We start from the raw sequence: 57,671 nt of genomic DNA, 5'->3' as shown, positions 1-57,671 counted from the left end.
GTCTGGAATGTAAAGTATTCATGGGCGAAGAAGATATCAAGCGTCAGCAGCTCAATGTATTCCGTATGAATATGCTGGGAGCCGAAGTCATTCCGGTTACGTCTGGCAGTCGGACGCTCAAGGATGCGGGAAATGAAGCGCTCCGCTACTGGGTCAGCAATGTGGATGATACCTTCTACATTCTGGGTTCGGCGGTTGGTCCGCACCCGTATCCAATGATGGTACGTAACTTCCAGCGGGTAATCGGTGATGAGACGCGTCGCCAGATTCTGGAAAAGGAAAATCGTCTGCCTCATACGGTAGTCGCTGCAATCGGTGGCGGAAGTAACGCGATCGGCATGTTCTATCCTTTTGTCGAGGATAAAGAAGTACGACTGATCGGAGTTGAAGCAGCTGGTCGTGGTATTGATACGCCGCTTCACGCGGCAACGATGAGCCTCGGCACCAAAGGAGTATTCCAGGGTTCGATGAGCTATCTGCTGCAGGATCAGCACGGACAGGTACAGGAAGCACATTCGATCTCGGCAGGATTGGATTATCCTGGCGTAGGACCGGAACACTCCTATCTCAAAGATATTGAACGTGCCCAGTACGTACCGATTACCGATCAGGAAGCACTGGATGCACTCAAGCTGCTCTGCCGGACGGAAGGAATTATTCCAGCCCTGGAATCGGCTCATGCGATTGCCCATACCGTCAAGCTGGCCAAGGAAATGACATCCGATCAACTACTGGTCATCTGCTTGTCGGGCCGCGGCGACAAAGATGTAGAATCCATTATGAGATATGAGCGGGAGGGGTCACTATGAGTATCACAGGGCAGAGCCAAAACCGGATGGATGTTACTTTTGCAGAGCTTCGGGAGAAGGGTGAGACTGCATTGATCCCTTTCCTGACAGTGGGTGATCCCGACCCGCAGACTACGGTAGATATTATTGTGGAGCTGCAGGCGGCTGGTGCGCACATTCTGGAACTTGGTGTTCCTTACTCTGATCCTCTGGCCGATGGCCCGGTAATCCAGCGCGCCTCCCAGCGCTCCCTGACGCATCAGGTGACGATTGACACCTGCCTGGAAGTTGCGGAGCAGGCACGCAGCCGTGGAGTAATTATGCCATTTATTCTGTTCACCTATTATAATCCGATTCTGCAATATGGATTGGATCGATTCTTCGAACAGATGCAGCGTTATGATATCAGCGGCATGATTATACCGGACCTGCCGGTCGAAGAATCCGAAGAGATGCGCAGACGCTCCAGAGCAGCGGGTGTCAGCCTGGTGCCGCTGGTAGCACCTACGTCAGAAGAGCGTATTGCTTCTATCCTGGATGGAGCACAGGGATTCGTATATTGTGTGTCTTCTCTGGGAGTCACTGGAGAACGCGCTTCGTTCCATAACAATGTGGAGCAGTTCATCCGTAATGTCAAAGCCAATACGGATCTGCCGGTAGCTGTCGGTTTTGGTATCTCCAGTCATGAACAGGTACGTCAGTTCTCCGAATTCTGTGATGGGGTGGTTGTGGGCAGTGCGATTGTACGTCAGATCGAATCCCAGATTCCGCTGCTGACCGATCCGGAACGCAAAGCGGAAGGACTGCTGCAGATCCGGAATTTCGTATCCGATCTGATCGGTCCCAAGTAAATCAGATGGGCTGCAGCATTTAATAATCCCGATCAATAATCAGGATAAAATGGTAATAGTCCCGATAGGATAACAATCGTATAGAAGCTTACTGTCATGATGAGCACTGCAGCACAGAATATTCTGCGCCGGAGATGCATGTCCTTTGACAGTCATCATGCTGAATCAGCGGATGGAATCAGATCGGATCAGTGGAAAGCAGGTTTTCCGCAGAAACGGTGAATTCCGTCCGCTAATTCTGTATAATGTAATGAATACACAACAGCAAAGAAAATGTAAACAGTCCGAAGGAGTGGTCCCGATGAAACCGAAATCCCGTATTGTAAATATTCCCGTATACCAGCCAGGCAAGCCGATTGAAGAAGTGAAACGCGAGCTGGGTCTGACTGAAGTAACCAAACTGGCTTCTAATGAAAACCCGTATGGATCTGCTCCTTCTGTCCAGCAGGCAATTGCTGCCGAGCTGACCCAACTGCATCTGTATCCGGATGGCGGTGCTGTAGAACTGACAGCCGAGCTGGCTGCTTCTCTGGGCGTAACATCCGAGCAGATTATTTTCGGCTGCGGTTCCGACGAAATTATTGCTTTGATTACACGTGCTTTTCTGGAGCCGAGCGATGAGACGATCATGGCCGATCAGACATTCTCCGTATATAAAAGCAATGCGGATATCGAAGGTGCTGCTGTTCACGAAGTACCGCTCAAAGATGGCGTACATGACCTGCCAGGCATGTTGGCGCAAATCAATGACCGTACCAAAATTGTCTGGGTATGCAATCCGAACAACCCGACAGGTACGATTGTAGACGAAGCGGAATTGGTACAGTTCATGGATCAGGTACCATCCCATGTGCTGGTGGTGTTGGATGAAGCCTACTACGAATACGTAGTGGATGGAGCGTATCCACAAAGTATTCCAATGTTGTCCAAGTATCCTAACCTGGTCATTCTGCGTACATTCTCCAAAATCTATGGACTGGCTGCACTGCGTATCGGTTATGGTGTAGGCGGAGCTGATGTGATCAAGCTGATTAATCAGGTGCGCGAGCCTTTTAACACATCGCGAATCGGTCAGGCAGCTGCTCGTCAGGCATTGCGGGATCAGGATTTTGTCCAAGAATGCCGTACCAAAAACCGTGAAGGCATCGAATATCTGACAGGTCATTTTAAACGTCTGGGACTGTCTTATTTCCCAAGTCAAACCAACTTTATCATGGTCGACACCGGACATCCGGCAATGGAAGTATTCCAGTCCATGCTGAGCCGCGGAGTGATTATCCGTGCAGGCCATCACAAATATCCTACGTATATCCGTGTGACGGTAGGAACAGCACGCGAGAATGAAATTTTCATCCGTGCTCTTGAAGAAACACTGCAGGAACGCACAGCTGCGGTATAATGCTGTAATCTGGGAGACAGGCGGATTTCCTCCGGCAAAGAAGCTGGCGAGGAAATTCGCTGCTCATTTGCGCATATAGGTTATGCTGCTTTAAAGCATCTATGCAGCAGATACCCATAATATGAATGTAATCTAATCAACGAAGAATGAGTGGGATAATCATGACAACGAAAATTGCAATCTTCGGTGTAGGGCTGATTGGCGGCTCACTTGCGCTTTGCTTCAAAGGCAAGCCGGGTCTGCATGTGACTGGCTATACGCACCTGCCGGAATTGATACATACCTATCAGGAGCGGCAGGTGGTTGACCATGCTACACTTTCTGTCGAGGAAGCTGCACAGGATGCGGATTTTATTTTCCTCTGTGTCCCGGTCAGTTTGCTCGGTACTTATCTGAAGCAGTTGAGTCATCTACCGCTGAAGCCGGGCTGTATTATTACTGATGTAGGCAGTACCAAGGCATCCATTGTTGCCTGTGCAGAGCAGCTGCAGCTGCGTGAAGATGTACACTTTATTGGCGGTCATCCAATGGCAGGCTCAGAGCGCTCCGGAGTAGGGGCAGCTTCTTATCTGCTGTTTGAAAATGCCTACTATGTGCTGACTCCACCGGATCATGTACCGCAACCGGCGTATGAGCGTCTGGCTGAGCTGCTAACCCAGCATACCCGTGCACAGATTATCCGGGTAGAGCCGCTGATGCACGATGAGATTGTAGGAGCCATTAGCCATTTACCGCACGTGATTGCTGTCGCTCTGGTCAATCAGATCCGGCAGTATAATGAAGGCAATCCATTATATCGGATGCTGGCAGCTGGAGGATTCCGTGATATTACCCGGATTGCTTCCAGTGATCCGATCGTATGGCGTGATATTCTGCTGAACAACCGTCATATTATACTGCAGCTGCTGGAAGACTGGAATGAAGGCGTAGAACAGTTTATCGAACTGCTGAAGAGTGAAGATGCCCGCGGGATCGAGGAGCAATTTGAAAAAGCCGGTGCTTTCCGCGACGAATTGCCTGAACGCCGCAAAGGTATGATTACGAAGCTCTATGATCTGTATCTGGATGTACCCGATCATCCGGGAATTATCGGCAAAATTACGACCGAAATTGGTAATCGTGGCATCAATATCAGCAATGTGCAGATTATCGAGAGCCGGGAAGATGTGCCGGGTGTGATGCGTTTGTCCTTCCGTAATGAGCAGGATATGGAGCAGGCCAAGATGATGCTGCAACAAAGCGAGTATTCCGTATTTGTCTGACAGAACACGGATATGTTCGTGGGAATTCTATAAGGTAGATGTATAGAAATAAAAAAACAAAAAGAACTCTGTTCAATCCGGCAGAGTTCTTTTTGTTTTTATTAGTCTGGAATGGGTAATAGGCTGTGGAATGTAAAATAATTTCCAGTTTATTATTATAGGTCAGAGGAGGAGAATAAATGACGCCCCGTACAGGATATATGCACATTCAAGATGATCCGGCGCAACCACGTTATATTTACAGCAAGCGTAATCTATGGTCGGGAGTTTTGTTTGGGGTAGGTCTGGCAGCTTTTATCGACGAGACTATATTTCATCAGCTGCTGCATTGGCATCATTTTTATGATCTGTCGACAACTGCTGTTGGGCTTGTGTCAGATGGATTTTTTCATGCTTTCAGCTGGTTTGCTACCATTGCTTCTTTATTTTTATTTGCAGATCTGCGGCGCCGTAAAGGGCTCTGGCTAACACGCTGGTGGGGAGGCGTACTGCTGGGAGCAGGTATATTCCAATTGTATGATGGCTTGGTACAGCATAAGCTGATGGGGATTCACCAGATTCGATATGATGTAGAACTGGCTCCTTATGATTGGACATGGAATATTATTGCTGTGGTTATGATTATAGTTGGCAGCATTTTGCTGTGGCGCACACGTCGGCGAACATAATATCCTGCTACTCATTAATTTCTGGAAACAGACAGAGACACTGCGGAATGAGGTTAGGAACACAGAATGATAGGAAGGGGAGGAAGGTAGTGGAACATGGCTGGGGACATGGAGGTAGTTCGGCATCTACAGCGATCGAATTAATCTGTACTTTGCTGTATGCATCAGTGCTTGTCGGGTATACCCTTATGGGACGGTTGTCCAGCCAGCATTACAAGTCCTGGCCGCTCTATCGTTACATATGCTGGTATGCAGGGTGTACCTGCTCGGTAGTGGTCATTATCGGCCCCTTTGCAGCCGCGGCACATAGTGATTTTCGCATACATATGATCGGTCATCTGCTGCTGGGTATGCTGGGGCCACTGCTGATAGTGTTATCTGCTCCAGCTACCTTGCTGCTGCGCAGTCTGCCGATCAGCCAGGCAAGGCGCCTGAGTCATGTGCTGCGCAGTAGGTATGCGGCACTGATTTGCCATCCAGTTGTTGCGGCTATACTTAATACAGGTGGACTGTGGCTGTTGTATACGACACCGCTCTATACATGGATGCATCAATATACCGCGGTAAATCTGCTGGTGCATTTGCATATCGCTCTGGCAGGTTACGTATTCACTATATCAATGTTATATGTGGACCCGGTGGCCCACCGTTATAGTCATGTGTATCGGGCGATTGTAGCAGTCATTGCAGCTGCTCTGCATGGTATGCTGGCCAAATACCTGTATGTTCATCCACCGACAGGTGTATCTACAGGACAAGCAGAAGCAGGCGCCCAATGGATGTACTATGGCGGTGATCTGGTCCAGCTCATTATTATCGGATTATTTTGCTACGAATGGTACCGTGTCACACGTCCTCGTCAAATCAATGTAAAAACCGCTTTGGATGCTTGAGTCCAAAGCGGTTTTTGTGTGGAAAATAGGTATATCATTTAAGCAGATATCACATTAATTAAAATAAATGTAAAATTATCAAAAAACTTTAGTTAAAAGGGTTGACGGAATGAAAGCGCATACAGTATACTGTAACTACAGTATGGTTTCTCTCCACTCCTATCCAATAACTGGAGTTTCCGAAATATGAAACTCGAACCGCTAACTTATGTTAGCGGTTTCTTTTTTGTCCTGATAGCTTTTGCGCGAACTTTGAATTGCAGTATCATTATATGGTATAACAGATAAGGGAGTTTTCGGCTGCCGGTTTAAAGGCTCAAAGTGTAACGGACTGGAAAGGATATTTTCGTGTTGTACATACATAATTGTTTTTTATATACGCATATAGAGTTCTGAGACATCCATCACGAAGATTTGTTTTTAGTTACTTTGTATTATAGGATTTTTCTAAGTTCATACGTTTCTGCGTTAATGCCTTGAATCATCAGTGATTTGTTCGATTTGTATTATCCCTCTCTGTGTGGTTGATTGCATACATAGAATTCATTTCTGGGCTGAAGCAGCTGATTCAACAGCATATTCGTATTCATAGGATGTATCCAATGTTCCGTAGCAGATGAATTATAAGGTAATGGAGCTCTTTATCCAGCCCAAAGGATTAATTTTACAGATGGATCAGCAACCTTTTAACTTTGCCATCCGTCTAAAAGTCAGGTATGATATAAAGGTTGCTCTATTGTAGTGCAATGAAATGAACAGATTAGTGAACATTCCGTATGCTCATTTTCGCCATATATTCAGTCAGGATATACGAATAAAAGTAAGCCCGATATAACCACCCTAAAGCCATCCATCTGTATGTCAGAAAGCGGCTTGTGGAGTCGCATTTGATAAATAAAAGTACTATTGTCCCTTTCTATCCGATCAGCCCGCTTGAGGCTTGTACCAGTTACTCCAGTTGCTTGCCGGATCAGTAGGCAAGATTATCATTTATATCAAATCAGTGAATTGTTGTCGGCTGCGGAAAATGTTAGAAATACCGCAACTTTTGCCGTCCTATCCGGTATTATCTAATACATAAGGAATAGGAAGATGCGGCGGCAACAATGAGGAGGGTCGCATTTCAATGACAGATTCCCTGTTAATTCAGGAAATTAAAAACGGTGATGTAGAGCTGTATTCTGAGCTAATGCGCCGTTACCAGCGCAAGATTCTGGCGTTCATCTATCATATGCTCAAAAGTTCCAATCTCGAAATAATGGCAGAAGACCTGTGTTCGGAGACGTTCTACAAGGCTTACAAAAGTCTGCATTCTTTCCGGGAAGTGGATGCTTCGTTCTCTACCTGGCTGTATACCATCGCACGTAATACCGTACTGAGCGAGCTGCGCAAGCAAAAAAGCGGCAGTATTCCTCTCGAAGAGAGCGGATATACACCAGTGGCACCGAACAGTATGGTGCCGGAACAGGCGGTATTGCGCGGTGAACGCGTCCAGATGGTACGTGAAGCGATAGACCAGCTGCCAGAAAAACAACGATCTGCTTTGATCCTCCGCGAATACGACCAGTTGGATTATCAGGAAATTGCCGATATCCTCTGTCAAAGTGTAAGCTCCGTCAAATCTCTATTGTTCCGGGCGAGAGCGAGTGTAAAAACACGGCTAGAGCCGTATTATTATGACTCGGTCTACAATCAGCCTAGTGAAGGGATGAAGAGAAAATGAATTGCAGAGAGGCCGAAGAGCTGTTCGGGATCTATTGGGACCTGATGCCGGATGATCCACGCCGGTTGGCACTGGACGAACATGTTCGGGAGTGTCCTGACTGCGCGACAGAATTTGAAGTGTGGAGAGAAAGTCATGAACTGATTCAGGCAGAAGCAGCACAACTGGAAGAGATGCCGACCATGACAATCCGCGCCGAAAATATAAACCGGAATGTAATGGACCGGATTTATGCCGAATCACCGTGGCTGGTACAGACCGATGTTAAGCGTGGACCTATCTCACGCCTGTTCCGCCGCCGGTTATCCGTCTGGATGTCTTCGCTTATTGCGGTCTTTATTTGCAGTTCCATTTACTTGACACTCGATATGACAGGCACGTTCGAGCAGCAGCCACAGCCCGAGAGGGTAAGCGGTATTGTACCGACAGCAGTGGCTACAGGCGATGATAATACGGTCGTCTATTCATCGCTTCATTTTGCCGGATCAGAACGGGGATTAATTGATCCGCTGGTGATTCCGATGAATCCGAGTCATCCGCAGTACTGGATGATTCTATCTCTTGTCGGTATGCTGCTGGCGCTGGTCTCCCTGCGCTGGCTGGCCCGTACCAAACATCAATAATTAAATACAAAGATACAGAGCCTGCAGGCAAATTCCGTAATTGGACCGATGCCTATAGGCTTTTATTTGTGTTAAGCTGTATTTATTCACAGCCAATACATAGCAGCGATCGCAATAGGCGTGAGCAGTTGGAGGAAGGGTGTAACAGGAAGATGCGGATTGGTTTGATCAGACACGGCTTGACCGACTGGAATGCGCTGGGGCGTATTCAGGGTCACAGCGATATCCCACTTAATGAAGAAGGGAGGAGACAGGCAGCCCGGCTGGCCGAACGGTTAGCGGTAGAGCACATTCACTGGGATCATATGATTTCCAGTAGTCTGCAGCGTGCCCATGAAACAGCCCGGATTATTGCGGAGCGGCTTGATATTCCGTTGCTGGAACCAGACGAGAGGCTCAAGGAACGAGGATTCGGACAGGTAGAAGGGCTCACTTGGGCAGAACGTGAAGCCAAATGGGGTACAGACTGGGAGACACTGGAACTGGGTCAAGAAAAAGTAGAGCTGCTGCAGGAACGGGGCATGAACTTTCTTAATTCGACCTGGGAGCAGTTTCCCAACCATAATATTTTGGTCGTCAGTCATGGTGGTTTTCTGTCTCATGTGTTTACTTTACTGCTCAAAGAGCAACATACTGAACGAATCGGTAATTTGTCACTGACTATTCTGGAACGGGAAGCCGAAGAATGGAAAGCACTATTGTATAACAATACAGACCATCTTCAGTCGTAAGATATAACTGGATATATAGGCGTAAATGGAAGCATGAGCGTGATTGAGGCAGATTAAACAACTATCATCCATGCTCTTTCGTCTATATGGAAGCATATCAACAGGAGAATACGGACAGGAAGAAATAGCCGCTTTATGAAGTTTACAGCATTGTCATTATTTTTTCTCTATTTTTTTGTTAAATTACTGATGCGCTTACACGTATTTTGGTTAAAATCCAGATAAGGAGCGGATAACATGTTATTGCCCTACCACAATCAATGGCCGATTGTACCCACAAATACATTCATAGCCGAAGGTGCCAAGCTGATCGGAGATGTAACACTCGGTGAGGACAGCAGCGTATGGTTTAATGCCGTACTACGCGGTGATCTTGCTCCGGTAATTATCGGAGACCGATGTAACATACAGGATCTGGCTGTAGGACATGTACATGAGATTCACCCCTTGATTATCGAAAATGATGTTTCCGTCGGACACTCTGCCATTGTTCACGGCTGCCGGATTGGTCAGGGATCACTGATCGGAATGGGTGCCATTTTGCTGAACGGTGTAGAGATTGGTGAATATTCGTTAATTGGTGCAGGTTCAATTGTCACAGAGAACAACAAAATTCCACCTTATACTCTGGCACTCGGTTCACCGGCACGTGTAATCCGCGAACTGACCGAAGCTGATCTGCAGCGAATGGCCAGGACTACACAGAGCTATGTGGATAAAGGAAAAGAGTTCAGGAATCCATGAATAGCATTATGGAGGTGCGCCCTATGTACAAGATGAAAGTAACCTATGAGGTCATGTTGGGTTTGGCAGCTGAGATGGTATGGGACCAAGTACTTCGCGAACATCGGATTGAGGAACTGAACACACTTATTGATCGGGCGCTTGCCGACAGAGATGAAGAATCTTTTCAAAAGTGGACTAATGAATTGCGTTTATTAGCACCAGCAATTGAAGTCGAACTGCCAGAAGTGGAGCATGATGAACGTAAATCATTATCTCACTAGGATGACACACATACATCACTTGATCCTGTAAAAGTCTGCCGTAATCTACGGTAGACTTTTTTGGTGTATCCAGGTTCCAATATTACTTGCTTGTTCATCTACTTACTTTTAAAATAATAAGGATGATGCATGTTCGGAGCAGAGTGGGGTACGAATTAATTCTGCCGGATGGAGACAAAGGAGAATGGGAATGCCGATTTCTTATTTATGGAGCAAAATGTTTCTGACCGACCGCAGGTTTATGTGGTTATTGCTTATTTGTAATGCACTGGGAACGATTTATGGATACATATGGTACGGATTGCAGATGGAATATACGCTGGAGCACTGGCCGTCCTGGATGGTTATTTTTGTGCCGGATAGTCCAACCGCCAGTCTATTTTTCAGTATTGCCCTGTTATTCTTGATGTTTCCGCCACGCAGTGGATGGCTACAGCTAATACGCAAACTTATGGAAGCACTGGCAGTAGTCACATCCGTCAAATACGGGGTATGGGCAGTGACAATGATCTTTTGGGGGCAAGCACTGGGAGATACCTTGGTATGGGAAGACTGGATGCTGACCGTATCCCATCTGGCCATGGCCGTAGAGTCGCTGCTATTTGTCCGCTTTTTCATATTTGGATGGAAATCATTAATCGTTGCTCTTCTTTGGACGCTGCTAAATGATTATATGGATTACAGTCAGGGTATTTATCCATGGTTGACCGAGCAGCTTGTGAGGCGTCTTGATCAGGTACGTAATTTTACCGTATGTCTGACGATAGCTTCTACATTCGTAGGTGGTCTGGCGCTATGGCAAGCACGATACGCGCGCCGCAGTAGATAATCCAAGTGTCAGATTGCTTTGTTGTAAGCCGGTTCTTTTACTGTCGGCTATTATAACAATGAGGATATGGCAGATCGCAAAGGAGTAAGTTTATGCCCAAAATCTATCGTACCAAGCGTATAGAAGGAACCACTGTTCCTGGTATTATTCATAACGGCAGTTATTTTATGATCAATGTAGATGTGTATGAAGATGGAATGGTCAATTGCTGGGAACTGGTGGATATGCATGGGTTGAAGAACAAGTTGGAGCAGGGTTGGCTCGTTACCCGTATTCCTGACGAAGAGCATCTGTCCATTTTCCAGCTGGGCTATTACAAGGTGGGAAAAGCGGATTGGCTGTACACCCCCGAGACTTATTATGCGCATATTCAGCAGACAATTTATCAACTGAATCCCGATGCGGCGAATATATATACGATCCATGAACGGGAACGGCAGCTTATGCAGCAGCGAAAAATCATCTATGCGCCAAAGGCTGTTCCGTTTTATATAGAAAACGAGTTCGGATATTCTACAGTCGATGGCAGTGGATTTTATATTTTTTACCGTGGATTGGAACAAAATGGCCTTGTATATCTGAATGTCTATCAGGATGGCCGGGTGGATTGGATGCACGATGGACAGGAACATGTCTCGGATATGGATAAAGTGCAGGAGTTGTTCGAAGACGGAACCTTTTTTACCGATTGTAATCAGCCTATCCAAATCCAGATTGATGGTTTGGCGACCCTAACACTATCCGGTAGTGCATCCGCTTCTTCGGCAGATAAATATGCGGAACTACAGGAGATGCATACCCGCCTTCAGGGGGGCAAAACAGCGATGGAGCACTGCAGGGACTGTTATCATGCCTATCTGGAAGAACCATCGGAATATAACCGTGAGCAGCTGCGGGAAGCCTATGAGAAAATACCTGAGCATCAACGCATGTTTCTCGGAGATATGGATAGCAGGGATAGCGACTATGTGCGTATTATTTATGATCCTGAGGATAAGCGGGAAGTATAAAGTATAAAGAGTTAAAAGTAAATTTGTAAGAAAACACTGTAATCATTAATCTGTTTGAAATTATAAAAAGATGATAAACGATTTGAATATATATTTGATTTTTTATCAGTTATGATATCTGGATGAGATTGGCTACAAGAGCCCCAATTTTTTCCTTTGCATTTTGATAGAAATGCAGTATGATAAACTCAATTAAATGAAGTTACGAGGAAGCACCTCGCTTGTAGATACTTTGGTATCTACAGCGGGGTGCTTTTTTTGTTTTCGTGAAGGAGCGTTTATTGTGAAATCTGTTAAGAAAGCTGCTGTTCAAGAATCAAGACCAATTGTATGCCAGGAAATCCAACGTCCGATATTTTATCGTAAATTACTGCAGACCTCCCTGAGTATTTTGATTTTATCTTCTGTATTCGGACCTATTCCGAATGCTCGGGCTGCCAATGTTACAGCTGATATTACGTCTATCAAAGCCGGGACCAATTCGGTGTCTTTAGACTTTTCGGTTATTATGCCAGACAGTGAAGTTCTGTATAAGACCAATTTTGAATCCAATCTATTCTCAACCTATTATGGTGGTAGCCGCAGTAATGGTAACCAGTCTTATGTCTCTACGGATAAAGGCACTTCATTACAAATTATGGATACTATCACAAATCGTCAGGGGAACGCATATAACTATCCCAGCGTATCCAGTGATTCCAGTTTGGCGCGTACTTCGATAAACAGTCTACAGCAGGGAGCACGTTTGCAAGCACAATATGATATGCGTTCGCTCTCAGGGTCCATTAATCAAACATCTGTCGGATTTGGTGATATTCGCGGTAAAAAAGGTCTTCCATTAACAGACCATAGTGGAAAGGTAGTCCGTTTTAGAAATACAACGTCGATTGTTCCCGGGAATTCGTCAAGTACGCCTCGAACGATTCCTGTATATGTAGATGGTGGTACTCCCAATTGGCCTGACGGTGAATTTCTGACTATACTGAGTTCGGCGAACAGTGATTGGCACTGGGCAGTAGCTTATTACAGATATCAGGCTGCTACGCAATCATTGATTCTGGACTCTTCCAATTCTTCTTTCTGGTATACAACGATTGGAACATCCGGGATGACGAGTAACGGGAGCTATGTTTTTCAGCCTGGCGATCCACTTGTAACTTTTCCATATGGAGATTTTGGTACCGGCATGTCGGATATAGGCTATCATCCCGAATGGACAACGTATAGCCGTAGCCTGGATATTCCTGCGGATACGACGCAGTATGACCTGGGCAAGTATGGTGCAACTCTTAACTTTTCCTCAAATACCAATGGTCTCATGCAAGTGGATGAATTTAAAATTGGCTATGCCCAAAAAGCAATTATCTACCGCGATGGTCAACAGATCTATGACGGTTACGATTCGAATTATACCGATCATACCGCTGTCGATATGCAGAAACCGAACCAAGTGGAGAATCTCAGCTATTCCTTTTCTCCTTCGAATAAAAATGTTGTTTTATCCTGGACAGCACCGGTGGATAATGGGTCAGACTATACGTATACTATTCAAGGTCAGTTAAAGGATGGATCGCTGGGTCCCGTTCAAGATCCTACTCATGCAATAGTTACTTCCGGTATAGCAGGCTACATTATCACTCAGGATCATGATGCCAATGCAGTGATATCTTCCGGCTCTGTTACAACTTCCGCGACCCAGCTGAGCCTATCTCCTGAGGCCGGGAATCCTTATATACATATCGCAGCAGTAGATAGAAATGGCAATATTGGTCCAACACAGCATCTTACTCTAAGTGACAACAGCAAGCCGGAACTGAATCTCTCCCTTGCATCTGGTGAATGGAATCGTTACGGCAATACAATTTACGTATCTGCTTCAGATCCCGATACATGGATTACCAAGACCGTGCTTCCGGATGGAAGTAGTGTGGCATCAGGAGTTACCTCATATAGTGTAACAGAGAATGGAGACTATACATTTACAGTATATGACTGGATGGGCAATCCATCTTCGCAAACGATCACAGTTGCCAATATCGACAAAGAAGGCCCGGTGATTTCATTTACACCAGATGGATCGGATTGGCAGGCTAATCAGGTGGATGTAGATATTTTGGCTGCTGATCGCTCGTTAAAATCGGTGCGTTATGTTATAGATCAGCAGAGCACCCGTCCAGATATCAATGCACAGTGGACCGATGGCAGTGAACACTTCTCTATTGCATTATCCGCTGAAAAACAGGGCGTTTGGTACGTTCATGTGCTTGCAATAGATGCAGCAGGCAATGAGTCATATGCACATTCAAAAGAAATCAAAATCAAAGCACTACCAGAAAAGCTCAAAGCTGATTCTATTCACTTGGGCTCTGCTTCATCAGACAGTATTCAAGGGATACTGCCAGCGAGAACAGAGGACACCTACGAGGTGATCAACCAGCAAACAGGGACAATAATAAATGTACCTGCCGGCAGTACTTCATTTATGGATACAAATTTATTGCCGGGTACATCATATACCTACATCATTACACCTATTAATGTATCCGGTAGAGGAGAATCAGTAAGCAGCAGTTATATGACTATTCCTGCCGTCACAAAAGTGGAGGGTGCCTACCCATTATCCGAGACATCGGTCCGTGTAGAACTAGAATCGGTTCAATCTGCTACGCACTACTTATATGAACTTGTCGACCAAAATGGAGTAGTAGCCTCGCAAGGAAGTATGAATACGAGCCGTACATTCGAGCAGCTCACTCCTAACCATACCTATACATTGAGCATGAAGGCAGTGAATGCATCCGGACAAAGTCTGGAGAGTCGATATACGTTTTTGACATTGCCTTCACTTGACCATCTAAACGTAATAGCAGTTGGTACCGATTTTGCTCAGCTCTCGTGGGATCGTGTGACAGGAGATGTCTACTACGATGTAAAACGTGATAACCAGCCGATCGTCACCGTTACTGGAGCAACGTATACAACGGCTACAGATACCACCTATAACGATTACCATGTGACGTATCCGGGTTCAAACGTTCTTTTCACGGATCACAATTTGATTTCGGGTACTTCTTATCATTACTCTATTGCGGTAAGCAATACATCCGGACAGAGTCATTTTAAAAATATATCATTGTGGACGTTACCTGCAGCAACAGAGTTGATCTCAAAAAGCATCACTACTGACGCTGCTGCCTATACATGGAAGGATGTACGAGGTGCCAAAGGGTATGACATTTATCTGGATGGTACAAAGGTAGCAACAACAGAGCGTACAAGTTATGAATTTTCCGGACTACATTCGGGTAGTGTACATGTGATCTCAGTTGTACCTTTTAATGATTTCGGTACAGGGGATGCTGCCACTGCTAATTTCATTACACTGCCAGAGCCGATCAAGCAGGATTTGCGTATAGAAGACATTGCCCATACTTCGGCTAAAATAAAGTTTGAACCTGTTCAGGGAGCTGCTAGTTATATTGCTGTCATGGATGGAAAAGAATATACAAGCTCAACTCCAATGATTGAATTAAGCGATCTAAGCGCTGGTAAGATGTATTCGGCAAATGTATATGCGGTCAATGAAAGTGGAAAATCTGTTTCAAGCTTCCTTCAATTCCAGACGATACCGCTTGCGCCTGAATCAGGAAAAGTATCTTCCAATACAGATAATGATCTTCAATTGACCTTTTCGCCTGCGCGAGGTGCTCTATACTACCGTATTTACAATACTCATGGGGAACTCATTGCGACAACCAGGGAAACGACTGTGAGCTTGTCCAGTCCTGGAGCGGGTGTTTTATCTTCTTTTGGGATTGCCGCTGTAGGGAAGAACGGGGAAAGTCCAGAGCGACGGTGGATAGACTATCAGGGGGCTCCTGTACCAACTTCCCCCAACGTGCTGAGTCTTCTGGATCTGCAGTACAATTCAGCGACAATCGGTTGGGAGCCTTTTAAGGGAGCCGTGTCCTACAATATATATAATGGTGATCAATGTATCGGAACTGCCGAGGATAATCAGTTATATATTGATCATCTATCAAGTAGTACAACATATAATGATTTCGGGATTCGTGCTGTGAATTCAACTGGCATCCTGGGGAACTTATACAAGCTTACATTTGAGACCCGTCCATTTGCAGCATTCCAATTGGATGCAGCTGATATTACTACATCCTCGGCAACGATCAAAGCTCTGTATGGAAGTTCTTCAGATGTATTTGTATTCGCTGATGGACAAAGTGAACTCCAGCGATCACTAGCGCAAACCATCGAATTAAAAAATCTGTCCGATGCACATCGATACACCATCCAGGTATGGACCGAGAATGCAGCAGGCATCAAATCGGAAATACAAACTGTCACATTCAAAACAAAAGAAAAAACAACAGGCAATGTTCTTCCTGGTATGTTAAATCCATTGGTTACCATAGAGCAACACAGCTTGGATACCCTAACCAAGGATCCTGATTCACTAGATGTGCTGCCTTCGTCTACTAATGATGCTTATCCATCAAATAGATTTATCGATGTGAAGGCCCGGTATTCAGAAAATGCGATCAATGATCTGGCTGATCGCGGCATTGTGAACGGGGATGAATCTGGTAAATTTAATCCCAAAGCTGGAATTACAAGAGCAGAATTTGTAAGTATGCTACTTCGTTCCAAAAATCAGGATCTTGAAAGTTCGACTGCTGTTCAGTCAGTATCAGGTATGTTTAGTGATATTGATGGGAAATGGTATACCTCAAATGTAGTGAAAGCGGCTGAAATGAACTATATTCAGGGGTATCCAGATGGAACATTCAAGCCGGATCGGGTTATTACCAGAGCAGAAGCCGCCAGCATTTTGCAAAGTTTTATCCAGGCAGAAGAACAATCGGTATATTCATTCAGTGATGAGAAGACAATTCCTGACTGGGCCAAAACAGCGATTAATAAGCTGGGAGGCGAACTGTTCATCGGTTATGAAAACGGACAATTCAAACCCCAGCGTAAAATCACAAAAGAAGAAACTGCAGTTGTGATCTATAGACTGCTGAATAAGTAAGCCAAAGATATTCCATATCAATTATAATCGTGCTTACACTAGTAGCCCTTGAAAACAAAATACAATACAATTGATTAGAAGAACAGCACGTATAATCACCTACTCCCACAAAGAAGCACTGAACAAATTCGTTCAGTGCTTTTTTTTAATATACATACAGTGTTTTTCTGGAAAATATAGTATCAAGTTTATCCGATAGATAATTGCAACCTTCATAAAGAGTCTGATTATGAACAGCAGGCGTTAATCTAAATAACGGTCGATCTTAATCTTGTACGGAAATATTAACGGGAATCCATAAATAGTATCTATTCTGCACAGACAGTATCGATAACGGTGCAACAAATAATATAAACACCATAAACATAATCGTAGTTCTGTATAGAAAATGCCTACAGATCGTCACGACTCGACGATTCAGGTAGATCGGAGAATCAGTAATGAAGTTTCTCAAGGATCAGTGGTGAAGTTCCTCGCGGAATCCTTCTCCATGTACATCGTTCACTTCATTGATAACTACGAATGCACGGGGATCGACCGATTTTACGATATTATGTACACGACGAATCTCCTGACGGGAGACGACGCAGTAGGCGACTTCCTTGGCCTGCTTGGAATAAGCACCAATCGCCGGAATCAGTGTAACTCCGCGATCCATTTCTTTCATAATAATCTCGGCAATCTCTGCGGCATGATCGCTAATGATGGTAAAGGCTTTGCCGGAATAGGCACCTTCTTGAATAAAATCGATAATTTTGGTAGCGATAAATACGGTGACCAGTGTGTATAATACCAGCTCTTTGGAAATGAAAAACAGGGAGCCACCAATAATGATAATATCCAGTGCCAGCATGATCTGGCCGATACTCCAGCCGAATGCCCGGTTCAGGATCGTCGCAATAATATCGGAGCCGCCAGTCGTCCCGCCAAACCGGAATACAATGCCGAGTCCAATCCCCAGTGTAACTCCTGCATACAGCACGGCCAGAATATAATCATGCTGTGTCTGAAAAGGAATGATCCAGCCGATATCAATCATTCGCTCGAACAACCACAGGAAAAAGGTCAGCGCAGCGATTCCTACACCAGTATAGATCATCTGCCTGCGGCCGAGCATTTTGAGACCGATCAGGAACAGCGGAATATTGATAATCAGCGTAGACAGCGAGGGAGAGATGCCAAAAGCGTAATTCAGCAAAATGGTAATCCCCGTTACGCCGCCTTCCATTAACTTGTTGGGAATAATAAAATAAAGCAGACCAAATGCGTACACTCCCGCTCCGAATAAAATCGGCAGAATCACGCGGAATTGTCGCCAGAATCGATGTGACATGTTAGCAATACCTCCAGTGGAATAGTAGAATGCAAGGACAATATTTACAGTAAAAAGGATTTGTTTTCAAAATCGCTTTAGGATAACATGGTAATGACATATTCAAAGGGAGTCATATCGCTGGATCATACATAAAAATGATATGAAATCCCCGTTACGGTCCGGCCCATCCTTAACTATATGGGGGAGTCATGGATTCGGCAATAGGCAGTATTGACAGCTCGGTAGAGCGTATACATACCTATACATGGTTTGTAATTTTTATACTATATATTTGGATGTTACGGAGGGATTGGAATGACAGAGAAGTCACTCGCGGAAATGCAAAGAGAGGTGGATGCCTACATTTCCCAATTCAAGGAAGGATACTTTTCACCACTGGCTATGCTGGCGAGAATGTCCGAGGAAGTCGGTGAGCTGGCGCGTGAAGTCAACCATTCCTATGGTGAGAAGCCCAAGAAGAATGACGAAGCGGATAATTCGATCGAGCTGGAACTGGGAGATATCCTGTTTATTACGATTTGTTTTGCCAATTCGCTCGGGATTGATCTGGCAGAAGCGCATGATAAAGTTATGCATAAATTTAATACCCGTGACAAAGATCGCTGGACACGTATCGAAGAGCAGACCGGTGAGAACGATCAATAAATAATGCCGGATCAGATTGTACTGGCTCATTTGGCGGATACACACTTATAATAACTATCTATATAATGATAATGAATAGAAGCGGTAAAGGAGATTAATCATGGACAAACCGATTCGTGTAATAGTAGCCGGCGCCGGTGGGCGTATGGGCAAGGAAGTTGTTAAACTGGTACTGGGTGATGAGGAACTGGAGCTGGCAGCAGCTGTAGGTCGTTCCGATGCGGGCCGGGATGCAGGTGAAATGGTAGGAATGGGTACATCCGGTGTGTTGGTCACTGCCGAACTTCAGGAGGCGTTGGCTGCTGGACAGGCAGATGTATTGGTCGATTTTACAAACCCGGAATTTGCCTATGAACATGCCAATCTGGCGATTGCGGCAGGAGTCCGTCCGGTAATGGGGACTACAGGCTATACCCCTGAGCAGATTGAAGAATTAAATACCAAATGCGAGCAAGCCGGTATTGGCGGCTTGATTGCTCCAAACTTCTCGATCAGTGCTATTCTGCTGATGCGTTTCTCGGCTCTTGCCGCCAAGCATTTCCCGCATCTGGAAATTATCGAATACCATGGTGACCAGAAGCTGGATGCACCTTCGGGTACAGCAGTGAAGACCGCAGAGATGATCTCTGAAGTACGTGAATCGATGAAGCAGGGTAATCCCAAGGAAAAAGAAACGATTCCCGGATCGCGTGGTGGAGAATATGATGGATTCCGCATTCACAGTGTTCGTCTGCCAGGGGTATTCGCTCAACAGGAAGTTATATTTGGGAGCTTTGGACAGTCTCTCAAGATTCGTCATGATTCCTACGAACGTGCAGGATACATGCCCGGTGTGAAGATCGGGGTACAGAAAGTAATGGAATATACCGGCATGGTCTATGGATTTGAGCAGTTTGTCGACTGATCGGCATATTATCCTGAATGTCTTGTATCTCTATAATTAAGGCTAATAACGAAGTGACGGAAAAATATACCTATAAATAGATAAATGACAGGAGAGATGTCTGTGTTTCACATTGCTTTTATCGCGCATGATCGTAAAAAGGATGAAATGGTTAACTTTGTAACGGCTTATGAACATGTATTTCATGGACATCAGTTGTATTCTACAGGAACAACCGGACTGCGTATTATGGAACAGACCGAACTGAAAATTCACCGCTTTATGTCGGGTCCGCTTGGCGGCGATCAGCAGATCGGTGCGCTGGTAGCCCAGAATGAGCTGGATCTGATTATTTTCCTGCGAGATCCGTTGATGGCACAGCCGCATGAGCCGGATATTACGGCATTACTGCGTATTTGCGATGTGCAGGGAATTCCGGTAGCAACCAATATTGCAACAGCGGAGATTCTGGTCAAAGCGCTGGATCGTGGCGATTTTGCATGGCGTGAACTGCCGGATAAATACAAACCGGTGGAGGGTGTGGAATGAGTGAGCAGTTGGACATTCTGATCTTCGGCGCGCACGCAGATGATGCGGAGATTGGAATGGCAGGAACCATTATCAAGCATACCGTAGCTGGCCTGCGTGTAGGTATTTGCGAGTTGACCGAAGCAGAGATGTCTTCCAATGGTACCGTGGAGCTGCGCAAACAGGAAGCAGCAGCTGCCGCCGAAGTGATGGGACTTGCTTATCGCAACAATCTTCAGCTGCCTGACCGGGGGCTGGAACGATCACGTGAACAGCTAGATGCGATCACGGCAGAGATTCGCCGCTGTGCACCGAAAATTGTATTTGCTCCCTACTGGGAAGATCGTCATCCCGATCATATGGTATGCAGCAAGCTGGTGGAAGAAGCTGTCTTCAACGCCAAGCTGCGCCGTTATATGCCGGAACTGCCACCGGTTACTGTACAGCAGACGTATTTCTATTTTATTAATGATCCGGGGCCGGCTAATCTGATGGTCGATATCAGCGAACATTATGAACGCAAAATAGAGACATTATCCTGTTACGCATCCCAGTTCGGAGGTCTTGGCAGCGACAGCGATACTGTAGCTACACCGCTTAATCAAGGGTATGTAGAACGTGTTCGCTACCGCGACTCATTAGCGGGACAGCGCAGTATGACTCTCTATGCAGAAGGATTCGTTACCAAAACGCCTTACGTTGTGGATCGGCTTCTATAGTTCTGCGCTTGGTATCCGCATTGCACAGCCATCTGTCACAATTGGGATATCCCTCTTACGCAGGTATCATAATAGAAGACAGATGCATAGTATTTCCCTCAAAAGATGTAAACTAATGAAGGATTAAAGGAAGGGAGACTGCCCTTATGGACAAGATGCTGAAAATTGGCATCACTTGTTATCCGTCACTTGGCGGATCCGGCGTCGTGGCGACCGAACTTGGCAAGCTGCTTGCCGAAAAAGGGCATGAAGTGCATTTTATTTCGCATAGTGTCCCTTTTCGTCTGGGAACTTTTCACAAAAATATTTTCTATCACGAAGTCGAGGTTAACGACTATTACGTATTCAAATATCCACCGTATGATCTGACACTGGCTAACAAAATGGCGCAGGTAGCCAAAATGCAGCAGCTGGATGTACTGCATGTACATTATGCTGTACCGCATGCAGTCTGTGCTTTTCTGGCCAAGCAGATGATTGGTGATCATCTGAAAGTGGTAACGACACTGCACGGAACCGATATTACGGTGCTGGCTCAGGATGAATCGCTTAAGGATCTGATTCGTCTGGCAATTAATGAAAGTGATGCAGTGACAGCCGTCTCCAAGGATCTGATCCGTGAGACGCATGAGCTGCTCGATATCACGCGTGATATTGATCTAACTTATAATTTTGTCGACAAACGGGTCTATTATCCACGGGAAACTGCCCAATTATGTGAAGATTTCGGCTTTGGTGATGATCGGATTATTATGCATATTTCCAATTTCCGTCCGGTAAAACGGGTAGGGGATGTAGTGGATACGTTTGCCCGTATTAATGCCGAGATTCCTTCACGCCTGCTGTTTGTTGGAGAAGGACCGGATTTGCCAAAAATTCAGTGGCAGATTCAGGAGCTGGGACTAACCGATCGGGTACATTTCTTGGGTAAACAGGATGATATTCCACAGGTGATCTCGCTGGCCGATATTCTTATGCTGCCTTCCGAAAAAGAAAGCTTTGGACTGGTAGCGCTCGAAGCAATGGCTTGCGGTGTACCGACGATCGGTTCACAGGCAGGCGGGATTCCGGAGCTGGTCATTCATGGAGAGACCGGTTATCTGGCACAAATCGGAGATACGGAAGCAATGGCAGGTTATGCGCTACAGCTGCTGCGTGATCCAATGCTGATGCAGCAGGTACGTGAACAGTGTATCCAGCGTGCGCAGACCGAATTTAGCAATGAAGCGATGTTAAATAAATACGAACAAATTTACTACCGGGTGCTGGGACGCGAGATGTCCAAGCCTTCTCCGGTACAAGGTTGAGAGGGATCGGCAATGGATTGGAAATGGATAGATCCACAAATGGCGGAGCAGGGTATATCTCTGCTCCGTCGTCTGATTGAACAGGGATATGAAGGTTATTTTGTTGGTGGCTGTGTTCGCGATGAACTGATGGGGCGGCCGGTAAACGATATGGATATCGCGACCAATGCCACACCGGAACAGGTAATTAATATATTCGAACACACTATCCCGACAGGAATAGCGCATGGAACGATTACAGTCATTATGAATGGAGAACAGTTTGAGGTAACTACATACCGTACCGAGAGTGACTATACCGATCATCGGCGTCCGGAGCAGGTACAGTTTGTCAGTGATCTGTATGAAGATCTGCGCCGCCGGGATTTTACGATGAATGCGATTGCCCGCGGTATCGATGGAAGTTATGTGGATCCGTTTCATGGCCGGGAAGATCTGGAGCAGGGAATTATACGCTGTGTAGGTGATCCGGAAGAGCGTTTTGAGGAAGATGCACTGCGAATACTGCGTGGTATACGGTTTTCGTCCGTGTTTGATTTTACGATTGAACCGGCTACCTGGCAGGCACTCGTGCATCGGCGTTCGCTGATTCGGTATATTGCCGCCGAACGTATTCGCGTTGAAATGGAAAAAATGATCGCCGGTCTTTATCCGTTTAAAGGAATCCGTTTGTTACAGGAGAGCGAGCTTGTTCCCGATATGAAAATTAATGTTCCATGTCCGCCGGAACAGCCAGAGCTGCTGATGCGATTGGCTGATATTCCGGCAGACCCCGCTGTACTGCGCTGGACGCTGATTGTGATGGCAATGGGACTGGACAGCGAGCGGATGAAGCCGTACATGAAGGAGTGGACATTTTCCAATGCCTTTATGGATCAGGTATCCCGTCTGCTGCGTATGAATGAGCGACTGTTAACTGCTGCAGGTAAGGATGCTGAGGAATCTTTATTTGAAGTGTATATATCCGCAGTTATCCATTACGGACGTGAGGCGGCGTTGCAGTGGCAGCAGCTGTATCCGGTTCTGATGGATAACGAACAGCAGCAACTCGCGATATTTGCAGAACATGGCAAGCAATGGCTGGATGAAATGAATATATTCAGTCTGGGTGATGTAGAGATCAATGGACAGGAGCTGCTCGCAGCCCTTCAGGCTAAAGGCGGTCCATGGCTGGGTAAGCTGATGAACGAGATTCTGCTGGCAACGGCTGCTGGACAACTGGACAATACACGGGAAGCCATTCTGGACTATGCCCGTCAGCAGTATGAAAAGAGGGATCACTGATGCGCGATGAACAACTATTGGCGCTCTTGACCGAGCGCCCGGGTGAATATATCTCAGGGGAAGAGATCAGCCGCCGGATGGCTGTCAGTCGTACCGCAGTATGGAAAGGAATCAATCGGCTCAAGGAGCAAGGATACGAATTCGAATCGGTTACCCGCAAAGGCTACCGGATAACCCGTTATCCGGATCGATTTGATGAAGTGTCCCTGCGCATGCGATTGGATCAGGTAACCTCCTGGGGACAGCCGCTGCATTTGTTCCCCTCTGTTAGTTCAACTCAGGATATCGCACGGGCTCTGGCAGAAGAAGGAGCACCTGAAGGTACATTGGTCATCGCTGAGGAACAGATCAGAGGCCGTGGCCGTCAGGGACGACACTGGCACTCGCCTCCGGGACGTGGTATCTGGATGAGTCTGATTATGCGTCCTGTACAGCCTCTGCAGTATACGCCGCAGCTGACACTGCTGGCAGCAGTCGCAGTCTGTCGTGCGCTGCGAAGTGTGAGTGACCTGAATATCGGTATCAAGTGGCCCAATGATCTATTGATCGACGGACGCAAGGTATGCGGTATTCTGGTAGAATCGGCAGCCGAGGACGGTTATGTACGGCATGCTATCGCAGGGATCGGTATCGATGTGAATCTGGCAGCCGAGGATCTGCCTGAGGAGCTTCAGGCTATTGCCACTTCCCTGCGTATGGAGAGCGGTGGAGATCCGCTGGATCGTACGCTGGTGGTAGCCGCAGTGATCCAGGAACTCGAAGCCATGTATCAGCTGTATAGTCAACAAGGATTCATGGCGATTGCCGCTTTATGGGAAGCATTGGCTTTCTCAATGGGGCGGCATCTGACTGTTCATACACCACAGGGTGAGTTGCAGGGTACAGCTACAGGTCTGGGCAATAACGGAGAGCTGCTGCTCCAGCAAAAAGACGGCAGTATTCTGCCAGTCTATTCCGGTGAAATTCATTTATAAAAAGGTATCAGGGAGATAGCAGCTGGGTCTGCATATCTCCGGTAGGTAAGTAATAAAATGTAATCAACTTTAAATAGTGAAATTGTGTAACGACTCTGGTATACTAGCAGGGAAGACGGTATCGGCATATCCGAACCGTACTTTATGATGTTAACTTGGTGTAAGCTGGCAGGCGAGCACCGTCAGACAGGATGAAGATGCAGCAGGTATTTTTTTCGGTTCGATTATATCCGACCGGCAGCCTGAAGGTAGCTTTTCTATACGAATGAACACATTTCTGTCTGATTACATTCTGTCCTATCCAAATCATGTATTCTTCGGGATACCCATACGAAGCGAGGTGTTGGCTAACTTCAATTCTGCTCTGAGCCGTGAACTGGACCGAGACAGAAGAGATGATCGCAAAGTGACTCTTTTTTGGACTCTGGACCTTTTTAGTGAACCACTAAAAGGTTTTTTATTTTGTCCAAATACTATATTGATTAGAAGGAGCTTGATGTCACATGGCAGCCAAAACGCCGCTGAATATTGTTAAAATGAAAAAAATGAAAAAAGAAGGCGATCCGATTACGATGGTGACCGCCTATGATTACCCAACCGCCCAGCTGGCAGAAGAAGCCGGCGTAGAAATGCTGCTGATTGGGGATTCACTGGGCAATGTGGTACTGGGATATGATTCGACTATCCCGGTAACGGTAGATGATATTGTCTATCATTCCCGTGCAGTCGCACGTGGAGCACAGTCTACTTTTATCGTGGCGGATCTGCCGTTCATGACATATCACGGAAGTATAGATGAGACACTGCGCAGTGTGAAGCGTATTATGCAGGAAGGTCATGCCCATGCCGTGAAGCTGGAAGGCGGAGCAGAGATTGCCGATACCGTAGCAGCAATTACACGTGCGGGTGTGCCCGTGCTCGCTCATATCGGTCTGACACCGCAATCGGTGCATCAGATCGGTGGATATCGTGTACAAGGCAAAGACGAACAGGATGCTAAGCGTCTGCTGAATGATGCCAAGACACTCGAAGCTGCAGGCGCATTTGGTGTAGTACTGGAGCTGGTTACGGAAGATACAGCTGCGATGATTACGGGTCAGCTGTCTATCCCGACGATCGGGATCGGAGCAGGACGCGGGTGTGATGGTCAGGTGCTGGTATTTCATGATGTGGTCAAATATACATCTGCCTATCGCGAAAAGCGCTTTGTCAAAACGTATGCGGATATCGGAACTACCATCCGCACAGCTTTGGAAGAGTATGTAAATGAAGTGAAAACACGCGCTTTTCCGGCGGAGCAGCATGCGTTTAACCCGGATCAGGAAGCGCTCGACTCCTTATATGGGGCTAAAGGGAAAGGAGAGGAATAAGCATGAAGGTACTACACAGCATCGCAGAGATTCGTCAGGAAATGAAAAGCCTTCGCAAACAGCGTTCTCTCCATAATCATGAAGCGACGGTCGGTCTGGTACCTACCATGGGATTCCTGCATGAAGGTCATGCCAGCCTGATGCGCAAAGCCCGTGAAATGAGCGATATCGTGGTAATCAGTATTTTCGTCAATCCGATCCAGTTTGGACCGAATGAAGATTTTGAACGCTATCCGCGTGATGAACAGCGCGATCTAGCGTTAGCGGAAGCAGAAGGTGTAGATATTGTATTCCTGCCGACGGTAGAGGTAATGTATCCATCGCCAACCAAGACGCATGTGAGCGTAGCAGAGCTGACCGATACACTTTGCGGCGCATCTCGTCCGGGTCATTTTGATGGTGTATCGACTGTAGTCACCAAGCTGTTCAATATCGTCAAACCGGATCATGCCTTTTTCGGAGCCAAGGATGCCCAGCAGGTAGCCGTTATTCGCCAGATGGTGGATGATCTGAATATGGATATCGAGATTGTTCCTTGCCCAATTGTTCGTGAACAAGATGGATTGGCACTTAGTTCACGCAATGTCTATCTCTCGGCAGAAGAGCGTGAGCAGGCATTGGTATTATCCCGTTCCCTGCGTCTGGCTCGTGAAGAAATAATCAGCAATCCGCAGATGACAGCTGGTCAGGTACGCGAACTTCTACGCCGGGAAATCGGTACTTCTGCTATCGCCGTTATCGATTACGCAGAGATTCTGTCATTCCCGCAGCTGGAAGTGCTCGCTGACGATACTGTTCTTCACCAATGTAATGGAGAAATCATTATGGCGCTGGCTGTCAAATTCGGCCCAACTCGTCTGATCGATAATGTAATCATGGAAACGAAAGGTGTGTCCCTTCATGTATAGAACAATGATGAAATCCAAAATCCATCGTGCTACGGTGACAGAAGCCAACCTGAACTACGTCGGCAGTATTACAATCGACGAAGATCTGATGGAAGCTGCAGATCTGCTGGAAAATGAAAAAGTGCAGATCGTTAACAACAACAATGGCGCTCGTCTGGAGACGTATGTGATTACCGGTCCACGCGGCAGCGGTGTTGTCTGCCTGAATGGGGCAGCTGCACGTCTAGTACAACCTGGTGATACGGTTATTATTATCTCTTACGGCATGATGAGCCATGAAGAACTTCAGGAACATCGTCCAACTGTTGTATTCGTGGACGGTCAGAACAAACCGGTAATGGAAGCCCACAAAGAGGTTCATGCTACCATTATGTAACGCGAATGATATACATGGAGCTATGAACCGGATCTGCAGTCTGTCCAGGTAGATAATATGCGTAGGCGTACTAGAGGAAATCATGTATAATAAAAGAAACATAACGCCTAAGCAAGGTGATACTGCGTGCCTGTCAAACACGTCATGTATCACCTTTTTTTATGCATCTACAGAATAAAGGGTCGGTCGGGGAGAGATTGCTGGGCAGCCGCGATAATGGGGATGCCGAATGCGTCAGTTTCCGTCACCTCGCCACGTTTTCAAAACCGTCCTGTTCTGGTATGCTGATAGGTGAACATTTTGACATCAGGTGTGACGACTGCAAGGAAAGGATTTAGACATCCATGAAATTTGCCGTACTGGATTTTGAGACAACAGGAACCCAGTCCTCGGATGATATCATTCAGGTGGGTCTTGCTGTTATAGATCATGATTTAACGATTACACAGGTATACAGCTCCATGGTCAAACCCGGAGGGAAGATTCCTCCATTTATTACCGGATTAACAGGTATTCGCAACGAAGATGTAGCAGACGCTCCAGAACTGGATGACGTGATGCTGGAGATGATTCCGCTGCTGGAAGATGCAGTGCTGGTCGGACATAATGTAGCTTTTGATTTGGGCTTTTTGCAGCGTGCACTGGACCGTACCGGTTATTTGCCGTTTACCGGCAGAGTGCTGGATACGATGGATTTCCTGCGTGTATTTTTCCCGAATCTGCCTAGTTATCAGCTGAGTATGGTCAGCAGCTCGCTTGGATTCGAACATGATCGTCCCCATCAGGCGGATAGTGATGCACTGGCGACAGCCTATGTATTTCTGAAATGCCTGGAAGAATTGGATGGCCTGCCGCTGATTACAGTGCAGCGCCTGGCAGAGCTGTTCGACAATCAGGATAGTGATCTGGGCTGGTACTTTGATGGCGTACGCATGCAGCGTGAAGCACAGCCGGCACAGGATCTGGATGAACATCGATTCTACCGCCAGCTTGCGCTGAAAGTAGGCGACTGGATGGATATCCCTTCTGCCGAGGAAGCAAGAGAAGGCATGCCGCTGGCAGATGTGTCCTTTGATGAGTTCCTGGAACAGGTCAAAGACAACTTGCGCAAGCTGCTGCCAGATTATGAAGAACGTGAGCCGCAGAATCAGATGTTTGACGAAGTAGTACGCGCACTTACGGATGAGAAGCATTTATTGATTGAAGCAGGAACCGGAACGGGCAAATCGCTTGGTTATTTGCTGCCTTCCATTTATCATAGCGTCAAAAATAGCGAGAGAGTTATGGTCAGCACGCATACGATTAATTTGCAGGAACAGCTGCGCGAACGGGATGTTCCGCTGCTGACACAGGTGATTCCGTTTGCTTTTCGTGCTGCCGTGTTCAAAGGACGCCAGCATTATTTGTGTCTGCGCAAATTTGAGCATAAAATAAATACAAAGGAATTTCAGAGTCCCAAGGAAGATGTGCTGATCGCTGCCCAGATGATTGTCTGGCTGACAGCTACCGAGACCGGGGATGATGAAGAGCTCAATATGGGCAACCGCGGTGGCGATTTCTGGGAAACGGTCGCCAGTGATACCGATTCCTGTCTGGGACGTGCTTGTCCATGGTTCCGGCAGTGCTTTTATCACCGGGCCAAGCATGAAGCCGGTGCAGCAGATGTGGTAATTACGAACCATTCCAAGTTGTTTACCGATATCAAGGCTGGACATCAGCTGTTGCCTGCCTACGAGCATCTGGTTATTGATGAGGCTCATCATCTTGAAGATGTAGCCGGCAAACATCTGGGCATGCACATGAAATATTTCACATTGGTTCATCCAATGCTGCGTCTGTTCAAGGACAGCAAGACTGGTCAGCTGGCGATTTTGCGTCAGCAGCTGGGATCTTCCGGCAGTGAACGCGGTATGGAGTGGGCAATAGCCATCGATAATCTGTATCCGGAATTAACAGATGTTAAAGAAGACTGGGACAAGCTGAGTGAGCTGCTGTTCGCTCTGCTGCCACAGCGTAGTGATGCGGCTCCAGGCGAGGCTGCGCAGTTTACCCTTCGTCTGCTGCCGCAAAAGAAACCGGAAGAATGGGCCGAAATCGCGGAGCTGGAAAATCGGATTCATATTGGTCTTAGCCAGATTATCCGTAAGGGTGAACAGGTCATGAACAAGATCAAGGAATCGGATGAGGTGCTGGATAGCGATGGACTCGTAACCGATGTCTCGGGACTGTTCAAAGATCTGACCGGTGTTCGCGATGATCTTCGTCATTTTATTAAGCTGGATAGTGAAGATACGGTCTACTGGTATGAAGCGAACGGCAATTATCGCAGCAAGTCGCTGCAGATGTATGCTGTTCCGGTCGATGTCAGCCAGCAGCTCAAAGAGCATTTCTTTGACAAAAAGAAAAGTATTGTGCTGACATCTGCAACACTGTCGATCGACAAAAACTTCCAGTACATGATCGAACAACTGGGGCTTAAGGAAGCCGAGCAGCAGGGCAAGCTGAATACCTCGATGCTGGAATCGCCGTTTAATTACCGGGAACAGTCACTTGTACTGATTCCAAGAGACTTCCCGAGCGTGAAGGGAAGTGTTGGTGATGAACACTTTGTCAGCATGCTGGCCCGTTCGCTGGCAGATGCTGCCGAGGCAACGCGCGGACGTATGCTGGTCTTATTTACTTCTTATCGCATGCTCAAGCAGGTGTATGAGCCTCTGAAGGAGAAATTATCACAGAGCGATATTGCCGTATTCGGACAGGGTGTGGATGGAGGCAGCCGGACCAAGCTGACCCGCCGTTTCCAGGAGCATCCGGCCTGCGTACTGCTGGGGACGAGCAGCTTCTGGGAAGGCGTCGATATTCCCGGAGAGGCACTGACCTGTCTGGCGATTGTGCGACTGCCTTTCCAGCCGCCCAATCATCCATTGGTAGAAGCCAAAAGTGAACGGCTCAAAAAAGAGAAGAAAAATCCATTCATGAAATTATCTGTACCACAGGCAGTTATCCGGTTCAAGCAGGGCTTTGGCAGACTGGTCCGGACAGCGAATGACCGCGGTATTGTACTTATCTATGATACCCGTGTTATCGAATCGTATTATGGTAAGCACTTCCTGTATTCGCTGCCCGGTCCCAAAATGGAACATATGCCTACGCAGCAAATGGTTCCCCGTATTGCGGAATGGCTGAGCCATCGTGAGAACGAGAAGGATGCTGCAAATCAAGAGGGGGAGCAAGCATGAAATCCGATAAAATATCAGAAGCGGTCGTGCGAAGATTACCTGTCTACCTAAGATACCTGAACGAGCTGCATACCCGTGAGGTGCCCACTGTATCTTCGCAGGAGCTGGGACAAAAACTGGATCTTAACCCAGCCCAAATTCGTAAAGACCTTGCCTATTTTGGTGATTTTGGTCGTAAAGGAATCGGATATGATGTATCCTATCTGATTGAGAAGATACGTCATATCCTGAAGCTGGATCAGCAGATCAATGTCGCGCTGATTGGAGCAGGTAATCTGGGACACGCGCTTTCCAACTATAATGCCTATCTGCAGGAGACGATGAAGATTATAGCAATCTTTGATTCGTATACACCCAAGGTAGGGACCCAGATCAATACGCTGACTGTACAGCCGATAGATGAGCTGTCCGAGACAGTGAAGTCCAAGCATATCCGGGTCGGTATTATTACCGTTCCCAATACCGAGGCACAGCGTGTTGCCGATCAGCTGATTGAAGCAGGCATCGAGGCGATTCTGAATTTTGCACCGATTATCCTGAAAACACCACCACATGTACGTGTGCATACAGCAGATTTTACTACCGATCTGCTGAGTCTGGCCTACTACCTTGAAGATGGAAAGGAATTAGAGACGAATGAACAACTCACCGAGTAAATGGATGATCAAAAACGGAATCTTCGCAGCTTCCCATGGAGAAAAATCTGTATTATACGGACACATGGTTATCGAGAATGATGTGATTACCTATCTGGGCGAAGAGGAGCCTGCTGATCAGGAAGGCATGACGATCGTAGACGGCAGACATCAGTTCTTTATTCCCGGATTAGTGAACAGTCATGGTCATGCGGCCATGTCCTTGCTGCGCGGTTATGGAGATGATCTGGCTCTGCAAGTATGGTTGCAGGAGAAAATGTGGCCGATGGAAGCCAAATTTACGAGTGATGATGTCTACACCGGTACAGCACTGTCTGTTCTGGAAATGCTCAAAGGCGGCACAACAACATTCCTTGATATGTATGACCGTTCCGAACGTGTTGCCGAAGTCGTTGAGCAATCTGGTATGCGCGCAGTCCTGATGCGCGGCGTTATCGGTCTGTGCTCGGAAGAAGAGCAGAACGAGAAGCTCAACCAGGCGGTACAATTCGTACGCGACTGGCATGGTCAAGCGAATGGACGCATCACGACCATGATGTCTCCGCATGCCCCGTACACTTGTCCACCGGCATTTATCGAGAAATTCGTGCAGGCTGCTCATGATCTGGATGTTCCATTGCATACCCATATGTCCGAGACCGTGGCTGAGGTAGAACAAAACGTACGTGACTACGGTCTGCGTCCGGTAGATCATCTGGAAAAACTGGGTGTATTCACTCGTCCGACCTTGCTGGCACATGCTGTTCATCTGACTGATGAAGAGATTCAAAAACTGGCTGCCCACAAAGCAACCATTTCTCATAACCCGGGCAGCAACCTTAAGCTGGCGAGTGGTGTAGCACGTGTACCTGATCTGCTGCGTGCAGGCGTAGTGGTATCCCTGGGTACGGATGGACCTGCCAGCAATAACAATCTGGATATGTTTGAAGAAATGCGTCTGGCCGCATTGATCCATAAAGGGGTATCCGGTGATCCTACGGCTGTACCTGCACTGGAAGCTCTGCGTATGGGTACCGAATATGGTGCCAAGTCTGTATTCCTGGATAATACAGGTGTATTCGCAGTGGGAATGAAAGCCGATATCACATCTCTGAATATCGATCAGCCTCATTTCCTGCCGTTTACGGACTTTATCTCTCACACGGTATATTCAGCCAGCGCCAAAGATGTACTGCATGTCTGGGTAGACGGCAAGCAGCTAATCAAAGATGGCGTATCGCTGACGCTGGATGAAGAAAAAATCCGCCGTGAAGCACAGCTTGCTTTTGAAGGTTTGCTCACACGCTAACCGCAAGTTGAACAGAAAGGATGGCGTGTCTTGCGAAATTTGGGAAGTGGCAAGTGGATAGCGATTATTATTACAGTAGTAGGTCTGATTGTATTATGCGTGAACCAGTTCTATGTGCATGTTATGGCCAAGCCATGGAGCCATGAACAGGAAGCGCTGGAGATTGCCCAGAAGCAGGCTAACCTGACTTCGCTTACCCGCACGTACCAGTCGGTCTGGAATGAAAAGTCGATCTATTGGGTAGTGCAGGGACAGAATGATCAGCAGCAGGAAGTAATGGTCTGGGTCAAGTTTAATAAAGATGGCACTCCGGTACAGGGAGCCAATGCTGTACATGTAGAGAAAACAGCAGGAACCATAAATGTACAACAGGTGGAGCAACTGGTACAAAAAGATCTGCCAGGCGCTGAAGTGGTTCGTACCCTACCGGGTTCGTACAATGGTAAATACACATGGCAGGTATTCGCCAAATCAGGAGATCATTATTATTATGTATTTTACAACTTCCGTGATGGCACCAAGCTGGGTGGACCGATGGAGCTGCCTAATACATTGTCCGGCAATTAATCCAGCGATATTGTTACCAGGTCATGAATGATTAACAACGATCCATAAGGAAATAAATATAAAAAGCGGCTGCAGAGATGGTAATCTCATATGCAGCCGCTTTTTTGTATATCATCACCTATTTTGCGTAGAGAATGACGTACATCCTAGCAGGAAGCCTATGGAGTCTGCACCAGAGTCTGTCGATGATCTCGATGCGGAGTGTCCAGCAGCAGCGTGTTGATCCCGTTAATCAGCGCCAATGCACTGGCCCGAATAATATCCGTATCCATCGCTCGGCCGGAATAGGTCTGTCCTTCGTAATCAATCTGTACGCTGACCCGTCCGATCGCTTCCTGACCTCGTGAGATGCTGTTGATTTTGTAATGTCTCAGACTGATATCGATTCCGGTCAATTGACGAACCACACTGTATAACGCATCAATCGGACCGTCACCGGTAGCGCTTCCCGTATACACCGATTCGCCTTTACGCAGCTGTACGGTAGCAGTGGGATGCAGATCTCCTGTGATGACTTGAAAAGAATCAAGAGAATATAGTTTGTCGGATTCATTACGGTTGGAAGATTCGCTGAGCAGAAACAGCAGGTCATGATCATAGATTTCCTTTTTACGATCAGCCAGTTCCAGGAATGCGGCAAATAATGCTTCTACTTCTTCAGGCTGACGATCGCCATAGCCCAGTTTGCCTATTGCATTACGAAAAGCATGACGCCCGGACCGTGCGGTCAGGATCAGTTCCATAGCACCCGCACCGACCTGCTCGGGAGACATAATCTCATATACATTCTTGTCCTTGAGCAGTCCATCCTGATGAATGCCCGAAGAGTGGGCAAATGCATTTTCTCCTGTAATAGCTTTGTTTACCTGCACATCCAGACCGGTCAGATGCGTCAGCAGCCGTGAGGTATTCATCAATTCTTCGGTACGTATACCCGTTGTACAGCGGTAGAGGTCTTCTTTGACCTTGAGTGCCATTACCACTTCTTCAAGTGACGTATTACCGGCACGTTCGCCAAGGCCATTAATCGTACATTCCACTTTTTGGGCACCATTACGTATCGCACTCAGCGTATTGGCAGTCGCCATGCCCAGGTCATTATGACAATGAACACTCAGCATAACCCGATCATTCAGATTCTGAAGCCGGTCATGAATACGATGGATCAGATGTCCAAATTCATCCGGTTCCGCATAACCAACCGTATCGGGAATATTGATAATAGTCGCACCTGCACGTACCACAGCCTCAATCGTTTGCCATAAATATTCAAAGTCGGATCTTGAAGCATCTTCGGTCGAATACTGGACTTCAGGCAGCAGCGTACGTGCATATTTGACAGCATCAACCCCCATTTGACGGACAGCTTCATGAGAACGTTGAAATTTGCTCGTTACGTGTACATTGGAAGTACCCAGCACAATATGAATAAATGGATGCTCGGCAGCTTTGATGCTTTGATAAACTGCGTCAATATCCGAAGATACTGCTCGTGCCAGTGCGGTTACTGCCATGGATTGACCGGTAATAGCTGCAATTTGCTGTACAGCCTCAAAATCCCCACGGGAAGAAGCGGGAAAGCCGGCTTCAATCATATCCACTTGCAGCCTTTTAAGTTGATGGGCAAATTCGATTTTTTGCTCCAGATTCATTCGTGCCCCAGGTACCTGTTCGCCATCACGCAGTGTTGTATCCAGTACAATAATATTACGGTTCATATCCATTCCTCCTGAGTAATAGTGGTGATTCTCCAGACATAACCGATACAACTTTCAACCATATCCCTAAACCATATATATAAAGCGGGGCTGCCCTGACCCGGAATCAGAACAGCAAAAAGCCCCGTCTCTGTTATAGAGACGGGGCTGAACCCGCGGTACCACTCTAATTGATAACCCGATAGTACAGGGTATCATCTTTTTCGATGGCAATCACCATCTATCCCTGTAACGGTGGAAGTCCGGCATACCCTACATATCAGGCAGCTGTTCATAGATCAGTTCGGAATGATATGCGCTACCGCTTTCCACCAACCAGCGGCTCTCTGTAAGGTTTATCAATCCTACTACTTCTAATCAGCACATTTGGCTATTATTAAGATTCAAATATAATATATAACAAGAACATTATACGTAAGAAATCCATACAAAAGGTTGAATATGTAAATGTTTTACACAATATAGCATAGACCAATAGCCAAAAACAAGCCTTATCCGGATTTGCCAAACTTGCAGCAGACTATCCAAAAGCGTTAGTATAGTAATAAGCTTTTTTGGGATGGTACTATATATTTGCTGGCGATATAGAGGCAGATAGGCGTTTTTAGATAAACACTGCCCGTAGATAATAATGAATTATACGAATTTGCTCCAAAATATGGATTGCTTGATATAACATATTCGACAAAATAAAAAATCCGAAAGAGTTCGTCTGCATCAAGCAAACGTATCATTTTCGGATTTTGTATTATTATTTTATGTAAAATAAAGTTCATAGAGTTGCCTTAAAATGGAGCAAATGGGCATGATATACTACAATTATCTACAATTTGTGTAAATTATTTTAGAAAAACACAAAAAAACCTGTCGTTTTTGGGTTACCGAAAGGCTAATGTCTGCCGAAATAAAGTTATACGAAAAATAACTGCATCATGTATATACACAGAGGAGGACATGTATGAAACTTCGGGCGCTGCCTGTTATGATTACCGTGGTTGTTTCAATTGCCGTACTGTTTGGGGGCTGGTTTACGTATCGTCAACTTACCCTTCACAATCCACTTATGAAAATTGTCCAGTCTTATCCGGGTGTCAACTCTGCTCAGGTTACTATTAACCAGAAAGAGGTTGCTTTGAAACTCGATTTGAAACCGGAAGCAGATTTGGGAGCTATTGTTCAACAAATTCATAAACAAAGCACCGATATTCTGGGTACACGTACTCTCAAATTAGAAGTTGTTGACCATTCCGATGCTAAGCTCAACAAGATCTGGGAAAATGCAATGTTCCCTGTATCCCAGGCAATGGCCAATCGTGAATATACCGAAATCCCCAAAACGCTTGAAGAAGTTGCCAAACTAAACAATGGTGTTCAGGCCAAAGCAGAGATGGATGATCGCAATGTCTATGTATCCCTAAGCAATGGTAAAGCAAGCAAGTTTCTGATTCTGCCGCGCACTGCTCAAGTTACAGGAGGGAATGCCTAATGCCTAAATGGACCAAAGAAATCGTTATCGGATTTGTACCTGTTATGCTCATTTTCTTGTTATATATTGGATATAATATACTACCACTGCTGTTGTTAATGGCTATGGTCGGCGGCATCCTGTTCTTTATGCAAATGCGCGGTGGACTCGCAGTCGGTGCGAGCCAGGAACGCAATCGCAAAAAAGCCGGTCCTACCAAACTGACCTTTGAACAAATTGGCGGTCAGGACAATGCCAAGCGCGAACTGCGTGAAGCACTGGATTTCCTCGTACGTCATGATGAAATTAATAAATTTGGTATTCGCCCGCTCAAAGGCATTTTGCTGACAGGCCCTCCGGGAACTGGTAAAACACTCATGGCCAAAGCAGCTGCGCATTATACCAATTCAGTATTTGTCAGTGCATCCGGTAGTGAGTTTGTAGAAATGTATGTGGGTGTAGGTGCCGGTCGTATCCGTGACCTATTCAAGGATGCACGTACCCGTGCTGCCAAAGAAAACAAACAAAGCGCTATTATCTTTATTGATGAAATTGATGTAATCGGTGGTAAGCGTGAAGGTGGACAACAGCGCGAGTACGATCAGACGCTGAACCAATTGCTTACTGAGATGGATGGTATTTATAGCAATGAAGCACCACGCATTCTGATTATTGCCGCAACAAACCGTAAGGAAATGCTGGACAGCGCTCTGCTGCGTCCAGGTCGTTTTGACCGTCATATCCAGGTAGATCTACCGGACAAAAAAGGTCGTAAGCATATTCTGGAACTGCATGCTGCGAACAAACCGATGGCTGCAGAAACCAATCTGGATAAACTGGCAGAAGAAGCATATGGATTCTCCGGTGCACAATTGGAGAGCGTAATGAACGAGGCAGCTATCTATGCGATGCGTCAGGATGAAGAAGTGATCAGCCAGCGTCATATGTCGATGGCAATTGATAAAGTTATGATGGGCGAGAAGACGGATCGCGAATCCAGCGCAGAAGAAAAGCAGCGCGTTGCAATTCACGAGCTCGGTCATGCGATTATGGCAGAAGTTGTTCGTCCCAATAGTGTAGGTCAAGTTGCTCTTAGTCCACGTGGTCAGGCACTCGGTTATGTTCGTCATAATCCACAGCAGGAGCAATACCTGTATACCAAGCCATTCCTGGAAGAGCAAATTATGATTGCACTGGCTGGCGCAGCTGCCGAAGAAATGTACTACGAAGGTCGCAGCACAGGTTCCAGAGGTGACTTTGACCAGGCACTAAATATTGTACAAAATATGGTTGAAGCGGGTCTGACCAAGCTCGGTATCGTAACAATTAATATGGTTCCCAAAGAACTTCTGATGAAAGAAAGTAATGCAATTTTGGAAGATTTGGGTGAACGTACCCGCAAGCTGCTTGAAGAACGTCGTCACATTTTTGACAGCTCCCTTGACATTTTATTACAAGAAGAAATCCTCTCGGGCGAGCAATTCCGTGAACAGTTCAAGAAAAGTTCAAATGTACCAGCTTAATTCACTAAGCTGGTACTTTTTTTTTACTTTTTGCCTGTGCTACGGTATTATTAGTTGTTGGAGATTATATAGAAGCCCGGCATTTTTCATCATTACATTTCTTGTGCTTGGCATAATTGAAATAGACGAAAACAATCGTTTGTCTCGTTCTGTTTTGCTTTAAATAGAGCTTGAGAAGAATATGAAAGTGTGAAGGGCCAGATGGTGTCCGGCTAGAATGATTAGCTTATACCATACTGAATATTGGAAGGGTGGAATAGAAAGCATGAATTTTAAAAAAGTCGGCGTAATCGGCGGCGGTACAATGGGTCAGGGCATTGCAGAAATGCTGGCCAAAAAAGGTATCGAGGTGCTGTTGGTTGAGAAAACTCCAGAAAAGCTGGACAATGCATGGAATATGATTGAGACCAGTCTGGACAAGCAAATGGAAAAATGGGCACTGACCCAGGCGGAGAAGAAATTGATTCTCGGCAAAATCCAGAAAGTGACTCATTTCGCAGAGCTCGGTTCCTGTGATCTGGTTATCGAGACAATCAGCGAAGATCCGGAAGCGAAAAAAGAAGTGTTCGCACAGTTGGATCAAGTTTGCTCCAGCAGCGTTATTCTGGCGAGTAACACGTCTACACTCAGCTTGACCGAGCTGGCAAGCTCCACCAAATATCCGGAGCGTGTAATCGGACTTCACTTTATCTATCCGGTATCCAAAATTGATCTGGTAGAAATCATCCGTGGTCTGCGTACTTCCGACAAAACGTTTGATCAAACCAAAAACTTTGTGGAAGAGACAGTGGAAAAAAGAGGAATCATGGTCTACGAATCTCCTGGTTTCGTAACAAGCCGTATCATCTGTCTGCTGATCAACGAAGCACTGCATGTACTTGAAGAAGGCGTAGCTTCGGCTGAAGATATCGATGATGCTATGCGTGTCGGCTACCAGTTCCAATACGGACCACTGGAAATGGCAGACCGCTTTGGTCTGGATTCCGTCAATGCTGCACTGGAGCGTATGTTCCGTGAGTATGGCGAGCTGAAGTACCGCCCGGCGATCATTTTGAAAAAAATGGTGCGTGCAGGCAGTCTCGGCGTAAAAACAGGCGAGGGATTCTTCAAGTATGACAAGGATGGTGACCGGATATGAAAGTACTCGTAATCAACTCAGGTAGTTCTTCACTCAAATACCAACTGTATGATATGACCGATGAATCCGTTCTGGCCAAGGGTCTGGTAGAGCGGATCGGGATGGACTCTTCCATTCTGACGCACAAGCCAACAGGCAAAGAAGAAGTAACCGAGGTTAGCGAAATTCTGGAGCATAACACAGCAATCCGCAAAGTTATCGACAAGCTGACTGACAAAACGCATGGCGTTCTGGAAAGTGTAAGTGAAATCAATGCTGTCGGACACCGCGTCGTTCATGGTGGCGAATTTTTCAAAGAGTCTGCGGTTGTTGACCAGCAGGCCAAAAAAGATATTCGTGCACTGATCGATCTGGCTCCACTGCATAATCCGGCTGCCATTATGGGTATTGAAGCTTCCGAGATCAATATGCCTGGCGTACCGCAGGTCGTTGTATTTGATACAGCGTTCCACCAGACAATGCCTGAAAAAGCATATTTGTATGCAATTCCACGGGTACTTTACAACAAATACAAAGTACGTCGTTATGGATTCCACGGCACGTCCCACTATTATGTTAGTCATGCAGCAGCCGAATTCCTGGGCAAGCCGCTGGAAGATCTTAAAATTATCACTGCCCATATCGGTAACGGTGGCAGTCTGACAGCTGTACAGGGCGGTGTCTCTGTAGATACTTCCATGGGTATGACTCCACTGGAAGGTCTGATGATGGGTACACGCAGTGGTGACCTTGATCCGGCAATCGTACCTTATGTAATGAACAAGGAAGAGCTGACGGTCAGCGAAGTAAATCTGATGCTGAACAAGCATAGTGGTCTGCAGGCGATTTCCGGAATCAGCAGCGATATGCGCGAGATTACCGATGGTCTGGAAAAAGGGGATCCTCATTCCACACTGGCATTCGAAATGTACGAATATCGTCTGCGTAAATACATCGGTTCTTATGCAGCAGCAATGAACGGTGTTGATGTACTCGTATTTACAGCCGGTGTAGGCGAGAACTCTGCAATCGTGCGTAAAGCCGTTTGTGAGAACCTGAGCTATCTGGGTGTAGAGATCGATGAGGAACTGAACAAAGTACGTTCCGGCGATCCGCGCCGCATTTCCACACCAAATTCCAAAGTAGAAGTGCTGGTTGTACCTACTAATGAAGAGCTGGTTATCGCACGCGATACCTACCAACTCATTAACAAGTAAAAACAACAGCATGGTATAGACAAGGGGAGAATGAAAGAATGTCCACTAAAACCGTTATTAAAAGAGTCAATGAGCATATTGGCGAAACCGTAACGATTGGAGCATGGATTAACAACAAACGTTCCAGTGGTAAAATCCAGTTTTTGCAGTTGCGTGATGGTACAGGCTACATCCAGGGCGTTGTTGTTAAAAGTGAAGTACCGGAAAGTGTCTGGAATGATGCGAAAAGCATGACCCAGGAGAGCTCTCTTTATGTAACAGGTATTATCCGTGAAGAGCCGCGCAGTAAATCCGGCTACGAAATGACGGTTACCGATATTGAAGTTATTCATATCACTTCCGAATATCCGATCACTCCAAAAGAGCACGGTGTTGATTTCCTGATGGATCATCGCCATCTGTGGCTGCGTTCGAATCGCCAGCGTGCGGTAATGGTTATCCGTGCCGAGATTATTCGTGCGGTTCAGGAATTTTTCAACACAAATGGATTTACCAAAGTGGATCCGCCAATTCTGACGCCTTCTGCGGCAGAAGATACAACTGAGCTGTTCCATATTAAATATTTTGATGAGGATGCTTACCTGACACAAAGCGGTCAGCTGTATATGGAAGCTGCTGCGATGGCACTGGGTAAAGTCTATTCGTTCGGTCCAACATTCCGCGCCGAAAAATCCAAAACCCGTCGTCACCTGATCGAGTTCTGGATGATTGAGCCGGAAATGGCATTTACTACGCACGAAGAAAGTCTGGAAGTACAGGAGCAGTTTGTATCCCATGTGGTCCAATCCGTACTGAAAAACTGCCGCGCCGAGCTGGAAACGCTGGAACGCGATGTAACCAAGCTGGAACATATCGTGGGCCCATTCCCGCGCATCACTTATGATGAAGCGATTGAGTTCCTCAAAGGCAAAGGCTTTGATATCCCTTGGGGTGACGACTTTGGTGCACCGCACGAGACTGCGATTGCTGAAGCTTATGACAAACCGGTATTTATTACCCATTATCCAAAAGACATCAAGGCATTCTACATGAAGCCTGATCCGGAGCGTCCCGAAGTTGTTCTGTGTGCGGATATGATCGCTCCTGAAGGTTATGGAGAGATTATTGGCGGATCCCAGCGTATCGATGATCCGGAATTGATGGAGCAGCGCTTCCAGGAACATAACCTCGGCGAAGCTTATCAATGGTACATGGATCTGCGTACGTATGGAACAGTGCCTCACTCCGGCTTCGGACTTGGTCTGGAACGTACGGTAGCATGGATCTGTGGTCTGGATCATGTACGCGAGACGATTGCTTTCCCTCGCATGCTGTATCGTCTGTATCCATAATTTCTGTACGGACACATGACTCAGGGTGGACGTATAGAAAGGATGGTTAAAAAAATGGGCGGAGAACAATGGAAAGCATGGGCAAAAGGCGCTGCGTACACGATGGGCATGCAGACAGCCAATATTCCTTATGCACTGCTAAAGTATTATCAGGCGCTGGATCTGGATGATGCTGAGGCGATGCTGCTACTGCAGCTGCTGTCTTTCCGTCAGGTAGAGCATAATGAATTTCCGACGCTGGAAGAGCTGGAATGGAGAACAGGGGCAGCACCTGGCATGATCGCTGCCCGTATCCAGAAGCTGATGAAAGCCGGATTTATCGTGATAGAAGACGAGCAAGACCCGATGACAGGCATTCGCTATGAGCGTTATGACCTGAGCGGTTTGTATGAGAAGCTGGGCACCATTTTGGCGTCCGAGCAGCAGGAACGCATTACGGTGATCAGTCAGCCACCTGCGGCTGTCGTGAACCAGGCAACCAAAGAAGAAGAACGGGAGCGTAATCTTTTTATTATTTTCGAAAAGGAATTTGCTCGTCCGTTATCGCCAATGGAATGTGAGACAATCTCCGGGTGGCTGGATCAAGACCGCTATCCGGAAGAATTGATTCTAATGGCCCTCAAAGAGTCTGTGTTTGCCGGCAAGCTGCATTTCCGGTATATTGACCGTATTTTGCTGGAATGGAACAGAAACCGTGTACGTACGGCTGAAGACGCTAGAGCATACACTCAGAAGTTCCGGCAGCGTTAAAAGGTATAATATGCAGATGCACTGTAAGAACAGGATATCGATATGTGCACTGTAAGAACAGGTTGTATATAAATATCAAAAAAGCTGCTTTCAGGGAAAATTACTGAAAGCAGCTTTTTTGATATATAGAGAACAGTCTGGGATCACATAATAAGGATTTAAATGCTCATCACCAAATATTATTTATAAAGTCAGTAGAAGGATCAAATAGACAAGATTCAAATAAATAATGAGGGAGATTGCTATAGTGATAATGAGAGGATAAAAGAACAAATTGAAATATGCACGATATACAAATAAGCAGGAAGTGAACAAAAAAATAGAAGAGATAGGCAGGAATCAAACGAGAGATAAAGGCAAAAAACGCATTAAAATCCCTAAAAACAGAGAGCGAAAAAAAAATTTTTTCTATATTTATTTCCTTGTATTTATTTCCATTAATTAACTTTTATAGTTCTACTTATACATTTTCATTAAGATGAATAAATATTCAAAATTGAGATTATTTATGCTCATGTGGTAAGATGAAAAATAATGGATAATTATTACATTGATATACATTAACAGAATATATACAGATGAATACTCCAATAAAAAAATGATAATGTCATTTTATCTAACATAATAAATAGAGATGAAAATTATTTATATTCATGAAAATTCAGAATTTCACTGAAAAATAACATCGATTTTCAATAACAAACCCATATATAGCAAGTTATTTAGGATATCTATATAAGTATAAAGTAAAGTTCTATAAGAATAAGTATAAAATTATTGATTCAATTAGTAAGCAAATGATAATAAAAGAAGCAGAAAAATTGTCAAAATAGCTAACATATTCGTAAATATCGTACAAAATGTGAACAACAAGTGACGTGAAGAGAATTGTAAACGAAAAATGAAACAATATGCATTCAAAAAAAAGAATTGTAAAAATTATGTAAAATGTAAGCGTTACAATAATTAGGTTAGTATATAGTCATAATTGAATTTAATTTTACAAAATCATATCCATGTTGATTTCATTAGGCTTGCAATTTATTTGAAATAGGAGTAAAGTAACTTTTGCCCTTAATAAACAAGTACCGGTTGTTTGAAAAATGTGTGTAGGAGTTTATATTTATTCATCAGCGCATTTCATCATACCAGAGTACGAAGCAAAATAAGCAGTAGAATCGGTAACAGGATTTTACTTAAATAACGATGTAAAAAAACATAATTCGAGGAGAGTTAAAACCATGAACGCAAAAATTCAAAAAGTATTATTGTCCACAGTAGTAGCAGCAGGTCTGGGAACTGTTGCAGTTGGAGGAACTCACGCTTTCGCAGCTGAAAACAAATCCAATCATGATAAAATCAAAGACAGAGCAGAAGCAATCTCTGACAACGCGGCTTTCCTGGCTGCACAAGAAGCACAATTCAACGCACTGTTTGGTACTAAAGAAGATACAACTACAAAAGAAGAAGCAGCTGCCCCAACTGAGACAACTGCTCCAACTAAAACAGATGCTAAACAAGATATCGTTGTTGTAGTTCCACAAGGTGCCAGCCTGACTGAAATCGCTGCTCAATACGGTATCACTGTAGACCAACTGGTTGCTGCCAACAACCTGCTGCCTGCTGGTTACCAACTGACTGTTCCACAAAAATAAGAATTATCCACTGATCGGCCAAGAGCAGAGGGATGAATAGAGCATAAATGGAGCTCATTTGCTGCCACAAATGGGTTCCTGCTCTCAAACTTATTTTATGTAACATGCAATCTCAGATATGCAGAATCAACTTGATACTGTATGTCTGTTTTTATAATTTAATTCAGTATACGGGTATTTGTTGCAAAGGGCAATAATAAAAATAGGTTTTTATACAATAAAAGCTGACATTCCAGTGAATGTCAGCTTTTTTGTACGCTTTCATTGTTTGAAAACCGAACAAAATAACATAATATGATTTATTTCGTTCGGTTTTATATAGAAAAAGGACTGTTTATGATTTGCGAAGCAGTAGATCACGATAAATATATTCAAAAATAAATTCAAAAGCTTCTAAATGCCGTTTGGCTTCGAATGCATTTTTACCCCAGGCGTAAATGCCATGACCACGCAGTAGAATACCTGGAATAGCAGGGTTCAATACGCCCGACACCAGTTCGGCAATGCGGGGAATCTCCGCATAGTTGGGCAGTACCGGAATCGTAATTGCTGCATTTTCTTCCCAGATATTAAAAGCCTTGATCAATTCCAATCCCTGAATAGGCACAGCGCCGTCCTCGCCAAAGTATTCACTTACCAGATTGTTGAACACAGTATGCACATGGAATACAGCCCCACAGCCCGTCTCACGATAAATTTCGCAATGAATCAGGGTCTCTGCGCTTGGTTTTAGATCGGTAGTCTCGCATGGACGACCCGCCTGATCCACAAACAAAAAGTCGGAAGGCGTGCTAACCGATTTATCTTTGCCGCTGGCTGTAATAGCAAAATGGAAATTATCCGAAGCATAGTCACCTATACGCAGGGACAGATTGCCGCTTGTACCCGGAAACCAGTGACGTGCTGCAAACTGCTCTTTAATGCTGCTCAGCTCCTGCAAGACAGCCTGTTTTTGCTCAAGAGGTATATTAACAAAGCTCATGAATGAATCGCTCCTATTCGTTGACGAAAATCATTAATAATATCATGGAAAGTATGGAAAGGAACGTGCGAGACACCCAGCTCCTTGCACTTCTCTGTTAATACGGAGCGGGAGTAGACCAGATCAGCTATACGAGCACCTTCAAAGTCAGTCAGGCTATCGCCAATGAGGATGCGTTCATACTGTTCTGGAGGAAACTCGCGCATAACCGTCGTTTTGCACATGCCGCAATCATTCTCGCAATGTTCATCACACGGATGCGGCCACAATATTTCGATATATTCGCCGGAGAAATCCGCGCTATTGCAGAAGATATGGTCTTCCGGAATGCCGAATGGTTCCAGCAGCGGCTTGAGGAAGAAATCAATCCCTCCGCTAGTAACATAATAAGGAATCTGATGCTCTCGAACCAGATTCAGAAATTCTCGATACCCTTCGCGGATACCGGCATGTGTCATAACAAACTCGATAATCTCCGCTTTGCTCGATGAAGGCATCAGAGCGAACATTGCACTTACTCCATCGCGTATGGAGCGTTTCTGGGCGACAACCTCATGCATGATCTCTTCATAACCTGGAGGAGAGAAATGCTTCATAATGGCAACAATATTATCAGTATTGGTAATTGTACCGTCGAAATCGCAAAAAATAACCGGTTGTTTGGATGTCATCGTTCTCCACCCCAGATCTCAATCGCCTGGGCAAGTTCCTGATGTCCCTGAACAGCGTAATCTGCCAATGAGACACCGGACAGTGCAGCATCAATCGCCTGCTGGAAAGCTCTTCCGCCTGCGCTGGCGCCGCCTGGGTGTCCGTGGATGCCACCACCTGCATTGATAATAACATCTGTACCAAAATCCTTGAGAATCAAAGGTACGAGCCCTGGATGAATGCCTGCAGATGGAACCGGGAAGCTTTGCTTGTACGGCAGGCTGCCAGTGATCAGTTGTTCGCGGATCGCCATATTTTCTTCACGCGGCATGGTGACCGAACCGTATGGAGAAGGGAACAGTACCAGATCTGCGCCTGCCAGACGCATGAGCTGACCCAGCAGTACAGAGGCGGAAATGCCGTAATAGGGCGAAGGATAATATGCGCCTGCCAGGGCAGGATGCGCCATAATCGGAATCGAAATGTCCGGATCGGCACTCAGTTCGGATAATACATCATAGCCATAGGACAGTACATTGAGCAGCAGAGCGCTGGCACCGGCATCAATTGCTTTTTTGGCCTGCTCTTTTAATTGGAAAGTATGGCCGGTCAGATTGGCAGCATACAGCATTTTTTTGCCTGTTTCTGCCTGGGCAGCTTCTGCAGCTTGGCGGCAGGCTGCTACACGTTTCTCAATCGGTGTCAGTTCGTTCTCGAACAGAATTTCGTCATCTTTGATCAGATCAACGCCTCCCAGTGCCTGTGCACTGAATTGGCGGGTCAGTTCATCGAGGTCATGCCCGATGACCGATTTGAAAATACTCATCAGCAGTGGACGTTCCGGTACACCAAGCAGCTGCCGAACACCGTGAATACCGAATTTGGGCCCTTTGAAATGGCTCAGGAAGGATTCGGAGAATTCCAGATGAGTTAATTTAATGCGTCCATCCATAGAGATTTTGCCAAAAACGGTTACCAGCAGGGCAGGAATGTCGCTGCTGAAATTGGCATCCGGATAAGCAATACGTACATTGGCATAACGCTCGCCGCCTTCAGGCTCATGAACTTCTACCGAAATAACTTCACCAAGGTGTTTTTTCATAGACTCCTGCTTGGCAGCAGGAAGTTCGGTCCAGCTGCCTACAGTCATTCCGACTGCAATTGACTGGGCTTTTTTGTGGAAATCCGCTTTGTCATCATGAATGCGGTAAGAAGCGATACAGTAACTCATGAATTTTCCTCCTTTAATACGGCTCCCATCTCGCGGGAGCGCTCTGTACAGCGTTCAATCGCACGGATAATGGTATCTTTCATATGTTCTTCTTCAAATACCTTCACAGCGGCTGCAGTAGCTCCATTGGGAGATGTCACTTTGGCGCGCAGATCAGCAGGATCTTCACCGGTTTGCTGTACCATATGAGCGGCACCGATAGCTGTCTGTATCGTCAACTCGCGTGCTTGCTCCATCGACAGTCCGCCTTGAATACCTGCTTCGATCATTGCTTCCATCATATAGTATATATAAGCGGGACCACTTCCGGAAATCCCGGTCAGCGTTTCCATCTGATTTTCCTCAATTTCGGTCACTGTACCTACGGCTTCGAACAGGTAGCGTACCAGTCGTCTCTGATCGGCAGACACTTCATCCGAGAAGACAATCCCGGTCGCTCCCAGACCGATCGTACTGGATGTATTCGGCATGGTACGGGCAACAGGCTGACGCTGTCCGAGCAGATGTTGAATACTTTCTACAGATAGACCTGCGATAACGGATACGAGCAGCTGATCGGGACTGAGCAGAGGGCCCAGGTGGCGTAATGCTTGGGCAGCATCTGCCGGTTTCATTGCCAGAATGATGACTTTGGAAGTGCGAAGTACATTTTCGCGTTCCGATTCATGAGCGATAATGGATACTCCATAGCGCTGAATCAGATAATTGAGGCGTTCCTGGTTGCCGCGATTCAGCATGGTCACCTGTCCCGGTACAACAACCGAGCGATGGACCAATCCTCGCAAAATGGCTTCCGCCATCGAACCTGCTCCATAAAAACATATTGGTTCCTCAATAAGTGTGTGCTGCTGTGTAGAGTGACTCATCATACATTCATCCTTTCTGTTAAAACCTTCATGGAAGGTTGGCTTGCATTAGAGTAAGCAAGTATATCGTAATTTTGAAATGACAGATTCGAACGACTGTTATTACATAGTTAAAAGTTGACCGAAATCGTGGATCGAGCTTAATGATCTGTAGTGTGAAATGAAGCTTGAGAATAAAATGATATTTTCAGTTGGAAATAATTTCTCATGAATAGCAGGATTCATCGTTTACGACTTCTTATTAAGAAGCTGCTCACTGCTTGGATGCAGGAGCAGCAGATAGACTGCTTACTGACGAATCTGGCCGTTGCCGTAGATGCGGTATTTGGTGGAAGTGAGGGCAGGCAGTCCCATTGGACCGCGTGCATGCAGCTTTTGTGTGCTGATGCCAATCTCTGCCCCGAATCCAAATTCGAATCCGTCGGTAAAACGGGTAGAGGCATTATGATATACAGCTGCTGCATCGACTTCCTGCATAAAGCGGGCTGCATTTTTTTCATCATGTGTAACAATGCATTCGGAATGCTTGGTGCCGTAAGTTGCAATATGCTGAAGTGCTTCATCCAGATTATTTACGAATTTAATATTCAAAATATAGTCATTATACTCGGTAGCATAATCCTGCTCTGTAGCACTCTCTGCCCAAGGCAGCAACTCTCGGGTATGCGCGCAGCCGCGAATCTCTACTTGATGCTGACGCAGTGCATCCGCCAGCTGTAAAAAGGCTTCCTGATCATAACCAGTATGAACGAGCAATGTCTCCATCGAGTTGCAGACTGAAGGACGCTGTACTTTGGCATTGAGTACAATATCACGGGCCATACCGGCATCTGCAGAAGCATCGATGAAGGTATGACAGATTCCGGCACCTGTCTCAATCACAGGTACGGTTGAATTCTGCACGACATTCTGAATCAGGGAGCTGCCGCCCCGCGGGATAATAACATCGATCAGACCATTTAACTTCATCAGTTCATTGACCGAAGCGCGGTCTGCATCCTCGATTAACTGCAGTGCTTCTTTTGGCATGGCAGAACGTTCCAGTGCTTCATGCAGTACTTCAACAATCCTGCGGTTGGAAGACAATGCTGCCGAACCACCACGCAGCACCACAGCATTACCTGTTTTTAGCGATAATCCGGCTGCATCCACAGTCACATTGGGACGGGCTTCATAGATAATACCGATCACGCCGAGCGGAACACGAATTTTCTCGATAATCAAGCCGTTCGGACGCTCGATCGTATCCAGCAGGGTACCAACAGGATCGTCCAGATCGGCAATCTGACGGAGTGCAGAGGCAATCGCCTCAATACGCGTATAGTCCAGACGCAGACGGTCCAGCATGGACTCGGACGTACCTTCCCGGCGTCCTCGTTCAATATCTTCATCATTCGCCGTAATAATAGAATCTGCTTGATGGACAAGCGCTTCAGCCATAAGCATCAGTGCTTCATTTTTGGCAGTTGTGCTCAGATTGGCCAGCGCGCCGGCCGCCTGATGGGCCAGTGTAGCTTTGGTAACTACTTCACTCATGGGAATCCCTCCTGGATATGGGTTTTAATTCATTTTATGATTAATATCAAATTGTGAAATTTCTGGTATTGGAGCAGTATATGTTAATTATGCCATTTATAATTTGTACCTATAGTGTAATCCATTCATCCCGGTGAATGGCTTCCAGATGCTGAATATCTTCCATCCCCAGTTTGGCAGCAATCTCGGTGCTGGGCAGACCGGCGATCTGCTGCAGCTGGTCATGATCATAATTAACAATGCCGCGTCCGAGTACTTCTTTTTGCAGATTCTGCACTTCGACTACATCGCCGATATGAAATTGTCCTTCGACCTGACGAATACCGACAGGCAGCAGACTGCGTCCCTGATGCAGCATTGCCTTTTCTGCGCCCTGATCGACGATTAATGTACCGAGCGGGATAGAGAGGAAGCCAAGCCACTGTTTTTTCATCGGCAGGGAAGAGGTATGCGTTGTAAAATAGGTTCCTTTACCGGTTCCATTGGCAGCGTTCATCAGATCGCCAACCTCGCGCACCTGACCGACGAATACCGGTACACCACCACGGGTTGCAATCTTGGCAGCATCAACCTTGGAGCGCATACCGCCTGTACCTACTGCCGAACCGGCTCCACCAGCCATCGCATAGATTTCATCGGTAATCTCATCAATCTGTTCGTAACGTACCGCAGATGGCTCTTTGCGCGGATCGGCTGTATACAGGCCATCCATATCGGTCAGAATCAGCAGATTGGCTGCTTTGGCCAGGTTGGCAACAAGTGCAGATAAAGTATCATTATCACCAAATTTGAGCTCGTCTACAGACACGGTATCATTCTCGTTAATAATCGGAATTACTCCCTGCTTAAGCAGCTCCTCGATCGTCATACTGGCATTCGCTGCCCGCTTGCGGTGGTTGAAGTCACTCCGTGTCAGCAGGATCTGAGCACTGACAATCCCGTGTTTGCCAAAAGCCTCTTGATAATCACGCATCAGCAGTGCCTGACCGACCGAGGCGGCAGCCTGTTTTTCATGCAGCAGCCTTGGACGATTAGTGTATCCGATTTCCCGGAAGCCTGCTGCTACCGCTCCTGAGGTTACCAGCAGGACCGAATATCCAGCCTGCTGCAGAGCAGCAATTTCCGCTGCAAAAAATTGGACGGCTTCATGATTCAGTCCACCCTGGGGACCTGTCAGCGAGCTGCTGCCGATTTTGACGACAATACGCTGTTGTACCATTAATCATTCACTCCTTTGATTCATACAAAAAAAGACCTTCATCCCCTGTATCGATTGATACAAAAGGACGAAAGTCTGTACTTCCGCGGTACCACCTTTGTTGACAGAAAATGCTTCTGTCCGGCTCCATTCCCTTATAACGGTGGGAAACCGTTCAGCGTTTGGGCGCTAAAAGCTCGGGGGCAGGTTCGGCAAAGGCTGGCGGTGAATCCTTTCAGCCGGTGGGATTCACTCTCTATACACGCCGCGGGGTTGCTTACTATTCCCGTCATTGCAATTATTCATCCTATTGTCAGGACAGCTGCTGCCTATATAGAAGTATAACTTCTGTAAAAGTAGTTCTGTCCGGCATTCATAATGTTATCATTGCTGGTATTGCACATTAGAATAGCACGTTACGTTACTTTTGCCAAGCACCGCATTGCCTGCTTCCAGTAAAAAATACATTACTGACAAAAAATACAATACTGATCTGCAAAAGGGTGGTACTTTTAATTAAAGTATCACGTTGCAAAAGAATCTGTGGACTGCTCTGTATAATAAGATCTATTCAGAGAATCAGATCCATTCCCGGTCTTAGAACAGGTTCAGTTTACCGATTCGGCGAACGGCTTCACGCAAGCGTTCTTCCGAAGTGAGCAGTCCAATACGTACATAGCCTTCTCCGTTCGTACCAAAACCGATTCCCGGTGCAACAGCCACATGTGCCTTTTCCAGCAGCAGGGTAGCAAATTCTCTGGAGCCCATACCCTCCGGTACGGGAAGCCAGCAGAAGAAGGAGCCTTTGGGAGCTTCCGCTTTCCAGCCGATCTGCTCCAATTCTTCAAAAAATGCATTACGCCGGGACTCATACATGGCTACCAGATCTTTGACACACTGCTGATCATCTGTGAGCGCACGGGCAGCTGCCGCCTGGATACCGCCAAACAGACTGACGTAGACATGATCCTGCATCAGATTGATCAGGCGGATAATTTCCTTGTTACCCAGAGCAAAAGCGACACGCCAGCCGGCCATATTATAGGTTTTGGAAAGCGTATAGAATTCGACGCCCACTTCCTTGGCACCGGGTACCTGAAGGAAGCTAACCGGCTGTTCACCGTCAAATCCAATAGCACCATAGGCAAAATCGCTGGCGACCACAATCTGATTTTCCTTGGCAAATTGTACAGTTTCTTCATAAAAAGAGTACGGAGCCGTTGCGGAGGTAGGATTATTCGGATAATTGAGAAACATCAGCTTGGCACGTTCCAGAACCTCGGGAGGTATTGCACTGTAGTCCGGCAGATAGGCATGATCCTCGGTCAGCGGCATAAAAGCCATCTCCGCACCGGATAGCGCTACACCAGACCAGTAGTCCGGATAACCTGGATCAGGGACGAGGCAGATATCACCGGATTCCAGCATAATCTGGCTGATCTCAATCAGTCCGGTTTTGCCTCCAAACAATATGGCTACTTCTGTCTCCGGATCCAGATCTACATTGTAATCTTCCTTATAGCGCTGGGCAGCTGCTTCTTTGAGAAAAGCATAGCCGGAAAATGGAGAATATTTGTGATACTGCGGATTACCTGCCGCTTCGCGTAATTCCTCGACGATATGTGGCGGAGTAGGTTGGTCGGGATTACCCTGTCCAAGATTGATTACATCATGTCCGGCAGCGACCTGCCGATTGACATCCTGAACGAGTTTGGCAAAAAACTGCTCGGGCAGCTGATTCATGACACCGGCAGGCTGGATAGCAAAAGCAGAGCCTGTTCCGTTGTTGTTATTTTGCATCGTATTCATCACTCCGGTAGGTTCATTTTGGGTAAAATCTACATAGTCTTCCTAATCTATCACGATTTATCCGATGAGTATAGATGTATTTTATGCAAACAATAGGCGGGGCATTGATTTTACCGGAATACTAAGGATATGATGGAGGCAAGCTGGATGGCATCGCAGTATGCCCCGGAATTGAATAGTAAGGAGAGAAGATGAATGACCATGCGTGCACTACATATTAGTCTGATCCAGATGGATATTGAACTGGGTAACCCTGAAGTGAATCTGCAGCGTGCCGAAGAATGGATTACTAAAGCGATGGAAGCTCATCCAAGACCAGACGTCATTGTACTGCCAGAGATGTGGAATACAGGTTATGCACTGGATCGGCTGGATGGATTGGCAGAACCGGAGAATGGACCATATACATTCTGGATGAGCGAGACTGCCCGGCATTATCGAATTACGCTGGTTGGAGGCTCGATCTCGGAACAGCGGCAGTCGGGATTTTATAATACGCTGTATGTGTTTGGACCGGACGGGGAACGTACAGCCCGCTATGACAAGATCCATTTATTTAAATTAATGAATGAAGAAAAGTTCATGCAACCCGGTGAAGAAACGGCATTATTTCCACTCGGTGATATTACGGCAGCCGCCTCGATCTGTTATGATATCCGTTTTCCCGAGCTTGCCCGTGCACTGGCACTCGCTGGCGCCAAAGTCTGGTTCGTACCGGCAGAGTGGCCGCATCCCCGCATGAATCACTGGCGTACGCTGCTCACAGCCCGTGCGATCGAGAATCAGATGTATGTGATTGCCTGCAACCGGGTAGGACAAGACGAGAAAAGCCATTTCTTTGGTCATTCGATGGTTATTGATCCGTGGGGAGAGATTGTAGCCGAGAGTAATGAAGAAGAAGGTATTCTGACAGCAACGATCGATCTGGATCTATCGGAAGAAGTACGTGGCAGAATCCCGGTATTTACCGACCGTCGTCCGGAGCTGTATCGGCACGAAGAGAAGTAATAATCCTGTATAGGCGAGCAGTCTATATATAATGGAAGAAGTCAATCCTATTATTGGCAAGAAAATAACCGTTCATTCGCTATACATCACTTAGGAATGGACGGTTATTTTAAGCAAAGAAAGATAACGCTTACATATTTTGTGCCAATCCATGTTTTCATATCCATCCACAGGGAGGCGAGTAAATGAGTACAACGTTTTTGTTGATCCGGCACGCACTGAAAGAGAAGGCGGCAGGCGATGTTGGAATCACGAGTAAAGGGAAAAGGCAGGCACAGCTCACTGCTGATTATGTGCAGCAGTATCCGATCGCTGCCGTGATAGCGAGTCCGCTGCGCCGGGCCCAAGAGACCGCTACATATATCGCTGCTGCAGTTCAGTGTCCTTTGCAACAAGACTCTCGTCTGAGAGAGCGGGCCAATTGGGGAGATCTGCCAGGTCAGACCTTCGAACAATTTGTGGACATGTGGGAACGGTGTACAGCGGATCGTCACTACGTACCTCCAGTAGGAGACTCGGCTGCCCAAGCAGCACAGAGACTGGATTCTGTATTATCCGAATTGGCAGCACAATATCCGGTAGACAGTACGATCATTATTGTCACACATGGCGGATTGATTACAGATTGGCTGGTTGGTGCCATACCGGAATCCCAGCTTGCACAATGGCATCCCGCATTTATTGCAGTTCAGAGTACGCTGATCCTGGAATGTTCGATCACTGAACTGACTTATGACCACGGAGAGTATAAGCTGCTTTCTTTTGCATCAACGACTCATTTGCATGAGACAAACGTATAATAAACAAAAACAAAAACAAAACGATCTTCATTACTTACTAAAAGTTAGTTAGTTGTGATTTAAAAACTGTTTTGCTTTACCCCCTTTCATTCTCGAACAGAGTGGATATAATAAAGATATAGAAATTATCTATAAATTAAGATATTTAAAAGTCGATGATTTCTAACTGACCAGTACATCTATGAATTACTATAAAAAAAACAAAAAAATATTAAAAATCCAATTGATAATGAAAAAGGAGCTGGAAATAATGACACTTCGTACAGCAGGAATTCACCACATTACTTCTTTTGTTACTGATCCACAGCGCAATGTAGATTTTTATGCAGGTATTCTCGGACTTCGCATGGTAAAACAAACTATCAATTTTGATGCTCCCGAAGTTTATCACTTGTACTTTGGTAATGAAGGCGGAAGCCCGGGGACTATCGTTACCTTTTTCCCTCAACCAGGTTCGCGTAAAGGAGTAATCGGTGCGGGACAGCTCGGAATTACCGTATTCGCTGTACCTCCGGGTGCACTTCCTTTCTGGGAAGAACGTCTGAACCGCTTAAATATTCATGTAGAAAAAGCAGAGCGCTTCGGTGAGCAGCTGCTTCGTTTTACAGATTATGATGGACTGCGTATTGAACTGGCAGAGCGTAAAGAAGGAGCTGCCAGCACCTGGGAATGGGATGGAATTACTTCCGCCCAGGCGATCAAAGGCTTTGGCGGTGGTGTACTGTTCAGTGGACGTCCAGAACGTACGCTGCATACGATCGAGCATGTACTCGGCCTGACCCGGATTGGTGAAGAAGACGGCTATGTACGCTTCAAAGCTGACGGCGATATCGGTAATATCATTGATGTAAATTCCCGTGATCTGCCGCGCGGAATCGGTGGAGCGGGAACGGTTCACCATATTGCCTGGCGTGCAGCCGATTTTGCAGAGCATGAGCAGTGGCGTGAACAGGTCGAAGCAGCCGGATTCCAGCCTACACCGGTTATCGACCGTCAATATTTCCATGCTGTGTATTTCCGTGAAGATGGAGGCATACTGTTCGAGATTGCGACTGATCCTCCTGGATTTGCCAATGATGAGACCGCTGAACAAATGGGTAGTAAATTGATGCTGCCGGAATGGTATGAACCACAGCGTGAATTGATCCAAAGCAATCTGCTGCCTATTCAAGTACGCAAAGTGGAGGGGAAATAAGATGACACTAACCATGAAGCATATATTCAAAAAGGGAATCAATCCCGATCTGCCGGTGCTGCTGCTTCTTCACGGTACGGGTGGTAACGAGAATGATCTACTGCCTCTAGCGGAAATGCTGGCGCCGGAAGCTTCAGTGCTTGGCGTTAGAGGCAATGTGTCGGAGAATGGTATGCCGCGCTTTTTCCGTCGATTGGCGGAAGGTGTTTTTGACGAACCGGATCTGATTGCCCGTACACATGAGCTGAATGCTTTTTTGGATGCAGCAGCAGAGGAATATGGATTTGATCGCCGCAAAATAATTGCAGTCGGTTATTCCAATGGTGCGAATATTGCAGCCAGTCTGCTATTCCATGACGCACAATCACTCCAGGGAGCTATTTTGCATCATGCGATGGTTCCACTACGCAGTATTGAGCTCCCGGAGCTGGCAGGTATTCCCGTATTTATGGGTTCCGGTACCAATGATCCTATTATTCCGCGCGCTGAAAGCGAAGAGCTGGGAACATTGCTGGCAGACGCTGGAGCCGATGTACAGATGCACTGGGAAAATAGTGGTCACCAGCTGACCGCTACTGAAGTGCAAGCGGCAGCTGCATGGTATGCGGCAAAAATCCGCTAAAAGTGCTATCAAGTAATATACACGGGTAATTAGATATATCCAAAAGCGGAACAACGTCATAGTGACGCCTTGTCCCGCTTTTTTTATGATAAAAATGAACACTTCGGACCTAAAGTCATCTTTAGCATGCTTAATGAAAGAAGCTGATTTGTCCATGAGTACGAACTACCCACAACATTCACATCAAAAAAACCGCCTTTCTCAATGAAAAGGCGGTTTTGGATATACAGTTGAAAGTGAAATTATAAGCGATGCGCTGCCAAGATCAACTATGGTATGACAATATTCGTTATAAAAGGATTTTTGGAGAATAATAATCCGCTATTATTTCTGCTCTTCCGGTACCACGCAGGAACCGTCTACACACATATCGCCATCAGCCGAATCCCCAAGCATCTGCAGTGGATGGTCTTCTTTCCAGATATCATTCAGTGCTTTGCTGAACATTTCGGTCGGTTGTGCACCGGATACAGCATATTTATCATTGATAACAAAGAAAGGTACGCCGGTAATTCCCAACTGACTACCGAGATGTTCCTGACGGCGTACCAGCTCCCCATACTGTTCACTCTCCAGTACAGCAGTTGTCTGCTGCCGATCCAGTCCGACACTTTCAGCGATATCAATCAGTGTGGCATGATCACCAATATGACGTGACTCGGTAAAGTAGGCACGGAACAGCGCTTCATTCATTTCTTCGGCTTTGCCCTGATCGGCCGCATACTGCATAAGACGGTGTGCATCAAAGCTATTAGTCAGGATCATGCTGTCAAATTGGAAGTCGAGTCCTTCCTGGGCGGCCTGGTTACCTACATTCACATTCATCTCGCGCGCCTGTTCAATTGTTGTGCCGTATTTTTTGGCCAGACTTTCGTAAATATTCAATGGAATATCACGTTCTGCTGAAGGATCAAGTTCAAAGCTTTTATAGTTGACGGTTACTTCGTCGGCATGTGGAAATTGCGCCAAAGCATTTTGTAGTCTTGTTTTGCCGATATAACAGAAAGGACATTGATAGTCAGACCAGATATCGATTTTCATTTATAAAACCTCCATATGATTGTTTGCTGTTTTGTCTACAGATGGATATATGCCTGTAATGAATGCACCTGTTTTCTGACAGACGGTCAGTCACCAAACGTATGATTTTATCCTACAATAATTACTTTTAATAATCAACTAACAAATATACATATTTAAAGATATAATCATATCCTATCTGGTTAAGAATCGATGTTTATAGGTTGAGAACATGATTATAGAAAATAGAAAAGGAAATAAATACATCTGTCTTGGCAGGATGTGCTTTACTGTCTGGATTTCCTTGCTTATACAAATTAGATTTGTTCCTGGTTGACTACATTGGCCATTGTTTCCTTGAATGTCTCAATAAAAGCTTCTGCTGCTTTGGACAGGTAGCGTCCTTTGCGCCGGGCGATCACAAGTGTGCGGCTTGGAATAGGCTCTGCCAGGGGAAGATAGACGGGCAGGAATTCCCCGCGGCGTGCCCGGGCGATGTAATGCGGCACAAATGTAACGCCCATGCCTGTAGCAACCAGAGACTGGATCGTCTCAATATTATTACTTTCAAATACCACCTGCGGCTCAAATCCTGCTTCTCCACATACATCGAACACGATTTTGCGGAATCCCTGGCCTTTTTTCAATACAATAAACGCTTCATCCTTCAGCTCGGATAACTTGACCGGTGTATGATCACCTGCCAGAAAACGCTGGGCGAGCGGATGAGTAGGAGGAACAGCAAGATCAATTAATTCTTCTGCCACTGGCTCGTAGGTAAGTGAAGATTCGGTCAGCGGCAGAGCGAGCAGACTGAGATCGGTCTGGCCGCTGGCTGTCAGCTTCTCCAGATTGAGTGATGTATCTTCCAGCAGAACGACATCGATCTGCGGATAGGCTGCGCGAAAAGCAGGTAGTACATGCGGCAGCAGATGGGAACCGGTAATTTGCATACTGCCTACAATAACCCGTCCGCTCTGTAGCTGGGAAATGTCGGCCATTTCCTTGCGCAGCTGTTCGACGGAATCGATAATTTTCTGGGCATGCTCTACAAAGCTGGACC

General features: G+C 46.2%; 50 protein-coding genes and 2 other annotated features (2 of these 52 only partly in view). Of the genes, 39 read left to right on the top strand and 11 right to left on the bottom strand.

The annotated features are described in order from the left end of the window. The 14 genes from trpB to WH46_RS10790 form a co-directional block, all read left to right on the top strand. Positions 1-809 carry the 3' portion of a tryptophan synthase subunit beta gene (gene trpB, locus WH46_RS10855; RefSeq protein ID WP_046226712.1) on the top strand. It extends 388 nt beyond the left edge of the window, so only the last 809 of its 1,197 coding nucleotides appear in the window; the start codon falls outside the window, past its left edge; the stop codon is at positions 807-809. After that, positions 806-1,639 (top strand): tryptophan synthase subunit alpha, encoded by an 834-nt coding sequence (gene trpA, locus WH46_RS10850; RefSeq protein ID WP_017814405.1) that lies wholly within the window; start codon positions 806-808, stop codon positions 1,637-1,639. The genes trpB and trpA overlap by 4 nt, the downstream gene beginning before the upstream one ends. Before the next feature lie 301 nt (positions 1,640-1,940). Beyond that, positions 1,941-3,038 (top strand): histidinol-phosphate transaminase, encoded by a 1,098-nt coding sequence (hisC, locus tag WH46_RS10845; protein WP_046227215.1) that lies wholly within the window; start codon positions 1,941-1,943, stop codon positions 3,036-3,038. Positions 3,039-3,199: 161 nt separating this feature from the next. Next, entirely contained in the window at positions 3,200-4,300 is a 1,101-nt protein-coding gene (locus WH46_RS10840; RefSeq protein ID WP_046226711.1) for a prephenate dehydrogenase, read from the top strand. A gap of 200 nt (positions 4,301-4,500) precedes the next feature. Continuing rightward, positions 4,501-4,968, top strand: coding sequence for a DUF2243 domain-containing protein (locus WH46_RS10835; protein WP_026136313.1), 468 nt, complete (start codon positions 4,501-4,503; stop codon positions 4,966-4,968). A gap of 89 nt (positions 4,969-5,057) precedes the next feature. Then, positions 5,058-5,861: a cytochrome c oxidase assembly protein gene (locus WH46_RS10830; RefSeq protein ID WP_046226710.1), complete on the top strand. Its 804-nt coding sequence runs from the start codon at positions 5,058-5,060 to the stop codon at positions 5,859-5,861. A 1,126-nt stretch (positions 5,862-6,987) separates the two neighbouring features. Beyond that, positions 6,988-7,584, top strand: a complete 597-nt coding sequence (locus WH46_RS10825; protein ID WP_017814502.1) for an RNA polymerase sigma factor — start codon at positions 6,988-6,990, stop codon at positions 7,582-7,584. After that, positions 7,581-8,207, top strand: a complete 627-nt coding sequence (locus tag WH46_RS10820; RefSeq protein WP_046226709.1) for an anti-sigma factor — start codon at positions 7,581-7,583, stop codon at positions 8,205-8,207. Before WH46_RS10825 ends, WH46_RS10820 begins: the two co-directional genes overlap by 4 nt. A gap of 152 nt (positions 8,208-8,359) precedes the next feature. Continuing rightward, the gene (locus WH46_RS10815) at positions 8,360-8,938 is read left to right on the top strand and encodes a histidine phosphatase family protein (protein ID WP_046226708.1); all 579 of its coding nucleotides are present in this window, start codon (positions 8,360-8,362) and stop codon (positions 8,936-8,938) included. 237 nt (positions 8,939-9,175) lie between these two features. Next, a complete protein-coding gene (locus WH46_RS10810; protein ID WP_017814505.1) occupies positions 9,176-9,682 on the top strand; it encodes a gamma carbonic anhydrase family protein in 507 nt (168 codons plus the stop codon). Between the two features lie 23 nt (positions 9,683-9,705). Next, positions 9,706-9,945: an IDEAL domain-containing protein gene (locus tag WH46_RS10805; RefSeq protein WP_017814506.1), complete on the top strand. Its 240-nt coding sequence runs from the start codon at positions 9,706-9,708 to the stop codon at positions 9,943-9,945. 190 nt (positions 9,946-10,135) lie between these two features. After that, positions 10,136-10,774, top strand: coding sequence for a DUF1405 domain-containing protein (locus WH46_RS10800; RefSeq protein ID WP_046226707.1), 639 nt, complete (start codon positions 10,136-10,138; stop codon positions 10,772-10,774). Positions 10,775-10,866: 92 nt separating this feature from the next. Then, positions 10,867-11,784 (top strand): DUF7638 domain-containing protein, encoded by a 918-nt coding sequence (locus WH46_RS10795; RefSeq protein WP_046226706.1) that lies wholly within the window; start codon positions 10,867-10,869, stop codon positions 11,782-11,784. Between the two features lie 196 nt (positions 11,785-11,980). After that, a complete protein-coding gene (locus WH46_RS10790) occupies positions 11,981-16,834 on the top strand; it encodes an S-layer homology domain-containing protein (protein WP_082208377.1) in 4,854 nt (1,617 codons plus the stop codon). A gap of 457 nt (positions 16,835-17,291) precedes the next feature. On the opposite strand, the gene WH46_RS10785 is transcribed toward WH46_RS10790, so the two are convergent. Further along, positions 17,292-18,167, bottom strand: a complete 876-nt coding sequence (locus WH46_RS10785) for a YitT family protein (RefSeq protein WP_046226704.1) — start codon at positions 18,165-18,167, stop codon at positions 17,292-17,294. Between the two features lie 297 nt (positions 18,168-18,464). Between WH46_RS10785 and WH46_RS10780 the strand changes: the two genes are divergently transcribed. The 14 genes from WH46_RS10780 to WH46_RS10715 all read left to right on the top strand — a co-directional run bounded on the left by WH46_RS10780 (position 18,465) and on the right by WH46_RS10715 (position 32,914). After that, positions 18,465-18,815: a nucleotide pyrophosphohydrolase gene (locus WH46_RS10780; RefSeq protein WP_017812896.1), complete on the top strand. Its 351-nt coding sequence runs from the start codon at positions 18,465-18,467 to the stop codon at positions 18,813-18,815. A gap of 100 nt (positions 18,816-18,915) precedes the next feature. Then, positions 18,916-19,719, top strand: coding sequence for a 4-hydroxy-tetrahydrodipicolinate reductase (gene dapB / locus WH46_RS10775; protein WP_046226703.1), 804 nt, complete (start codon positions 18,916-18,918; stop codon positions 19,717-19,719). Between the two features lie 102 nt (positions 19,720-19,821). Beyond that, complete coding sequence (mgsA, locus tag WH46_RS10770; protein ID WP_156172274.1) at positions 19,822-20,247, top strand: methylglyoxal synthase; 426 nt, start codon at positions 19,822-19,824, stop codon at positions 20,245-20,247. Next, complete coding sequence (gene bshB1, locus WH46_RS10765; protein ID WP_046226701.1) at positions 20,244-20,945, top strand: bacillithiol biosynthesis deacetylase BshB1; 702 nt, start codon at positions 20,244-20,246, stop codon at positions 20,943-20,945. The genes mgsA and bshB1 overlap by 4 nt, the downstream gene beginning before the upstream one ends. 146 nt (positions 20,946-21,091) lie before the next feature. Next, entirely contained in the window at positions 21,092-22,252 is a 1,161-nt protein-coding gene (gene bshA / locus WH46_RS10760; RefSeq protein ID WP_017812900.1) for an N-acetyl-alpha-D-glucosaminyl L-malate synthase BshA, read from the top strand. Between the two features lie 12 nt (positions 22,253-22,264). After that, positions 22,265-23,536: a CCA tRNA nucleotidyltransferase gene (locus WH46_RS10755; protein ID WP_046226700.1), complete on the top strand. Its 1,272-nt coding sequence runs from the start codon at positions 22,265-22,267 to the stop codon at positions 23,534-23,536. Next, positions 23,536-24,510 (top strand): biotin--[acetyl-CoA-carboxylase] ligase, encoded by a 975-nt coding sequence (locus WH46_RS10750; RefSeq protein WP_046226699.1) that lies wholly within the window; start codon positions 23,536-23,538, stop codon positions 24,508-24,510. The genes WH46_RS10755 and WH46_RS10750 overlap by 1 nt, the downstream gene beginning before the upstream one ends. Positions 24,511-25,013: 503 nt before the next feature. Continuing rightward, positions 25,014-25,880 (top strand): 3-methyl-2-oxobutanoate hydroxymethyltransferase, encoded by an 867-nt coding sequence (gene panB, locus WH46_RS10745; protein WP_046226698.1) that lies wholly within the window; start codon positions 25,014-25,016, stop codon positions 25,878-25,880. A gap of 2 nt (positions 25,881-25,882) precedes the next feature. Beyond that, positions 25,883-26,788, top strand: coding sequence for a pantoate--beta-alanine ligase (gene panC / locus WH46_RS10740; protein ID WP_046226697.1), 906 nt, complete (start codon positions 25,883-25,885; stop codon positions 26,786-26,788). Then, positions 26,781-27,164: an aspartate 1-decarboxylase gene (panD, locus tag WH46_RS10735; RefSeq protein WP_017812905.1), complete on the top strand. Its 384-nt coding sequence runs from the start codon at positions 26,781-26,783 to the stop codon at positions 27,162-27,164. The genes panC and panD overlap by 8 nt, the downstream gene beginning before the upstream one ends. A 344-nt stretch (positions 27,165-27,508) precedes the next feature. Next, positions 27,509-30,403 (top strand): ATP-dependent DNA helicase DinG, encoded by a 2,895-nt coding sequence (gene dinG / locus WH46_RS10730; RefSeq protein WP_046226696.1) that lies wholly within the window; start codon positions 27,509-27,511, stop codon positions 30,401-30,403. After that, positions 30,400-31,059 carry a redox-sensing transcriptional repressor Rex gene (locus WH46_RS10725; RefSeq protein WP_046226695.1) on the top strand — a complete coding sequence of 220 codons (660 nt, stop codon included), beginning with the start codon at positions 30,400-30,402 and terminating at the stop codon, positions 31,057-31,059. The genes dinG and WH46_RS10725 overlap by 4 nt, the downstream gene beginning before the upstream one ends. Next, positions 31,040-32,347: an amidohydrolase gene (locus WH46_RS10720; protein WP_046226694.1), complete on the top strand. Its 1,308-nt coding sequence runs from the start codon at positions 31,040-31,042 to the stop codon at positions 32,345-32,347. The genes WH46_RS10725 and WH46_RS10720 overlap by 20 nt, the downstream gene beginning before the upstream one ends. Before the next feature lie 30 nt (positions 32,348-32,377). Then, positions 32,378-32,914: a cell wall elongation regulator TseB-like domain-containing protein gene (locus WH46_RS10715; RefSeq protein WP_046226693.1), complete on the top strand. Its 537-nt coding sequence runs from the start codon at positions 32,378-32,380 to the stop codon at positions 32,912-32,914. Positions 32,915-33,072: 158 nt separating this feature from the next. On the opposite strand, the gene WH46_RS10710 is transcribed toward WH46_RS10715, so the two are convergent. Then, positions 33,073-34,632: a 2-isopropylmalate synthase gene (locus tag WH46_RS10710; protein WP_046226692.1), complete on the bottom strand. Its 1,560-nt coding sequence runs from the start codon at positions 34,630-34,632 to the stop codon at positions 33,073-33,075. A 134-nt stretch (positions 34,633-34,766) separates the two neighbouring features. Next, positions 34,767-35,002: a binding site (T-box leader), on the bottom strand. A gap of 588 nt (positions 35,003-35,590) precedes the next feature. Between WH46_RS10710 and WH46_RS10705 the strand changes: the two genes are divergently transcribed. From WH46_RS10705 to WH46_RS10675, 7 genes are all read left to right on the top strand, one after another. Further along, entirely contained in the window at positions 35,591-36,118 is a 528-nt protein-coding gene (locus WH46_RS10705) for a hypothetical protein (protein ID WP_017812911.1), read from the top strand. Further along, positions 36,118-37,620, top strand: coding sequence for an AAA family ATPase (locus tag WH46_RS10700; protein WP_046226691.1), 1,503 nt, complete (start codon positions 36,118-36,120; stop codon positions 37,618-37,620). The genes WH46_RS10705 and WH46_RS10700 overlap by 1 nt, the downstream gene beginning before the upstream one ends. A 265-nt stretch (positions 37,621-37,885) precedes the next feature. After that, complete coding sequence (locus tag WH46_RS10695) at positions 37,886-38,758, top strand: 3-hydroxyacyl-CoA dehydrogenase family protein (RefSeq protein ID WP_017812913.1); 873 nt, start codon at positions 37,886-37,888, stop codon at positions 38,756-38,758. After that, entirely contained in the window at positions 38,755-39,954 is a 1,200-nt protein-coding gene (locus WH46_RS10690) for an acetate/propionate family kinase (protein ID WP_017812914.1), read from the top strand. Before WH46_RS10695 ends, WH46_RS10690 begins: the two co-directional genes overlap by 4 nt. 38 nt (positions 39,955-39,992) lie before the next feature. Continuing rightward, positions 39,993-41,285 (top strand): asparagine--tRNA ligase, encoded by a 1,293-nt coding sequence (asnS, locus tag WH46_RS10685; protein ID WP_046226690.1) that lies wholly within the window; start codon positions 39,993-39,995, stop codon positions 41,283-41,285. A gap of 54 nt (positions 41,286-41,339) precedes the next feature. After that, a complete protein-coding gene (locus WH46_RS10680) occupies positions 41,340-42,035 on the top strand; it encodes a DnaD domain-containing protein (RefSeq protein ID WP_046226689.1) in 696 nt (231 codons plus the stop codon). A gap of 1,241 nt (positions 42,036-43,276) precedes the next feature. Next, positions 43,277-43,690 carry a LysM peptidoglycan-binding domain-containing protein gene (locus WH46_RS10675; RefSeq protein ID WP_017812917.1) on the top strand — a complete coding sequence of 138 codons (414 nt, stop codon included), beginning with the start codon at positions 43,277-43,279 and terminating at the stop codon, positions 43,688-43,690. A 334-nt stretch (positions 43,691-44,024) separates the two neighbouring features. On the opposite strand, the gene mtnB is transcribed toward WH46_RS10675, so the two are convergent. The 7 genes from mtnB to WH46_RS10640 form a co-directional block, all read right to left on the bottom strand. Continuing rightward, entirely contained in the window at positions 44,025-44,672 is a 648-nt protein-coding gene (mtnB, locus tag WH46_RS10670; protein ID WP_046226688.1) for a methylthioribulose 1-phosphate dehydratase, read from the bottom strand. Then, positions 44,669-45,343, bottom strand: coding sequence for a 2-hydroxy-3-keto-5-methylthiopentenyl-1-phosphate phosphatase (locus WH46_RS10665; RefSeq protein ID WP_046226687.1), 675 nt, complete (start codon positions 45,341-45,343; stop codon positions 44,669-44,671). Before WH46_RS10665 ends, mtnB begins: the two co-directional genes overlap by 4 nt. Further along, a complete protein-coding gene (locus WH46_RS10660; protein WP_046226686.1) occupies positions 45,340-46,554 on the bottom strand; it encodes a 2,3-diketo-5-methylthiopentyl-1-phosphate enolase in 1,215 nt (404 codons plus the stop codon). Before WH46_RS10660 ends, WH46_RS10665 begins: the two co-directional genes overlap by 4 nt. After that, positions 46,551-47,420, bottom strand: coding sequence for a pyrroline-5-carboxylate reductase (proC, locus tag WH46_RS10655; protein WP_046226685.1), 870 nt, complete (start codon positions 47,418-47,420; stop codon positions 46,551-46,553). The genes WH46_RS10660 and proC overlap by 4 nt, the downstream gene beginning before the upstream one ends. 288 nt (positions 47,421-47,708) lie before the next feature. Next, entirely contained in the window at positions 47,709-48,956 is a 1,248-nt protein-coding gene (locus tag WH46_RS10650) for a glutamate-5-semialdehyde dehydrogenase (RefSeq protein ID WP_046226684.1), read from the bottom strand. A gap of 109 nt (positions 48,957-49,065) precedes the next feature. Beyond that, positions 49,066-50,175 carry a glutamate 5-kinase gene (proB, locus tag WH46_RS10645; RefSeq protein ID WP_046226683.1) on the bottom strand — a complete coding sequence of 370 codons (1,110 nt, stop codon included), beginning with the start codon at positions 50,173-50,175 and terminating at the stop codon, positions 49,066-49,068. Between the two features lie 60 nt (positions 50,176-50,235). Beyond that, positions 50,236-50,456 (bottom strand) — a binding site (T-box leader). A gap of 295 nt (positions 50,457-50,751) precedes the next feature. Further along, positions 50,752-51,954, bottom strand: coding sequence for a pyridoxal phosphate-dependent aminotransferase (locus WH46_RS10640; protein WP_046226682.1), 1,203 nt, complete (start codon positions 51,952-51,954; stop codon positions 50,752-50,754). A gap of 204 nt (positions 51,955-52,158) precedes the next feature. Here WH46_RS10640 and WH46_RS10635 point away from each other — a divergent pair, with 204 nt between their 5' ends. The 4 genes from WH46_RS10635 to WH46_RS10620 all read left to right on the top strand — a co-directional run bounded on the left by WH46_RS10635 (position 52,159) and on the right by WH46_RS10620 (position 55,588). Next, on the top strand, positions 52,159-52,971 hold the full coding sequence (locus tag WH46_RS10635) for a carbon-nitrogen family hydrolase (protein ID WP_017812925.1): 813 nt from the start codon (positions 52,159-52,161) through the stop codon (positions 52,969-52,971). A gap of 185 nt (positions 52,972-53,156) precedes the next feature. Next, positions 53,157-53,771, top strand: coding sequence for a histidine phosphatase family protein (locus WH46_RS10630; protein WP_017812926.1), 615 nt, complete (start codon positions 53,157-53,159; stop codon positions 53,769-53,771). Between the two features lie 250 nt (positions 53,772-54,021). Further along, positions 54,022-54,966 (top strand): ring-cleaving dioxygenase, encoded by a 945-nt coding sequence (locus tag WH46_RS10625; protein WP_046226681.1) that lies wholly within the window; start codon positions 54,022-54,024, stop codon positions 54,964-54,966. Between the two features lie 13 nt (positions 54,967-54,979). Then, complete coding sequence (locus WH46_RS10620) at positions 54,980-55,588, top strand: alpha/beta hydrolase (protein ID WP_046227214.1); 609 nt, start codon at positions 54,980-54,982, stop codon at positions 55,586-55,588. A 324-nt stretch (positions 55,589-55,912) separates the two neighbouring features. On the opposite strand, the gene WH46_RS10615 is transcribed toward WH46_RS10620, so the two are convergent. Together WH46_RS10615 and WH46_RS10610 are read right to left on the bottom strand one after the other, a co-directional pair. Next, a complete protein-coding gene (locus tag WH46_RS10615; protein WP_046226680.1) occupies positions 55,913-56,629 on the bottom strand; it encodes a DsbA family oxidoreductase in 717 nt (238 codons plus the stop codon). Positions 56,630-56,925: 296 nt separating this feature from the next. Continuing rightward, positions 56,926-57,671, bottom strand: partial view of a LysR family transcriptional regulator gene (locus tag WH46_RS10610; protein ID WP_017812930.1) — the 3' portion only. It continues 181 nt past the right edge of the window; the window shows 746 of its 927 coding nt (coding positions 182-927); its start codon lies off the right edge, out of view — the gene reads right to left on this strand; its stop codon occupies positions 56,926-56,928.

It is taken from the genome of Paenibacillus dauci (assembly GCF_000971985.1).
In the GTDB taxonomy this organism is placed as follows: Bacteria; Bacillota; Bacilli; order Paenibacillales; family Paenibacillaceae; genus Saccharibacillus; species Saccharibacillus dauci.
This window is presented reverse-complemented; position numbering and strand designations above follow the sequence as displayed.

Coding starts and splice junctions, on each gene's coding strand:
- trpA (WP_017814405.1), top strand. CDS start 806: ATGAGTATCACAGGGCAGAGCCAAAACCGGATGGATGTTACTTTTGCA.
- hisC (WP_046227215.1), top strand. CDS start 1,941: ATGAAACCGAAATCCCGTATTGTAAATATTCCCGTATACCAGCCAGGC.
- WH46_RS10840 (WP_046226711.1), top strand. CDS start 3,200: ATGACAACGAAAATTGCAATCTTCGGTGTAGGGCTGATTGGCGGCTCA.
- WH46_RS10835 (WP_026136313.1), top strand. CDS start 4,501: ATGCACATTCAAGATGATCCGGCGCAACCACGTTATATTTACAGCAAG.
- WH46_RS10825 (WP_017814502.1), top strand. CDS start 6,988: ATGACAGATTCCCTGTTAATTCAGGAAATTAAAAACGGTGATGTAGAG.
- WH46_RS10820 (WP_046226709.1), top strand. CDS start 7,581: ATGAATTGCAGAGAGGCCGAAGAGCTGTTCGGGATCTATTGGGACCTG.
- WH46_RS10815 (WP_046226708.1), top strand. CDS start 8,360: ATGCGGATTGGTTTGATCAGACACGGCTTGACCGACTGGAATGCGCTG.
- WH46_RS10810 (WP_017814505.1), top strand. CDS start 9,176: ATGTTATTGCCCTACCACAATCAATGGCCGATTGTACCCACAAATACA.
- WH46_RS10805 (WP_017814506.1), top strand. CDS start 9,706: ATGTACAAGATGAAAGTAACCTATGAGGTCATGTTGGGTTTGGCAGCT.
- WH46_RS10800 (WP_046226707.1), top strand. CDS start 10,136: ATGCCGATTTCTTATTTATGGAGCAAAATGTTTCTGACCGACCGCAGG.
- WH46_RS10795 (WP_046226706.1), top strand. CDS start 10,867: ATGCCCAAAATCTATCGTACCAAGCGTATAGAAGGAACCACTGTTCCT.
- WH46_RS10790 (WP_082208377.1), top strand. CDS start 11,981: ATGAAGTTACGAGGAAGCACCTCGCTTGTAGATACTTTGGTATCTACA.
- WH46_RS10785 (WP_046226704.1), bottom strand. CDS start 18,167: ATGTCACATCGATTCTGGCGACAATTCCGCGTGATTCTGCCGATTTTA.
- WH46_RS10780 (WP_017812896.1), top strand. CDS start 18,465: ATGACAGAGAAGTCACTCGCGGAAATGCAAAGAGAGGTGGATGCCTAC.
- dapB (WP_046226703.1), top strand. CDS start 18,916: ATGGACAAACCGATTCGTGTAATAGTAGCCGGCGCCGGTGGGCGTATG.
- bshB1 (WP_046226701.1), top strand. CDS start 20,244: ATGAGTGAGCAGTTGGACATTCTGATCTTCGGCGCGCACGCAGATGAT.
- bshA (WP_017812900.1), top strand. CDS start 21,092: ATGGACAAGATGCTGAAAATTGGCATCACTTGTTATCCGTCACTTGGC.
- WH46_RS10755 (WP_046226700.1), top strand. CDS start 22,265: ATGGATTGGAAATGGATAGATCCACAAATGGCGGAGCAGGGTATATCT.
- WH46_RS10750 (WP_046226699.1), top strand. CDS start 23,536: ATGCGCGATGAACAACTATTGGCGCTCTTGACCGAGCGCCCGGGTGAA.
- panB (WP_046226698.1), top strand. CDS start 25,014: ATGGCAGCCAAAACGCCGCTGAATATTGTTAAAATGAAAAAAATGAAA.
- panC (WP_046226697.1), top strand. CDS start 25,883: ATGAAGGTACTACACAGCATCGCAGAGATTCGTCAGGAAATGAAAAGC.
- panD (WP_017812905.1), top strand. CDS start 26,781: ATGTATAGAACAATGATGAAATCCAAAATCCATCGTGCTACGGTGACA.
- dinG (WP_046226696.1), top strand. CDS start 27,509: ATGAAATTTGCCGTACTGGATTTTGAGACAACAGGAACCCAGTCCTCG.
- WH46_RS10725 (WP_046226695.1), top strand. CDS start 30,400: ATGAAATCCGATAAAATATCAGAAGCGGTCGTGCGAAGATTACCTGTC.
- WH46_RS10720 (WP_046226694.1), top strand. CDS start 31,040: ATGAACAACTCACCGAGTAAATGGATGATCAAAAACGGAATCTTCGCA.
- WH46_RS10710 (WP_046226692.1), bottom strand. CDS start 34,632: ATGAACCGTAATATTATTGTACTGGATACAACACTGCGTGATGGCGAA.
- WH46_RS10705 (WP_017812911.1), top strand. CDS start 35,591: ATGAAACTTCGGGCGCTGCCTGTTATGATTACCGTGGTTGTTTCAATT.
- WH46_RS10700 (WP_046226691.1), top strand. CDS start 36,118: ATGCCTAAATGGACCAAAGAAATCGTTATCGGATTTGTACCTGTTATG.
- WH46_RS10695 (WP_017812913.1), top strand. CDS start 37,886: ATGAATTTTAAAAAAGTCGGCGTAATCGGCGGCGGTACAATGGGTCAG.
- WH46_RS10690 (WP_017812914.1), top strand. CDS start 38,755: ATGAAAGTACTCGTAATCAACTCAGGTAGTTCTTCACTCAAATACCAA.
- asnS (WP_046226690.1), top strand. CDS start 39,993: ATGTCCACTAAAACCGTTATTAAAAGAGTCAATGAGCATATTGGCGAA.
- WH46_RS10680 (WP_046226689.1), top strand. CDS start 41,340: ATGGGCGGAGAACAATGGAAAGCATGGGCAAAAGGCGCTGCGTACACG.
- WH46_RS10675 (WP_017812917.1), top strand. CDS start 43,277: ATGAACGCAAAAATTCAAAAAGTATTATTGTCCACAGTAGTAGCAGCA.
- mtnB (WP_046226688.1), bottom strand. CDS start 44,672: ATGAGCTTTGTTAATATACCTCTTGAGCAAAAACAGGCTGTCTTGCAG.
- WH46_RS10665 (WP_046226687.1), bottom strand. CDS start 45,343: ATGACATCCAAACAACCGGTTATTTTTTGCGATTTCGACGGTACAATT.
- WH46_RS10660 (WP_046226686.1), bottom strand. CDS start 46,554: ATGAGTTACTGTATCGCTTCTTACCGCATTCATGATGACAAAGCGGAT.
- proC (WP_046226685.1), bottom strand. CDS start 47,420: ATGAGTCACTCTACACAGCAGCACACACTTATTGAGGAACCAATATGT.
- WH46_RS10650 (WP_046226684.1), bottom strand. CDS start 48,956: ATGAGTGAAGTAGTTACCAAAGCTACACTGGCCCATCAGGCGGCCGGC.
- proB (WP_046226683.1), bottom strand. CDS start 50,175: ATGGTACAACAGCGTATTGTCGTCAAAATCGGCAGCAGCTCGCTGACA.
- WH46_RS10640 (WP_046226682.1), bottom strand. CDS start 51,954: ATGCAAAATAACAACAACGGAACAGGCTCTGCTTTTGCTATCCAGCCT.
- WH46_RS10635 (WP_017812925.1), top strand. CDS start 52,159: ATGACCATGCGTGCACTACATATTAGTCTGATCCAGATGGATATTGAA.
- WH46_RS10630 (WP_017812926.1), top strand. CDS start 53,157: ATGAGTACAACGTTTTTGTTGATCCGGCACGCACTGAAAGAGAAGGCG.
- WH46_RS10625 (WP_046226681.1), top strand. CDS start 54,022: ATGACACTTCGTACAGCAGGAATTCACCACATTACTTCTTTTGTTACT.
- WH46_RS10620 (WP_046227214.1), top strand. CDS start 54,980: ATGAAGCATATATTCAAAAAGGGAATCAATCCCGATCTGCCGGTGCTG.
- WH46_RS10615 (WP_046226680.1), bottom strand. CDS start 56,629: ATGAAAATCGATATCTGGTCTGACTATCAATGTCCTTTCTGTTATATC.